41 protein-coding genes (1 of these 41 running past the window's edge) are annotated in these 57671 nt (G+C 44.7%); 25 read left to right on the top strand and 16 right to left on the bottom strand.

What is annotated here, in order from left to right; genetic code table 11:
• The 9 genes from AB4558_RS07725 to dbpA form a co-directional block, all read left to right on the top strand.
• On the top strand, positions 1-8733 hold the 3' portion of the coding sequence (locus AB4558_RS07725) for an RTX toxin (protein ID WP_372158478.1). The gene continues 444 nt to the left of window position 1, outside the view; 8733 of the gene's 9177 nt are visible here — the last part of the coding sequence; the start codon falls outside the window, past its left edge; its stop codon occupies positions 8731-8733.
• 33 nt (positions 8734-8766) lie between these two features.
• Positions 8767-10926: a type I secretion system permease/ATPase gene (locus AB4558_RS07720; protein ID WP_372158476.1), complete on the top strand. Its 2160-nt coding sequence runs from the start codon at positions 8767-8769 to the stop codon at positions 10924-10926.
• Positions 10919-12244, top strand: a complete 1326-nt coding sequence (locus tag AB4558_RS07715) for an HlyD family type I secretion periplasmic adaptor subunit (protein ID WP_017059471.1) — start codon at positions 10919-10921, stop codon at positions 12242-12244. The genes AB4558_RS07720 and AB4558_RS07715 overlap by 8 nt, the downstream gene beginning before the upstream one ends.
• A 34-nt stretch (positions 12245-12278) precedes the next feature.
• Positions 12279-13592 carry a TolC family outer membrane protein gene (locus AB4558_RS07710; protein ID WP_102321358.1) on the top strand — a complete coding sequence of 438 codons (1314 nt, stop codon included), beginning with the start codon at positions 12279-12281 and terminating at the stop codon, positions 13590-13592.
• Positions 13592-14230, top strand: coding sequence for an OmpA family protein (locus tag AB4558_RS07705; RefSeq protein ID WP_017059473.1), 639 nt, complete (start codon positions 13592-13594; stop codon positions 14228-14230). Before AB4558_RS07710 ends, AB4558_RS07705 begins: the two co-directional genes overlap by 1 nt.
• Positions 14230-15174: a PstS family phosphate ABC transporter substrate-binding protein gene (locus AB4558_RS07700; protein ID WP_017059474.1), complete on the top strand. Its 945-nt coding sequence runs from the start codon at positions 14230-14232 to the stop codon at positions 15172-15174. The genes AB4558_RS07705 and AB4558_RS07700 overlap by 1 nt, the downstream gene beginning before the upstream one ends.
• Positions 15175-15384: 210 nt before the next feature.
• Entirely contained in the window at positions 15385-15972 is a 588-nt protein-coding gene (locus AB4558_RS07695) for a hypothetical protein (RefSeq protein ID WP_102321359.1), read from the top strand.
• Positions 15973-16189: 217 nt separating this feature from the next.
• A complete protein-coding gene (locus AB4558_RS07690) occupies positions 16190-17098 on the top strand; it encodes an aldo/keto reductase family oxidoreductase (RefSeq protein WP_017064347.1) in 909 nt (302 codons plus the stop codon).
• A gap of 148 nt (positions 17099-17246) precedes the next feature.
• The gene (dbpA, locus tag AB4558_RS07685) at positions 17247-18626 is read left to right on the top strand and encodes an ATP-dependent RNA helicase DbpA (RefSeq protein WP_017064348.1); all 1380 of its coding nucleotides are present in this window, start codon (positions 17247-17249) and stop codon (positions 18624-18626) included.
• Positions 18627-18766: 140 nt separating this feature from the next.
• Here dbpA and AB4558_RS07680 read toward each other — a convergent pair whose 3' ends face one another.
• Positions 18767-18940, bottom strand: a complete 174-nt coding sequence (locus tag AB4558_RS07680) for a hypothetical protein (RefSeq protein WP_017064349.1) — start codon at positions 18938-18940, stop codon at positions 18767-18769.
• Positions 18941-19243: 303 nt separating this feature from the next.
• Here AB4558_RS07680 and AB4558_RS07675 point away from each other — a divergent pair, with 303 nt between their 5' ends.
• Positions 19244-20080 (top strand): DUF6279 family lipoprotein, encoded by an 837-nt coding sequence (locus AB4558_RS07675; protein ID WP_372158471.1) that lies wholly within the window; start codon positions 19244-19246, stop codon positions 20078-20080.
• 72 nt (positions 20081-20152) lie between these two features.
• On the opposite strand, the gene AB4558_RS07670 is transcribed toward AB4558_RS07675, so the two are convergent.
• The 3 genes from AB4558_RS07670 to AB4558_RS07660 all read right to left on the bottom strand — a co-directional run bounded on the left by AB4558_RS07670 (position 20153) and on the right by AB4558_RS07660 (position 22578).
• Positions 20153-20776: a PolC-type DNA polymerase III gene (locus AB4558_RS07670; RefSeq protein WP_102320725.1), complete on the bottom strand. Its 624-nt coding sequence runs from the start codon at positions 20774-20776 to the stop codon at positions 20153-20155.
• Between the two features lie 70 nt (positions 20777-20846).
• Positions 20847-21248 (bottom strand): PPC domain-containing DNA-binding protein, encoded by a 402-nt coding sequence (locus AB4558_RS07665; RefSeq protein ID WP_017059481.1) that lies wholly within the window; start codon positions 21246-21248, stop codon positions 20847-20849.
• A gap of 133 nt (positions 21249-21381) precedes the next feature.
• Positions 21382-22578 carry a DEAD/DEAH box helicase gene (locus tag AB4558_RS07660; RefSeq protein ID WP_102320726.1) on the bottom strand — a complete coding sequence of 399 codons (1197 nt, stop codon included), beginning with the start codon at positions 22576-22578 and terminating at the stop codon, positions 21382-21384.
• Between the two features lie 718 nt (positions 22579-23296).
• Between AB4558_RS07660 and ltrA the strand changes: the two genes are divergently transcribed.
• The gene (gene ltrA / locus AB4558_RS07655; protein WP_372152459.1) at positions 23297-24589 is read left to right on the top strand and encodes a group II intron reverse transcriptase/maturase; all 1293 of its coding nucleotides are present in this window, start codon (positions 23297-23299) and stop codon (positions 24587-24589) included.
• A gap of 74 nt (positions 24590-24663) precedes the next feature.
• On the opposite strand, the gene AB4558_RS07650 is transcribed toward ltrA, so the two are convergent.
• Positions 24664-26295, bottom strand: a complete 1632-nt coding sequence (locus tag AB4558_RS07650) for an NAD(P)/FAD-dependent oxidoreductase (protein ID WP_048606003.1) — start codon at positions 26293-26295, stop codon at positions 24664-24666.
• A 253-nt stretch (positions 26296-26548) separates the two neighbouring features.
• Between AB4558_RS07650 and fdxA the strand changes: the two genes are divergently transcribed.
• Positions 26549-26872 (top strand): ferredoxin FdxA, encoded by a 324-nt coding sequence (fdxA, locus tag AB4558_RS07645; protein ID WP_010431058.1) that lies wholly within the window; start codon positions 26549-26551, stop codon positions 26870-26872.
• Between the two features lie 97 nt (positions 26873-26969).
• On the opposite strand, the gene AB4558_RS07640 is transcribed toward fdxA, so the two are convergent.
• From AB4558_RS07640 to AB4558_RS07630, 3 genes are all read right to left on the bottom strand, one after another.
• Positions 26970-27704, bottom strand: a complete 735-nt coding sequence (locus AB4558_RS07640) for an RNA methyltransferase (protein ID WP_065584752.1) — start codon at positions 27702-27704, stop codon at positions 26970-26972.
• A gap of 184 nt (positions 27705-27888) precedes the next feature.
• Positions 27889-28941, bottom strand: a complete 1053-nt coding sequence (locus AB4558_RS07635; RefSeq protein ID WP_372158468.1) for an aldo/keto reductase — start codon at positions 28939-28941, stop codon at positions 27889-27891.
• Between the two features lie 372 nt (positions 28942-29313).
• Positions 29314-29460, bottom strand: a complete 147-nt coding sequence (locus AB4558_RS07630; RefSeq protein ID WP_017059486.1) for a hypothetical protein — start codon at positions 29458-29460, stop codon at positions 29314-29316.
• 348 nt (positions 29461-29808) lie between these two features.
• Between AB4558_RS07630 and pepT the strand changes: the two genes are divergently transcribed.
• The 3 genes from pepT (at position 29809) to AB4558_RS07615 (ending at position 32548) form a co-directional block, all read left to right on the top strand.
• Complete coding sequence (pepT, locus tag AB4558_RS07625) at positions 29809-31041, top strand: peptidase T (RefSeq protein WP_017059487.1); 1233 nt, start codon at positions 29809-29811, stop codon at positions 31039-31041.
• A 76-nt stretch (positions 31042-31117) separates the two neighbouring features.
• Positions 31118-31585, top strand: a complete 468-nt coding sequence (locus tag AB4558_RS07620) for a DM13 domain-containing protein (RefSeq protein ID WP_017064357.1) — start codon at positions 31118-31120, stop codon at positions 31583-31585.
• A 120-nt stretch (positions 31586-31705) separates the two neighbouring features.
• The gene (locus tag AB4558_RS07615; RefSeq protein WP_102427999.1) at positions 31706-32548 is read left to right on the top strand and encodes a mechanosensitive ion channel family protein; all 843 of its coding nucleotides are present in this window, start codon (positions 31706-31708) and stop codon (positions 32546-32548) included.
• A gap of 130 nt (positions 32549-32678) precedes the next feature.
• Here AB4558_RS07615 and AB4558_RS07610 read toward each other — a convergent pair whose 3' ends face one another.
• Positions 32679-33122 (bottom strand): dCMP deaminase family protein, encoded by a 444-nt coding sequence (locus tag AB4558_RS07610; RefSeq protein WP_004737813.1) that lies wholly within the window; start codon positions 33120-33122, stop codon positions 32679-32681.
• 259 nt (positions 33123-33381) lie between these two features.
• Here AB4558_RS07610 and AB4558_RS07605 point away from each other — a divergent pair, with 259 nt between their 5' ends.
• The 3 genes from AB4558_RS07605 to AB4558_RS07595 all read left to right on the top strand — a co-directional run bounded on the left by AB4558_RS07605 (position 33382) and on the right by AB4558_RS07595 (position 38703).
• Positions 33382-34518, top strand: a complete 1137-nt coding sequence (locus AB4558_RS07605; RefSeq protein WP_372158465.1) for an efflux RND transporter periplasmic adaptor subunit — start codon at positions 33382-33384, stop codon at positions 34516-34518.
• An 11-nt stretch (positions 34519-34529) separates the two neighbouring features.
• Entirely contained in the window at positions 34530-37682 is a 3153-nt protein-coding gene (locus AB4558_RS07600; protein WP_372138038.1) for an efflux RND transporter permease subunit, read from the top strand.
• A gap of 334 nt (positions 37683-38016) precedes the next feature.
• Positions 38017-38703, top strand: a complete 687-nt coding sequence (locus AB4558_RS07595; RefSeq protein WP_017059493.1) for a MaoC family dehydratase — start codon at positions 38017-38019, stop codon at positions 38701-38703.
• A 91-nt stretch (positions 38704-38794) separates the two neighbouring features.
• Here AB4558_RS07595 and AB4558_RS07590 read toward each other — a convergent pair whose 3' ends face one another.
• A complete protein-coding gene (locus tag AB4558_RS07590; protein ID WP_017068410.1) occupies positions 38795-39610 on the bottom strand; it encodes a phosphate ABC transporter substrate-binding protein in 816 nt (271 codons plus the stop codon).
• A 253-nt stretch (positions 39611-39863) separates the two neighbouring features.
• Here AB4558_RS07590 and AB4558_RS07585 point away from each other — a divergent pair, with 253 nt between their 5' ends.
• Positions 39864-40226 carry a DUF3024 domain-containing protein gene (locus AB4558_RS07585; protein WP_017059495.1) on the top strand — a complete coding sequence of 121 codons (363 nt, stop codon included), beginning with the start codon at positions 39864-39866 and terminating at the stop codon, positions 40224-40226.
• A 184-nt stretch (positions 40227-40410) separates the two neighbouring features.
• Here AB4558_RS07585 and AB4558_RS07580 read toward each other — a convergent pair whose 3' ends face one another.
• Together AB4558_RS07580 and rnb are read right to left on the bottom strand one after the other, a co-directional pair.
• On the bottom strand, positions 40411-41241 hold the full coding sequence (locus tag AB4558_RS07580; protein ID WP_372158462.1) for a helix-turn-helix domain-containing protein: 831 nt from the start codon (positions 41239-41241) through the stop codon (positions 40411-40413).
• 188 nt (positions 41242-41429) lie between these two features.
• Positions 41430-43436 (bottom strand): exoribonuclease II, encoded by a 2007-nt coding sequence (rnb, locus tag AB4558_RS07575; protein WP_017059497.1) that lies wholly within the window; start codon positions 43434-43436, stop codon positions 41430-41432.
• A 309-nt stretch (positions 43437-43745) separates the two neighbouring features.
• Between rnb and AB4558_RS07570 the strand changes: the two genes are divergently transcribed.
• Together AB4558_RS07570 and AB4558_RS07565 are read left to right on the top strand one after the other, a co-directional pair.
• Positions 43746-45815 (top strand): DEAD/DEAH box helicase, encoded by a 2070-nt coding sequence (locus AB4558_RS07570; protein WP_080582207.1) that lies wholly within the window; start codon positions 43746-43748, stop codon positions 45813-45815.
• 743 nt (positions 45816-46558) lie between these two features.
• Positions 46559-47752: an acetate/propionate family kinase gene (locus AB4558_RS07565; protein ID WP_017064366.1), complete on the top strand. Its 1194-nt coding sequence runs from the start codon at positions 46559-46561 to the stop codon at positions 47750-47752.
• Positions 47753-47804: 52 nt separating this feature from the next.
• On the opposite strand, the gene AB4558_RS07560 is transcribed toward AB4558_RS07565, so the two are convergent.
• The 3 genes from AB4558_RS07560 to AB4558_RS07550 all read right to left on the bottom strand — a co-directional run bounded on the left by AB4558_RS07560 (position 47805) and on the right by AB4558_RS07550 (position 51626).
• Complete coding sequence (locus tag AB4558_RS07560) at positions 47805-49112, bottom strand: IS4 family transposase (RefSeq protein WP_029235596.1); 1308 nt, start codon at positions 49110-49112, stop codon at positions 47805-47807.
• A 523-nt stretch (positions 49113-49635) separates the two neighbouring features.
• Positions 49636-50328, bottom strand: a complete 693-nt coding sequence (locus tag AB4558_RS07555) for an SDR family oxidoreductase (RefSeq protein WP_102519779.1) — start codon at positions 50326-50328, stop codon at positions 49636-49638.
• 131 nt (positions 50329-50459) lie between these two features.
• Positions 50460-51626: an MFS transporter gene (locus AB4558_RS07550; protein WP_029235440.1), complete on the bottom strand. Its 1167-nt coding sequence runs from the start codon at positions 51624-51626 to the stop codon at positions 50460-50462.
• A 192-nt stretch (positions 51627-51818) separates the two neighbouring features.
• On the opposite strand from AB4558_RS07550, the gene AB4558_RS07545 reads away from it, so the two are divergent.
• From AB4558_RS07545 to AB4558_RS07530, 4 genes are all read left to right on the top strand, one after another.
• Positions 51819-52700, top strand: coding sequence for a LysR substrate-binding domain-containing protein (locus tag AB4558_RS07545; RefSeq protein WP_017062691.1), 882 nt, complete (start codon positions 51819-51821; stop codon positions 52698-52700).
• Between the two features lie 115 nt (positions 52701-52815).
• Complete coding sequence (locus AB4558_RS07540; RefSeq protein ID WP_102476391.1) at positions 52816-53913, top strand: alkene reductase; 1098 nt, start codon at positions 52816-52818, stop codon at positions 53911-53913.
• 10 nt (positions 53914-53923) lie between these two features.
• Entirely contained in the window at positions 53924-55012 is a 1089-nt protein-coding gene (locus AB4558_RS07535; RefSeq protein ID WP_372130014.1) for an alkene reductase, read from the top strand.
• A gap of 68 nt (positions 55013-55080) precedes the next feature.
• Positions 55081-56022: a zinc-binding dehydrogenase gene (locus AB4558_RS07530; protein WP_102321229.1), complete on the top strand. Its 942-nt coding sequence runs from the start codon at positions 55081-55083 to the stop codon at positions 56020-56022.
• Positions 56023-56518: 496 nt separating this feature from the next.
• Here AB4558_RS07530 and AB4558_RS07525 read toward each other — a convergent pair whose 3' ends face one another.
• A complete protein-coding gene (locus AB4558_RS07525) occupies positions 56519-57484 on the bottom strand; it encodes a GlxA family transcriptional regulator (RefSeq protein WP_076653054.1) in 966 nt (321 codons plus the stop codon).
• Positions 57485-57671 lie beyond the last annotated feature (187 nt).

Here is a 57671-nt window from a genome sequence, read left to right as displayed (position 1 = left end):
GGTTACGAAAATCAGTTTGAAGTACCAAGTGTCACGATTACGGGCACGGCAGTGGATGTTCGAGACGGGCGTACCGTTGTTCTGACCATCACTGATGTTAACGGAAACACAGTAACCACCACAGCCATCACAAGCGATGAAACGTATGTCGTCAATGGCGTCGACCTCTCTTCATTGGAGGAGGGGGATCTTCAAGTCGATGCTGTCATTGCTGATGATTTTGGCAATAGCATTGCAGCTAACGATTCCACAATCAAAGACACATTAGCCAACATTGAGGTTGACTTCGATGGCTTTGGTGATGAGTTTTACAATCAATTTGAAATATCGAATGGGGTGCTAGTTGGTACGATTGCCAATGTAGAAGATGGGCAAACCATCAACATTTCAATTACCGATAGCCAAGGAACGATACAAGAATACACAACGGAAGTATCCGGCGGAACTTGGACTCTGACTCTTCAAGACTACTCAAGCTTTGCAGAAGGTGAGCTAACCGCTGTTGCCAATACTATCGATATTGCTGGAAACCCTACAACAGCGACCGACACGATCGTGAAAGATACGCTAGCGGACATCACCGCTGCGGTTGATGATGGTGGCGACGGTGTCCTCAATAGCTTCGAAATTCAGTCGGCTAAATTCTTTGGTACGGTACAGAACGTAGAAGATGGCCAAACGGTCAATATTCGTATTTCTGACAGCACAACGAATGTCATTGTTCTGACGGCAACTGTGATTGATGGTGCTTGGTCAGTTGAAGGCGTGGATCTAACCAGCTTTTCCGATGGTGGCATTCAAATTGAGGCTGACACTGTTGACGTTGCCGGTAACCCTGCTTCTGCAATAAATAGCGCAGGGCAAATTGTTATTGATACTGTTTCGCCTGTTATAGACATTGATACGCTAGACGGTTTTAGTATTTTGGCATTTCGTGGCGGCCAACTTACAACCATGCAAGGCACAACCAATGTTGCCGAAGGTCTTCCCGTTTATATTGAAGTTAATGATGGCTCTCAGACTCTTGTGTTTGAGGGTGTTGTTGATGCATCAGGTAATTGGGTTGTTGAAAATATCGATGTCTCGTCCCTAAACTTGGCGTCAGAATGGACGGTTGATGCCAAAGTTTTCAATACGGTAGGCAATCAAGCTATCGATGATATGCCAAGCATTATACTGCCCGAGTCGGTTGTGTTCTCAGAAACTGTTGTCGGGATTTTTGGAAATCAAACTCAGACCTCTGATATTCGCATCGATTATGCGGACTTCTCTTTTAGCGATGATCAAAGCATCGCAGAGTCACTAACTTCTCAAACCCTATCGATAACCGTTGCTGTATCGGCTGATAAACAAAGCCTCATTGGCACACGAAGCGATGGGCAAAAAGTATTCGATGCGTCAATTTCCGGCAGCAACGTAAATATCAATTTTTATAAGGCGATTGATCAGGAAGCTGGGTTAGATTCAATTCTGACGGCTTTGCTCATCGAAGGTTTGCAAACCGATGCTGATGGTACAACGGAGTTAGTGATAGGACGTTTACCTATTGTCATCAAAGATTCTGAACCTCTGGTTTTTGATGAGTCTTATCAAATGATCGAGGGTGAGATTGCGTCAGGGAACGTGTTGAATAACGACATCGATTTGGATACTCAACTTACGATAAAAAGTGTTGAAGTTGATGGTACGACCAAGACGATTGTTGGTGGCTCTCCGGTTTCATTTGCTACTAGCGAAGGCACCTTGACCGTATTTGCGAATGGCCACTGGACGTTCGTCGCCAACAGGAATTTGGACCACACAGTTGATCAGAACATCACCTTCAACTATGTTGCTGGCGACATCAGTAATGATTTCGGAAACGGCACTGCGGTCATTGATATTTTTGATGGTGATGCAGGGCTAGTTGTTGATGGGACAACGACCAGCTCTGAAGGTGATGTGTCTGATGGAATTCAAACTGTAGTCGGCCAGTTTACCGTTTCCGCTGGATCAGATAATCCAGATCCCGCTTCTATTGTATTTAATGCTAATACTCCGGTGCAGTTAGACGCCTTGGGCTTGACGACCGGAGATGAGAACTTTCCTCTAACCTACACGTTAGCGAATGATGGTAAAACGATTACCGCACAAGCAAATGGTGAAACGATATTCACGCTAACGTTGAGTGCAGTCGCTAGTGGTATCGATGTTCTAGCAGATGTCACATTAGTGTTAGAACAGCCTATCAACCACCTGTTCAGCAACGACTCCATCACCCTGCCACTTATTATTGATGGAACGGATTTAGATGGCACTTCTTTAAAACAAGGGCAATTCGACTGGATCATCCAGGATGGAGCCGACCCAATATTAACTTCAACTAGCAATGCTGCTGTGGACGAATCAGGTCTTATTCACGGCAGTGTTTCAGATACTGGCACTTTCAATCTCAACGTCGGAAGTGACTTTGTTGAGTCTGTATTTTTTGATGTTGGAGATCAGCCGCAGTTGTTTAGTGGGGGTGTACAGATCATCTATGTGGTCTCTGCAGACGGAAATGAACTTACTGGTTATGTTGGCTCTGAAAGTGCTGAAAATAAAGCGTTCACCTTGAGCTTTACCTCTCTGTCAGGTGAGATCGATACTGATGTCACTTACACCTTTGAACTATTCAAGGGCCTCGACCAAACGAATGGAACCGACCAAATTCCTTTTGTCATCACAGCAAAAGATGATGACAACGATGAAACTCAATTAACCTTGAACGTCTCGATTACGGATGGTGGGGAGCCTACGATTGGCTCTGGCATGGTCGAGTTGAGTGAAAACCCTGTTGCTGATACAACCCCGTCTGGTGTTGGAACAACAGCGAGTGTAAGCTTAGCCGTGAGTGCGGGCAACGATCCACTCGTGTTCTTGGGGTTAGATGTGACAACTGGCCAAGCCGTTCTTGATAGTGACGGTGAGGCGGTGACACGTAATGGTGAAGCATTGTCTTGGCGAGATAATGGGGATGGAACGTTTGATGCGGTATTGTCGAATGGCGATGCTGTTTTCCAAGTGAGACTTCCTGAAGATTTTAGCTTAGAAGCCAATGGTTCCACGAATGTTACGGTTGAGATTGATTTGTACCAGTCAATAGACCACGGAACCGGTGTGAAGGACACAGAGCTGTCGATTCCAGCCTCAATCGTCACCATCGATTCAGACGGTTCACGAGATACACAAGAATCTGATATTAAGATTTACGATGGTGCAAACCCTAAAATTACTGTTATCGGAAGCATTTCTGTTGATGAAGACGGTCTGCTTGGAGACAGCGAACAGGTTGGTGTTGAAGATTCTAGCCCTTCGTTAGGAATAATCGAAGGTTCCGATGATGTTGTCTCTGTGACGGTCGACACCGCTGCGTTTGATGCACTTTCATATTCGAGTGCAGGGAAAGACATTTCACTGCAAGCTGTCGATTCTGATGGTTGGTATTACGGTCAAGATTCTGATGGAAACAATATATTTAGGATTCGTTTTAATACTGACGGGACAACAGAGTTCGACCTTTATGCACCTCTCGATCACGCCAATGCTGATGCAGAGAATAATCTAGCCCTCAATTTTGAACTGGTGGTCAACGATGCGGACGGCGATAGCTCTGATCCGGCAATTTATTCTGTCAACGTAACAGATGCTGTCCCAGTTGCGCGTTCAGGGGCAATTGAAATGGTTGAGGGTGATGACCTTAATGGACAATTTCTAACAGAAAAATTCGCAGGTGCCGATGGCGCAACCATTGTAAGTTTTGACTATCGCGGTACTACCTATACCTTTGATAACGCAGGCACTCCTATCACGATTAATCTAATTAATGATTATGATGGTGGGTCTACTTACGGTCAGTTTACGCTTTCTTCAGATGGTAGCTACCAGCTGACTACAAATCCCAATGTATCAACAAACCCTGCAGATCCTAAGATCGTCGATGACATCGATTATCTGGTGCGAGATGCGGACGGTGATAAAGTTACCAGTACTGCTGAGCTTATTCTGGATGATAACGAAGGTTTTATTCGTTATGAAGATTCTGAAACCACAGAAGACAATGACGCGATTATCGTTGTAAGTGTGGCAACCGGCGATGTCGACCAAAGCGAAACCGTTACTGCTATCGAGTTCTCAGAAGCATCGCTAAACGGTGGTAGCTTGTACCTTGATGGGGTGTTGCTTCAAGTTGTAGACGGCAAGGTCACCTTGTCTGGAAGTCAATTGGCAGCGATTGATAGCCAGTTCACTGGGCCTAATGGACAGTTGACTTATCGTCCCGCGCTTCATGAATCCAATACCACCTCAACGGTTATCCTAGCGATCAACGCAATCATTAACACTGATACGGATCCTAAAGAACTGACAGCTGATGTTGCAGTGTCTGTTTTACCGGTGGCTGATGCACCGGATTGGTCGGCTTCCGTATTCTCCTATCATTCAGTAGAAGATGACTCAGACCCAGTCAGTTTGGACATAACAGCTCAGCTGGTGGATCAAGATACGTCAGAAACATTGAGCTACCAGATTAGTGGGATTCCTGACGGCTTGAATTTGACGTTAAATGGCAACGCAGTCAAAGAAGGGAAATCTTACACACAGGCTCAGATTGATAAAATGGAAATCAGGGCTGACGACAACCTAGCGGGTCGCTTTGAGTTTGAGATTACTGCGGTTGCAACAGAGTCTGGCAATTCATTCGCTGACCCAGATGATAAAACGGCAAGTATTGTACATACCGTTACTGTCGATATTTCACCTGATGCTGATACTCCTCATGTGTCTGTTAAAGACTACAAGGGACTAGAGGATGAAGCTATTTACCTCAAAGACGTTATTGAAGGCGCTTTGGCGGACACCGATGGTTCTGAATCGTTAAGTTATATTATCCAAGTTCAAGATGGCTGGTCTGTTGAAGGTGATGGTACCGCAAAGATAGGCAATAATTCCTATTCAGTCACTGCCGAAGCTATCGCCAATGGTGTTGCTTATATTCAGCCTAAAGAAGACATCAGTTCCTTTACTGAAGATCTGTCAATAGACGTAACAGCAATAGCGACTGAGTCGACGATCGATTCACTTATTCCTATCAATGGGCAAGCGTCAAGTGATACAAAAACCATCAATATCTTTTTGAAAGGTGTTGTGGATGAACCTATCGCGGTAGACGGTGGTAATGGTCATTGGCAATACGACAGTGACAGTAAAGTCATCAGCAACCAATCGGTCTTGAATGAAGATGGGTTAATACAGCTCGACTTCCGCATACAAACGACGGATGACGATGTTTCAGAAGAGATCAACATACTGCTTACTAACATTCCTGAAGGCACTTTGCTGGTGGATGCGTTGGGTGAACCAGTATCGCTGACGATTGCGTATGTTGATGATGTGACAGGACCCGTATTCCAAGTCTCTAACGCTCAACTGGATGATCTGTATCTCAAGCCAGTTCTTGATTTTAGTGGTGAATTAGAACTCACCGTTATTGCTATCTCAACTGAGCCCGATGGTGATTCGGGCGAGTTTCCTATGACACTTAAAGTAGAGCTAGCGCCGGTCGTTGATCAAGAAGACGGTCAAGTGGTCAGTACTCAAGGCATCGAAGACAGTCAAATCGGCCTGAACCTTGAACCTTCAGTGAATCAGGATCTTGATGGCAGCGAATCCTTGACGGGATATGTCATTGATAGCCTACCTGCAGATCTCACTCTTTATTTTGATGGGAGTGTTATTCAGGTCCCAGCTTCAGGCTTAGATTTGGATACTCTACTGGACTCAACAACGCCAACGCTTTCGGATCTTCTAAGCAGCGGCAGGCTTTCTGTTACAGCGACAGAAGATTTAAGCGGAACATTCTCAATTCCTATCACCTATGAAGTCACGGATACCTCTCCAACTGGTGCAACGGATATTAAAGATATTACTGGTTCTATTAGCGTGACTGTAGATGCTCGTGTCGAACTAGATACTCGATTAGAAGGCTCTACAGAGCTGTTACAGAGTACAGACGGCTCGCCTGTTGATATCTCTAACGCCGTGACGTTCGTCGACGCGGATATCGATGGGTCAGAGTACCTCGATTATATTTTGATCGAGATTCCCGACGGCTATTCGTTGATTGTTGAGCACCCTAATGGTGCCGCTCAAGATAGCTCTGGGAATTGGATCATATCTGCGGATGGGTTAACGAGTGACTCTTTCCAAGAACTCGCAGCGTACATTTTAGATAATGCGACGATTTCCAGCCCAAGTGATACTCCGGTACTGGATATTGTGGTTCGTGCTCGTGTGATTGATGGTGATGATGCGAGATATATTGATGCGACTTTCCCGCTGCAAATTACTGGTCATGACGGCGGTGGCGGTTCTTGTGACCCTGTTGGCCCACCAAGCCCGATTCAACCCGATGGCGAAATTAAAACACCTGAAGGGGAAGATATTGATCTCACTGGCTTGCTAAACACCGATGTTGGCAGTGATCCAGACAATGAAATCTCTTTCTATATTCCTGCCGATTCACTTCCTGAAGGCGTTGAGATCTCCGGTGATGGTGTGATTGCTGAATACGATGCTTCTGGTGAGATCGTCGGTTATTCAATCACTGCAGATGGACTTTCGAAACTAACGTTAACGGGCTTGGATGAAGATTTTGCAGGGTGTATTGATTTCACCATAGAGACAATTGAGACCTCACCATGTAGCGGTGATACGGTGACGACGGCCCAAACCATTAGTATCCAAGTTCTGCCTGTGGTCGATGACATTACGGTTGAAGCCGACTCCACAACCATTCAAGAAGACATCGCGACAGACCTTAACCTTGAACTGGTTCTTGGTGATAGCGTTGAAGATGGACAATTAATCACTGGTGAAGGCAATAGCGCTACCGGTAAAGAAACCGTTAACTCTCTAACGGTGAGCATTTCGAATGGAGCGACCTTGTCTGAAACTCCAACTGACACCGGGTTGTTAGTTGATAATGGCGATGGGACTTGGACGGTAACGGATCCTAGCCGCTTGAGTGATGTGTTGGTAACACCACCTGAACATTACAGCGGCGATATCACCTTCACGGTAACTGCAAATATTACCGATGAAGCGGATTGTGTCGTTGAAACGGATACGCAAGATAAAACGACCGTAGTCACGATCACCGTTGAGCCAGTCGCTGATGCGGCGAACTTGGTGACAGAGGATATAGTCGGCGACGAGGATAACTACATTTCATTGTCATCACTTAGCGCAGAGCTCATTGACCAAGATGGTTCTGAAAACATGTCGCTTTCGTTAAAGGGAGTTCCTGAAGGCGCAGTTGTCGCTATTAAAATCGGAGACAACTATGAGTTGGTTCCAAACAATGGTGCTGATGGCGGTATCTTCGATGGAAACCCTACCTATGAGTGGCAGTTAGATCCAAGTCAGTTATCTAATCTAGTCATTCTGCCACCAAGAGACTTTAGTGGTGACATTAATCTGTCTCTAGAGGCGATTACTCAAGAAATTGGTACGACGGATATCCGTTATACACAATCTGAATTTACTGTAGGTGTTAACCCTATAGGTGACAAAGTTGAGTTCTTCGATTTACCTGAACAGCTCACTGGAAGTGAAGATGATGGCATCGTGATTCCTCTTGATGCCAATAGCTTTGAAACTAACAGTGATGAGTTTTTAGCGATTACGGTAACAGTGAATGGAACTTCGGACCCATCAGGGTTAGTTGGGTTAGACCGAATTCGAATTGGATCAGAAACCAGTTCTTTCACCAGTGTTGGTGGCATCATACAGGCGACGATCCTCGTTAAAGCAAGTTCTGTTGATGAGCTCGAATTCTTTGCAGGCGATGCGTTTGGTAACCTCGATATTACGATTACCGGCCGAACGGTTGATCAAAATACGGTACTCGGTGAGTTAGTGGTCGACACGGGTGACCCGAGCTCGCAAGACATGACGCTTATTATCACACCAGAGCCTGATGCACCGTTATTGAGCGTTGAATATTCTTCGATCGTGGCAGAAGCAAGTGGCACGATTCCTCTTGGTTTAGACCTTTCTCTTGTAAACCCTGCTGATTCAGAAGTGGGCTTCATTACAATTCATGATATTCCCGCAGGTTTGACGTTCTCACACGGCTCTATGGTCTATGGTCAATATGTGGTGGACTTGGCAGATGTGCCTAACCTAGCGATTACCGGGGGCTACAACAGTGGTGATCAATTTGACCTAACGATAGAGCCGTCTGCAGAGATAGGCAATAACCAAGCGGTCGGGTTACCCCAAACCGTATCGATTGAGTTTGTCGCTGAAGGGGATTCTACGATTACCGCGACAGATGATAACGATCTGTTGATTGGCGGTACAGGCTCTGACAATTTTGTGTTCGCATCTTCAGGCTTAGGGAGTGCAGAAGCACCAAGCTACGATGTGATTCAAGATTTTGATGCGTCTCCAGACACTGATGCAATTGACCTCTCGGGTATTTTGGGAAGCCTAGGGCTTAATACAGGGCTAGGGGCAACACAATATCTAGATTTAGAAGAATCTGGTGAAGGTGTGACCATTTCTATTAAACCTAATGGTGACGAAGACGTTCAACAAAACATCTTGCTAGCTGATGTCACGTACGACGATCTATATCAAGGTGACAGTAGCAGTGCATTAGAAGCACAAATTTTACAAAAAATGATAGAAGACAATAATTTAACGCTGTAAGTTAGATGTACAGTCTATAAAAGGAAGTTTAGATTGGTAGAACAAAAAGACAGCTGGCTAGCTTGTGTTGAGTGGTTGTGTGAGCATTTTAATGTTCGCAGTCACCCTTCCAAAATAGTGTCTGGCCTACCTTTAAATGAAGGCAGGCTCAATGAATCCCTTTTTCCAAGAGCGATTGAGAAATCGGGGTTAACGCTGAGCCACGTTAAAAAAGAATTATTGAATCAATGTCAGTTCCCTGTTGTTGCTGTTGAGTCCGCGACAGGGTCTCCTCTTGTCGTAACCCAAAGCTCCGTTGGCGACTTTCAAGTATTGAATTGTGAATCCAACTTAAGCCAACAAATTCTCCTTAAAGACTTAGTCATTAAAGTGGATGCATTTGTTTGGCAAGTGGGTGCTCAAGCGCTTGATGACGCCCGTGTTCAGGCACATGAGCGCAATGACAGTAAATCCAACACCCGTTGGTTGTGGCGGGTGGTCAAAGAAGTGAAGCCTTGGTATCGCGATCTGTTTATCGCTTCGTTCTTGATCAACGTGCTTGCGCTAGTGGTTCCGTTATTTACCATGAATGTGTACGACCGTGTTGTGCCAAACCAAGCGTTTAACACGCTTTGGGTATTAGCAGCAGGCGTTGGTATCGTTGTTATTTTTGATTGGGTATTGAGAAGCTCACGAAGCTCTGTGACTGATATGGCTGGGCGCTATATTGATAACAAGTTGTCTTCTCAGCTGTTCTCGAAAGTCCTTGGTATGAAGCTCGAAAATCGACCTCAATCGGTAGGCGCATTTGCCAGACAGCTTCAAGACTTCGATAGCGTGAAAGATTTCTTCACTTCTATCTCGTTAGTCACTTTAGTCGATCTGCCATTCACTTTGTTATTCCTACTGCTTATCGGCTGGCTCGGTGGCGCAATGATGTTCATACCTGTCGCGATCATGCTTGTTTTGATTGTGCTGAGCATCGCGATGAAAGGCAAGGTCGAGAAAACATTCGATGAAACCGCACGTCTCTCGACACAAAGACAAGCCCAGCTGTTTGATTGCTTAACAACCCTTCCGGATATCAAGCAAAACAATGCTGAGGGTATTACCCAGAAGCGTTGGGAACAGACGATTTCGTCGCTCTCTCAATGGCAGACTCAATCTCGTCATTACTCCAATATCGTGACGCACTCTATTCAGTCCAGTCAGCAGATCGTTACCATCACTCTGATCATCTTCGGCGTGTATCAGATCTCTGAAGGCTTGCTGAGTATGGGTGGTTTGATAGCTGTGGTGATGTTGAGTGGACGTGCTGCGAGCTCAGTGAACCAGCTTTCTCTTCTATTGTTGAGGTTTCAACAAACCCGTTCTGCAGTCGAAGGTTTGAATCAGATCATGGAGTTACCGCAAGAAGAGTCTAAGCATCAAGTGATTGATAAGGGTGACTTTGACGGTGGGGTTAGGCTAGATGAAGTCACGTTTACTTATCCAGAGACTCAAAGCCCTGCGTTGAAAGAGATTTCTCTTGATATTAAGCCGGGTGAGCGAGTTGGCCTTGTTGGTGCCGCTGGTGCAGGAAAAACCACGCTTTTATCGATTGTTGCTCGACAGTATTTGCCTACAACAGGGCAAGCCTTCTATCAAGAGATTGATGGGCAGTTATGGCCAACCAGTGTCTTACGTAGCGGAATGGGTTGGGTAGGGCAAACCACTAATTTGATCTTTGGCAGTGTTTACGACAACGTTACTTTGGGTGCGATCAACGTTGATGAAGAAAAGCTAAGACAAGCGCTTCAACAGTCGGGTTTGAATGGTTACATGGGGCGCTTAAGCAATGGCCTTGAAACACCTGTCGGTGAGGGTGGTCGGTTACTTTCTGGTGGTCAGCGCCAAGCCGTTGCCATCGCGAGAGCTCTGTATCGTTGTCCAAAGTTATTGATCATGGATGAGCCAACCAGCGCGCTAGATAATCAGGCCGAGATTCAGTTCTTCAATGCACTTCAAAGTATGCCGAGAGAAACCTCAATGCTGATCAGCTCCCATAAATCTTCATTCTTGATGATGTGTGATCGTGTTGTTGTATTGGATAAAGGTCAAATCGTGGCAGAAGGTGAGCCTAAAGAAATTCTCTCTTTACAGAAGAAAAGTGTACCTAAAGGTACGAGCCGCTTTAAGACGGTATCTGTGGTGAAGGGAGGTCGTCATGAGTAATGATATTCAATGGACCAACAACCACTTAGCATTCCGCTCTCGAAAGCTGATTTGGTTGAGTGCTCTACTCATTGTATCAATTATCGGTTGGGCTACGTGGGCAACATTAGAAGAAGTCGTGATCGGTGAAGGTAAAGTCGTTCCAAGTCTTTCGGTGCAAACCATTCAGAGCTTAGAAGGTGGACTGGTTCAAGAGATCATGGTGCGACAAGGCCAATCTGTAGTGAAGGGGCAACCTCTAGCTAAGTTAGAAGACACACGTTTTAAGGCGGCGTTTTTAGAGTCGGCTCAACAAGCGGATACCTTGCTTGCTCAGCAATTAAGATTAAAGGCTGAGCTGTCGACGGTCGTTTTAAATAACGATGCGAAAGAGTGGTATGAGCGAGTGGTCTTGGTGCCTCAAGATATTGCGGTTGATGTATCAAGCCACCCTGCGTTAATGAATGCCAAGGCGAACTACCGAGAACGTTTAGGACAGTTGAAGTCTGAACTGGAAGAGGCGGCACTTCGTATCGAGCAACAAGACCAAGCTCGTGTCGATACGTTTAATAATATCCAGACTCTTGAAAGCAGCCTCGAGATTGTGATTCGTGAGCGCAACATGCTGAAAGACGTGGTAGCGAGCGGTGCTGTTGCGGAAGTTGAGCTACTTAAACTCAACCGTGATGTAGTCAAACTCAAAGGTGATATTGCTAGCTCAAAAGTAGCAGCGCAGAAGCAGATAGCTGCCTACTCAGAGTCGATAGCGGATCATCGAAGTATCGCTTTAGATTTTCGTACCAAAGTGCAAGGCCAGTTGAATGAAGTGGCGAGCAAGATAGCGCAGCTGAACGAAAGCCAGCAGGCGATTGCCGACCAACTCAAGCGTACCGAAATTGTTGCGCCCGTTGATGGCACAGTCAAAGAGATCTTTGTGCGTACCATTGGTGGTGTAGTTCGTCCCGGCGAGCCAATCATTGAGATCATCCCATCAAACAGTGACCTGATTGTTGAAGCGAGAATCTCTCCGCAAGATATCGCGTTTGTTCATAACGGGCTGGGTGCGACAGTTAAATTCACGGCCTATGATTTCGTCATTTATGGCGGACTTAAAGGCGAGGTGATTTACGTGAGTGCCGACGCCTTACAAACGGAAGACGGAAACGCCTATTATCGTGCCCATATTCAGTTAAACGAAGACCAGCAACAAAACTCTGCCTTTAGCATTATCCCAGGGATGCAAGTCGCGGTCGATATATTAACCGGAGAGAAAACAGTATTGAGTTATTGGTTAAAACCTATTTTACGAGCTAAGGAAAACTCACTTCGTGAACGATGAAGTGGGTTAAAGCATAAATATAAAAGGAAGTGTAATGCATTCAAAATTCTTACTCTCTTCTTGCTTGCTAATGAGTGGGCTGTCTCAAGCAGCTTCATTAGAAGAGTCCGTGGCCTTTGCCATCGACTATAGCCCAGAGATATTGGCGCAATACTCCCGATACCAATCGGTGGTCAGAGACGGAGACGCTGCGAGTGGTTTGTATATGCCACAAGTGAACTTGTACGCGGCAGCAGGCTATGAAGAGACACGCTACAACAGTGGCAGCAAACTCGATAGCGATGATAGAGGCCTCACGAGAACGGAAATTGGCGTTAAAGTATCCCAGTTACTATTTGATGGTTTTAAAACCACATCGAATGTCGATCGACTGACGTTCGAAGCAGAAGCTGAGCGTCTAACTCTGATTTCGCGAGCTGAAAACGTATCGTTAGATGTGGTGAGAAATTACCTCGATATCCTAAAAGCAGAGACGCTACTTGAATTGTCTAAGCGTAATGTAAAAGAGCACCAAGAGATCTATCAAGATATCCAAGATAAAAAGAGCAAAGGCTTGAGTAGCAACTCGGATCTGGCTCAAATCTCCGCCCGTGTCGCGACCGCGCAGTCTTCACTTATCGCCGCTCAGAACAACCTGTTTGATTTGCAAACTCAGTATCTACGCTTGGTTGGCAAACCTGCGGTGAACTTGGTTTACCCCCGGTTTGATTACGCTCTATTACCAAGCTCAGCACAGGTCGCACTTGAACAAGCTGTCGAGAATCACCCTGAAATCAAAGCCTCTTTGCTTGATATCGACGCGGCTCGTAAAGAGATGCGCCGCGAGAAAGGGGATTACTACCCAGAACTAAAACTTGAGCTTCATGCCAATAAGAATGACAACGTATCTAACCCGCCAGGCGGTGTCGATGAAGATGCACGTATCATGTTGACGATGGATTATGACCTGTTTAATGGCTTCTCTACCGACTCCAGGGTTGAATCGTCAGCTTGGCGAGTGGAAGAGGCAAGGGCGATCCGATTACGAACAGAGCGTGAGGTTCGAGAAGGTACACAACTGGCTTGGAACGCTTACAAAATGCTTGAGCAGCAAAAATCCTTACTTCAACAGAATGTTGATGCAGCGAAAATTGCAGAGCTTGGCTATATCCAGCAATTCAATGTTGGCAGACGAAGCCTTCTTGATGTACTGGATGCAAAAGTAGAAGTGTTTTTGGCTCGAAGAAACTTCATCAGCACTGAATATGATCAAACGTTAGCGGCTTATCGAGTGTTAAATGCGATGGGTATGTTGACGTATGCGTTGAGGATTGAACATCCAGAAGAGTGGCAAGGGGAGAATAAGTAATGAGATATTTTAAACTAGCGCTACTTAGCTCTATCTTGCTAATGGGATGTGCAGAAACGCCTGATACGACAATGACACGCCACCAAATTGATGACTTAGCGGATAATGACCGAGATGGTGTGATTAACCAGCGAGATCTATGTGCCGATACGCCAGAAGGTGTAACGGTAGACATTAAAGGGTGTGCCAATTGGAAAATTGTCGAAGACGTTGAAGTATTAAGTGTGGCATTTGATTTTGATAAGTATGACCTTAAACCTGATCATACCGCTGTATTAAATGAGTTGGTGCGTTTACTAGGAGAGCAGCCTGATGCTTCGGTTACCTTGGTCGGAGATACCAGTGCTGAAGGTACAAACGTGTATAACAAAGCATTGGCCAAGAAAAGAACGGGCGTGATTCGAGACGCATTGATTGATAGAGGCATCAATGGTGAGCGAATCTTTGAACAAGAGTTTACTCAGATAACCAGCTTAACTCAGCATCTTCACAAGCGTAAGCGTAGAACGATCGCGGTGATTAAAACAGAAAGCATGGAAGTGAACCCATCTTGGAACATCTTCACTTCAGAAATGCAGCTCGATAGTAATAGCGATGTTGAGTCTAAAACGTCGATTGATCCAGTAGGAGGCCAGTAATGAAATGTCTAGCTAATAAATCGGGCTTGCTGCTTGCTGCTGTACCTGCGTTGTTCTCTGTATCGACATTTGCAAATGATGCCAGTGACATTGGTTTGGTCGCGATTGAGCCGAATATGCAGGGGCTTGTAGAAGATCTGCTTAAGAGCCAAGAGATCGACTTAGAAATCTTGTTGAGTGACAGCGTCCCAGAACAGATGATCATGCAGCGCTCGCGTGTTGGTATCACTTCCAAAAAGTGGACTGACAAAGAGATGGCAAGGTTTGATATGCGTTACGGTTATAGGCCAACAGAGCTGATGTTTACCGCTGACGTGATTGCGATTCTAGCCAATGAAAATAACCCTGCGACATCAATCACCGTCGCTGAATTAATTGATGTGTTTGGTTGTTCTAACGATCCTAAACATCCAAAATGGTCAGCAAGTAGTGATATTCGTAACGGTGAAAGCCTAGATACTCATATGTTGCCCTTTGCCATTGATCACAACCTGAAAGGCCATACTACCTTTTCAAGTTGGGTCGAATGTGGAACAGAAGGAGAATATGCCCATACTCAGTTCTTAGCGGATTTACCTGATCTGATTAATAAGATTGAAGACGAAGATGCCGCCATTGGTTACACCGTTTACTCAGATCAGATCTCTGATGTGAAATGGTTGAGCGTGGTTGATAACCTAGGTGTGAACTACGACCTAAACAAAGAAACGATCCTCTCTGGTCGTTACCCGTTAGCAACGGTTTATTACATGTACTTGAATATTCCAGCGCATCGCAAAGGCTTTACGGAACAAGAGGAGTTCTTTGTTGGGCTTACCTTGTCACAAGATCATCAAGTCGTTTTGAACCAATACGGCTTCATCAGCTTGCCGCCAGAAGCTATTCAACGTAACAAAGTCAGATTGTCGCTTGAAGAGCCTGCTATTGAAGGTGGCTACAAGTAATGGGTATGTCATTTTGTAACTGTTGTGGGAGAGTGATATTCTCTCTTTCGTAATGGTTCTCAACGTGACGGATTACGTTATTCGGTGATGAAATTATCTAGCGGGCATGTATGCCCGTTTTTTTTCGCCTAAAATTTGCGACTCGAGCAGTTGTTTGTCGTTTGGTCACGTATAATGGACACTTCATATAGCGCTAAATAAGCCCAGTCGATGAAAATCTTTCAAGTTCTAATCTTGCCTCTAATGCTGTCCCTCAATGCTATTTCATTTTCAGCGCAAGCAACCGAAAGCTGGTGGCTAAGAACAGTATTTAACAGCAGCCCAAGTCAGCCGAATTCTCAAAACTATATTAACGACATCGAGTTGATGGATTGTGGTGAGATCGAAGATACGCTGTTATGCAGTGACTTAACCCAATATTACGATCTGGATGTGTATGTGGAACTGGAACTGGGCGACTCAAGCGTTGAAACAGTTCGCTTAAACCTGCCATATTCGGACCTAAGTTACACAAAGCTTCAGGCATACCTTCGCCAAGATGGCTTTGCTCTCAGTTCAATTCGTATTGGTGAAGATGAATTCGATGTTACAGCTCAACTCGAACAAGCTCGAAATGAAGGTGTTGGTTTCGATAAGGTGGATAAACAGCTGGTCGAATTCATCAACGCGCCTCACGGTTCAGCAGAGCAACTGAGTGTGTGGAATGTGCCTAGCTTATCTTCTTCTAGCTCTACTTCTCCTTGGATTCAGTTACAGAGTGATGGTGACAACTTAACGGTTGAACTTAATCGTTTTTAATTGCTCAAATTTATAGATAGTTTCGTTATTTATTAGGCTAAACAAGCCTTTCAGGAGAACGGCTCGCGGGCAGACAGCAAGTTATAATTCATTTAAGTGTTCGTTTTTCTGCGGCTCTCACATTTTTAATAAGCGTTTAGCTTTGCCATTTGTTATACGTTGAGCCTTCGGTAAAACGAGATTAGGATACGTTCAGTATTGATAAAGGAGACAACCCATGGTTGCAAGAGTAACGATAGCGCCACAAGGCCCAGAACTTTCTGAGCTGGTGCAAGGATACTGGCGTACAGCAGAGTGGGGCATGACCCCGCAACAACGCCTGACTTTCCTGAAGCAACATATTGATCTTGGCATCACAACTGTTGATCACGCGGATATTTACGGTAACTACCAATGTGAAAAGTTGTTTGGTGAGGCTTTAGCGCTTGAACCAAGCCTTCGTGATGATATTCAAATCGTCACCAAGTGCGATATCAACCTATGTGGTGACCACACTCCAGATCGTAAGATCAATCACTATGACACCAGCGCGCAGCATATTTACCAATCAGTAAATAACTCATTAGAGCACTTAGGTGTTAACGATATCGATGTATTGTTGATTCACCGCCCTGACGTGTTAATGGATGCCGATGAAGTAGCAGAAGCGTTCGCAGAGCTACACAAAGTAGGTAAAGTTAAGCACTTCGGTGTTTCTAACTTTTCACCGCGTCAGTTCGAACTGCTTCAATCTCGACTCGGTAAGCCGTTAGTGACCAACCAAGTTGAAATCAACCCATTGAACTTCGAAGTGGCTCATGATGGCACGCTAGATCAACTGCAGATGAACCGCATTCGCCCGATGGCGTGGTCTTGTCTCGGTGGTGGTAGCATCTTCAGTGGTGATTCAGCGCAAGCGGTTCGCGTTCGTGATGAGCTAGAGGCGATTCGTCAAGAAGTCGGTGCAGACAGCATTGATCAAGTGATTTACGCTTGGGTTCGTCGTTTACCATCTAGTCCAATTGCAATTATTGGTTCTGGTAAGATTGAGCGTGTGAAGACGGCCGTTGATGCACTGAAAATCGAGCTGACGCGCGAACAGTGGTATCGCGTATGGGTGGCATCTAAAGGTCACGGTGTGCCATAGAAAGCAATTCGTATAGAAGTCAAAGCCAGCTAAGTAAGCTGGCTTTTTTGTGTTCGCCTAACATGTTTCTCCAAAACTGTGATTAAGGTGGAATAATTTTCAAAAACACTCATAATGCACTCTGTTTTTCACCAGTTGGATATTTCCATTGAGCACTTCAAAATTCTCTTCAATCGCCCTTAAACCAGAGCTTCTAAATACGTTAGATTCTCTTGGTTATACTGAAATGACGCCGATCCAAGCGTTAAGTCTTCCTACTATCCTAAATGGCAAGGACGTTATCGGTCAGGGTAAAACGGGTTCAGGTAAAACAGCTGCTTTCGGTTTAGGCGTGCTGCAGAACCTACGCGTTAAGCGTTTCCGTGTTCAGTCTTTAGTGTTATGTCCGACTCGTGAGCTTGCAGACCAAGTAGCAAAAGAGATTCGTACTCTTGCTCGTGGTATTCACAACATTAAAGTGCTGACACTATGTGGCGGTATGCCAATGGGCCCACAGATTGGTTCACTAGAGCATGGCGCACACATTCTTGTAGGCACACCTGGTCGTATTCTTGATCACCTAGAGAAAGGCCGCATTGACCTGTCTGAGCTGAACACACTTGTGTTAGATGAAGCGGATCGCATGCTAGAGATGGGTTTCCAAGACGCTTTGGATGCTGTGATTGAAGCGGCGCCAAAAGAACGCCAAACTCTGCTATTCAGTGCGACTTTCCCTAAACAGATCAAATCTGTTGCAGACCGCATTATGCGCAATCCAGAAATGGTGAAGGTTGAATCAACACACGATCACTCAAGCATCCAACAACACTTCTACAAGTTAGAAGGTTCTGAAGCTCGTGATGACGCTCTAGAGCTGCTGTTGTTGCATCACCAACCGGAGTCTGCGGTTGTGTTCTGTAACACTAAGAAAGAAGTGCAGAACGTAAACGATGAGCTAAGCCACCGCGGTTTCAGTGTTATCGAACTTCATGGTGACATGGAACAGCGTGAACGTGACCAAGCTTTGGTTCAGTTCTCAAACAAAACCATCTCGATTCTAGTGGCGACAGACGTTGCGGCTCGCGGTCTTGATGTTGATAACCTAGATGCTGTGTTCAACTTTGAATTGTCTCGCGACCCTGAAGTTCACGTACACCGTATTGGTCGTACTGGCCGTGCAGGAAGCAAAGGCGTAGCGATCAGCTTTTTTAGTGAAAAAGAGATGTACCGTGTTGCTCAAATTGATGAGTACATGGACATGCCAATCGAGCCATCTGAACTGCCAGCAAAACCAATTGCTAAGCCGTACTACTCAAACATGGTTACCATCCAAATTGATGGCGGTAAGAAAGCTAAGCTTCGTGCTGGTGATATTCTTGGCGCACTGACGGGCCAAGGCGGCATTGATGGTAAATCAGTAGGTAAGATCAATCTGTTTGCAATGCGTGCTTACGTAGCGGTAGAAAGATCTGTGGCTAAAAAAGCACTGAACAAAATCGAATCAGGTAAAATGAAGGGTCGTCAATTCCGCGCCCGAATCCTGAAGTAATTCGAGACTGAATCCCTTTGCTGCGATATGTCTAATTAACGACATTGCTAATTAATGGCATTGCAGTAAAGGGTGTTCCACAAAATGCCACTTAAGTTTCTTATTTTAGGTTTATCGACCTAGTCCTCTATACCAAAGCATTATTCATCGGGTCTTATCGAATAAAGATCGTTGATATGTTTTCCTTCGCTAAGATACCAAGTCATCGCTTCCTGTCGATTGTGAACCAATATCGTGATTGTGGTTATTGAACCATCATCAAAATAACAAAGCTCATATTCTAAATCGCTTGGATGATCAGGAATAGCGGCCATAGCTTCCCTCCCAAATATCAATCATTTTAAATACGTCAACCCAACTCATTTATAGGGTTCGTATCACGTCAAATGAGTAATAAAATCAAGTCACATCACTGCCATTAATTATTTTTAGTTTAATCATTTGCCTAAATAGCTAGATTAGCAAGTTTGGGTCTCAATTTATCTCAAAGTTCTTACGACCACTGTTTATTAAGACTACTTTTATAAGAGCTAGAATTAGCGTTATAAAAACTGGGCTAACCTTAAAGGGATGAGTTAATCGGTTTGTGGCTTTGTTGAATGTCGTGAGAGGGTAGAATGAGAAAGTGCCGGTGGTTAGTTTTAGTGATCTGTTTTCTATTTACTGGGTGCGGGACCAAGTTCGCCTATAACAATATAGGTTGGTTTGTCGTTAGCTATATAGAAGATTTTGTTTCCCTCTCAAATAGCCAAGAATCAGAGCTTGAAGAGCGATTAGATATATTACAGAAATGGCATAAAGAAACTCAGCTACCTCTGTACATCTCGCAATTAGAAGCGATTCAAAACGTAGATCGGTCGGATATGAATCCCGCTTTTATTGTGGGCCAAAGTGAACAAACGAAAGAGCATATTCGCACAATCGTCAATAAGTTCGCTCCAGATATTTACGCCTTGAGTATGCAGCTTAGCCCTAAGCAAGACAGGGAGTTTTTAAAGAACTTTCGTGAAAAGCAGCAAGACTATTATGAAGAAAGGTTGTCGTTGAACGATGACGATTCGAGAGAGCGATACCGAAACAGAATAGAAGAGCGTGCAGAACGGTGGTTAGGTTCAGTATCGAAAGAACAAAAACAGATTATTTTGGCTTGGTCTAAAGAGTGGGTAAATACCAATAGCAGTTGGCGACAATATCAAAACAACATCTATGAAGAGCTAACGACGCTGATGGCAAAGAAGAGCGACCTACATATTACTCAGCCAATTATTATGAAGTTGCTTTTAAACAATGAAGCTTATTATCCTGCTGAACTTGAGCCGCAGCTTAACCAAAATATGGAAACATCAGCCAAGTTTTTAGTAGATATGGCCGCGACCAGCAGTAACAAGCAGTGGGCGTATTTTATGAATGAGTTAGAAAGCCTCAAAGGAACGTTGGAGTCATTGCAAGAGTAGGGCGTCCCTTTTAAAGGCTAGCGGTTATTGTCGAGCTAGCTTTTCATCACACTTTAAGGTGAATTTCGGAACCTAACCCCTGTTACTCATCAGTAGTTTTGGAATCGAACTTTTGGCTGTCTTCGATATTTTCTGCATTAATTGGAAGCTCGGTTGTTGAATACCGTGGTCACTCTTCAGCTCATCGATCATTAATAACCACAACCTTGCTGTCATTTCTGAATCGGCTAATGCTCTGTGGAAAGTGCCGTCGTTATCTATGCGCTTGAATCGAACTAGGTCGCCCAACTTATGGGTCGGAGCATCTTGGATTAGCCGACGAGCAATCAACATTGAGCATGCAAACTGTCCATTGTAATCACGTCCAATATTGTCTAATTCTGCGTCGAGAAAGCGTTTATCAAACGAGGCATTATGAGCCACAAGCTGACTGCCTTGGATAAAGTCTGCAAACTCATCCATCACTTCGCTGCAACTGGCCGCAGTGCTTAACATACGGTTACTGATTCCGGTATAGCTTTCAATGAAGCCACTCACACGAAACCCTGGATTCATGAGTTGTTGGAAGGTGTCGACGACTTCGCCGTTAACGAGTTTTACCGCACCGATCTCAATCGCTCGGTCGCCCATATTGGGTGATAAGCCTGTGGTTTCGAAATCGAGAACGATAACGGAATCTGCGGAGTTTGGAGCCATCGTGTTTCCTAATTGCTGTTTGGTAGTATCGCTTTGTATGGGGCGTTTGGTGTTGCTATGGGTAAATCAGTTATTTGCTATTGCTGATAGTAAGTTCAGTGTAACCCGTCGAATCGTCATGCTCTCTGTTGAAGGTCAAGGTATCGTAGCGGTGAACAATCAATTCAGCCGTGGTCGCGATAATCGTCCCTTCAAGCAAATGCCCACCAATTACATTGCCATTCTCATCAGCAACGGAGATATGAATATGCTGGTGGTTTGGGGTTAGCGTTGCCATCACCGAGACTATTTCGAACGGAGCTTGAACTAGCTTGGTGTTGTTGGCATTAGCTAAGCGAATATTGAGTTGAGAAACACATCCGACACAAGACGCAATAGAGCCCGCGGAGATATTGTGCGCTGTCACTAGCCTCTGGATCTCTAGCTTTAGGTCTTGGCCGCGGGTTAATCTCGTTGCGATAGGAGTGATCATCTTATTGCCTCAACGTTATATGTATTTCAAAGAACAAAACGAAGCCACATAGGGCTTCGTTTTATTTTCATTTTGGCTAACGCGACTTTTCTTTTGGTTAATGCAACTTTGCATTTTCTGTCGCTGAAATTACTTAGCCTTGTTGCTGTTCTCTTTTCTTCTTAGGAACGAAGTTCAATACTGAAATGGGTACTTCTTTGCGTGGTTCGAAACCTTCAACAACGCGACGTTCAATCAAGTGACCAAGACGCTTTTCAATAATGCACAGGTTTTTGAAGTTATCTTTCGATAGGAAAGATATCGCTTCGCCAGACGCATCAGCACGGCCTGTACGACCAATACGGTGAACATAATCATCTGCTGGGAATGGCATGTCGTAGTTCACTACGCGGCTTAGGTTGTCGATATCGATACCACGAGCAGCAACACCCGTCGCGACTAAGTATTTTAGGCGACCTTTCTTAAAGTCAGCCAAGATTTTTTCACGAATCGCTTGGCTACGTCCACTGTGGAAAGCTTCCGCTTGAATACCACGTTTCTCAAGTTGAGCAACCAACTTAGCCGCGCCGTGCTTGGTTTCGATAAAGATAAGCGCTTGGTCCCAGTTACCTTCGGTAATCATGTGGCTCAATAGTGCTGACTTACGGTCTTTATCTACCGTTACCAACCATTGCTCAATGTTCGCTTTAGACGCATCAGTCTTGGCAATCGAAATCTCTTCCGCTTCACTGATTGCACTTTTCGCTAGTGCACGCACTGGCGTTGAAAGCGTTGCCGAGAACAGCAGGTTTTGGATGTCTTGTGGTAGACGCGCGATGATCTTGTTGATGTCTTCAATGAAACCCATGTCTAGCATGCGGTCAGCTTCATCTAGAACCAGTACTTCCACTTCATCAAAGTGAACGGCACGTTGTCCGTACATGTCGATCAAACGACCTGGTGTTGCCACAAGAATATCCACGCCTTCAATAAGACGATCTTTCTGGTGTTGGTAAGACACGCCACCGTACATCGCTAGTGATGTTAGGTTTAGGAACTTCGCGTACTTAGTGATGTTCTGTTCAACCTGAACTGCCAGCTCACGCGTTGGTGTCAGGATAACTGCGCGGATACGTTTTTTACGCTGCGTTTCACCTTTGCTTAGCATTTCTAAGATAGGGAGAACAAAGCTCGCAGTTTTACCTGTACCTGTTTGTGCTGCAGCAATAAGGTTCTTACCAGAAAGAACAATCGGAATTGCTTTTTCTTGAATAGAGGTTGGCTTTTCATAGCCTTGTTTTGCAACGGCTTTAACAATAGGTGAGCTTAATCCAAGCTTGGAAAATGGCATAAGTTTCTCGGTATGATTTGGCTAAATAGCGATGGAAAGGTTTAACAATCTTATACAAGGATAAGATTAATGGCGGCATTCTACCATGTTGCTTGCTCACCGCTAGTCACATGCACATAAAAAAATCCAGTGTCGACAAGGCACTGGATTTTTAGTTGTGCGCCGAGCATGGCGTTGATCTAGGAGGTGAAAGTCCTCTACGGGCTCAGTCGAGCGAGAACCGTTAGCCTATGCAAGGGTGTTCACCGTGAGGTGAAATCTGAAGGAAGCAAATGGCAAAACTTGGTTGTGACGAACAGAAATCTGATAGTAGGTCATTACAACTTGGGCAACCTAGCAATAGATAGAATAGCCCGATGCCTCGACGGGAAGTGTGTAGTGATAAATCAGGCACGGCCAAGGGAAAGAGCAACGTCTTACCTCGGGAGATCTTATTACTTGTCTCGATAGAGACTAATACAGCAGCGATGCGGTATGACGAGCAATAAGAAGTCAGCAGAAGGCATAGTACCTTAAGGAAGTACAACTTAAGGGAAGGCCCGAACTGAATATATCAAGAAGCAGTCACTAGACACTCAATCATGTGGGGTCATAGCAAGATGAAAACCATCTCTACGTCCCAATGGGCGATACAGCAAGTAAAGCTCATGGTGATGAAGAATGACAAGCATGATTGGCGTAAACAGGAGGACGAGTCTTGGTGATCTCAACGTCGTTGATGGAGCAAATCTGCTCTTCAACCAACTTGAATCAAGCTCTACGAAGAGTGAAGAAGAACAAAGGATGTGCAGGTGTCGACAAACTCGACATAGATGCGACTATCTCAACACTTCGACAGGCTTCAAATGGGCAAGCGCTTCGCCAGAGTCTTCTGGAAGGAAGCTACAAACCTCAACCGGTACTTGGTGTAGAAATCCCTAAACCTAGTGGTGGCGTAAGGCAACTAGGTATCCCAACCGTGCTTGATAGAGTTGTCCAACAGGCAATGACCTCAGTACTGTCAGATATCTATGACCCCAAGTTCTCCAATAGCAGTTACGGATTTAGACCAAACCGCAGTGCGCACCAGGCATTAACGGCAGCCAGTCATTACATCCGAGAAGGTCGAGGTTATGTTGTAGATATCGACCTAGCGAAATACTTCGACACAGTGAATCACGATAGACTGATGTACAGACTGTCACAGGACATCAGTGATAAACGAGTGTTGAAGCTCATCAGGTCATATCTACAGGCAGGCATAATGCGAAACGGGATGGTTGAACAGAGACAAAGAGGGACACCACAGGGTGGACCATTATCCCCGTTGCTATCCAATATCGTATTAGATGAACTGGATAAAGAGTTAGAGCGCAGAGGGCATAAGTTCTGTCGATATGCAGACGACTGCCAAATCTACGTTCATAGTGAAGAAGCCGCTTATCGAGTTAAAGAGTCGATAACGGAGTTCTTGGAGCAAAAGCTGAAGCTCACGGTAAATCGAGAGAAAAGTGGTGCGACAAGAGTGACAGAGCGGACTTACTTAAGCCACCGCTTCGGGATAGATGGAACAATCCATCTATCGAAGGCAGCACAAACTCAAATGAAGAAGCGAGTGCGGCAGATAACGAAGCGAAACCGAGGGCGAGAGTTGCAAGCAGTCATAGCGGAATTAACTCAATACCTAAGAGGTTGGCAACACTACTTCAAACTCGCCATACGGAAAAGCAGCTTGCAGCGCTTAGACGAATGGATACGGCGACGGCTACGATGTTACCGCTTAAAACAACGCAAACGCAGATACGGCATAGCGACATGGTTACAACAACAAGGTGTAACGGAGCGCAATGCGTGGAAGGTAGCGATGTCAGATAAAGGGTGGTGGCACTTGGCCTTAACGCCGCAGTTAAATCACGCCATGCCAATAAAATGGTTCGAGGAGTTGGGCCTGTACTCATTGCGAGATGGGTATGAGTCACTGAAAATATATTCGGAACCGCCGTATGCGACCCACGCTTGTACGGTGGTGTGAGAGGACGGAGGCCGTGAGGCCTCCTCCTACTCGATTTGGTTGATCGCGATCTAGCTTTGCTTTATCGAAAGCGCTTAAGCGATCTCAATCTTCTCAGCTTGGTTCTGCTCTACCATTGATAGTGCTAGCGCTTCTGCGGCCTTAATGCCGTCGATACCAGCAGACAGGATACCGCCTGCGTAGCCTGCACCTTCACCAGCCGGGAAGAAGCCCTTAAGGTTGATGCTTTGGAAGTCTTTGCCACGTTTGATGCATACAGGAGAAGACGTACGTGTCTCAACACCGGTAAGTAGGCCGTCTGGCGTAGAGAAACCTTTGATCTTCTTCTCGAATGCTGGGATTGCTTCACGAATCGCTTCGATAGCAAAATCAGGCAGCGCTTTTGAAATATCAGTCAGGTGGATACCCGGCGTGAATGACGGTTGTACTTCACCGATTGCACTTGGATCGCGACCTTTCAAGAAGTCACCGATTTTTTGAGCTGGTGCATCGTAGTTTTCACCACCAAGAACATAAGCGCCGCTTTCTAGTTCACGTTGTAAACGGATACCAGCCAGTGCGTCACCTGGGTAATCACGCTCTGGGTCGATACCTACAACGATCGCGCTGTTTGCGTTACGTTCTGCACGAGAGTATTGGCTCATGCCGTTCGTTACTACGCGGCCTTCTTCAGACGTTGCAGCAACCACAGTACCACCTGGGCACATACAGAAGCTGTATACAGTGCGGCCATTCTTACAGTGGTGAACGAGTTTGTAGTCCGCAGCACCTAGGATTGGGTTGCCTGCGTTCTTACCGAAACGAGCTTCATCGATCATCGATTGCTTGTGTTCGATACGGAAACCAACAGAGAAAGGCTTCGCTTCCATGTAAACGCCACGATCGTACAGCATTTCAAACGTGTCACGAGCACTGTGGCCAACAGCCAATACCACGTGACGAGATTTGATCTCTTCACCGTTAGAAAGCGTTAGGCCAGTGATTTGACCATCTTCCATATGAACGTCGTCAACACGAGTGCTGAAACGGATTTCGCCACCAAGTTCAATGATAGAAGCGCGCATCTTTTCGATCATGGTAACCAGTTTAAAGGTACCGATGTGCGGCTTACTTACGTATAGAATTTCTTCTGGTGCACCCGCAGCAACGAACTCTTCAATTACTTTACGGCCGTAGTGCTTTGGATCTTTAACTTGGCTGTACAGCTTACCGTCAGAGAAAGTACCTGCGCCGCCTTCACCAAACTGTACGTTTGATTCTGTGTTCAGCGTACGCTTACGCCAGAAACCAAAGGTATCTTTCGTACGCTCACGAACTTCTTTACCACGCTCAACGATGATTGGGTTGAAACCCATTTGAGCAAGCACTAGGCCAGCGAATAGACCACATGGGCCAAAACCGATAACCACAGGGCGCTCAGTTTGGTTCTCAACCGCTTTAGCAACAAACTTGTACTCCATATCAGGAGTCACTTTTACGTGCGGGTCGCTAATGAATTGTTCTAACAACTCAGCTTCGTTTTCAACGAGAACGTCAAGCGTGTAGATAAGTAAGATCTTTGATTTCTTACGAGCATCGTAGCCACGTTTAAAGATATTAAAAGAGAGTACCTGATCAGAGTTAATACCAAGTTTCGCTTCAATAGCGTCTTGAATAGCAGACTCTTCATGGTCTAGTGGGAGTTTAATTTCGGTTAAACGTATCATTTCGATGTCTCGTTTTTATAGGTGTCTTAGCTAGATCGTTTCTTAATACAGAGTTTGATGGAAACGCTGATGTTCAAAGAAGCGATAAGCTCACAATGGCGCGCATTTTACGAGAAATTGATTTATCTGTCATACTAATTTGGAAACATGGAGCAAATAGACACGATATTAGAGCCGTATGATGTTGAATTTTGCTTTGGGATGAGTATTATCCCCATTCTTCAATTTTGACTAACTTATAGAGCAGAGCATCATGGCATTTGTCGTAGGCGATAATTGTATTCAATGTAAATACACAGACTGTGTGGCAGTGTGCCCCGCAGATGCGTTCCATGAAGGCCCAAATTTCATGGTAATCAACCCAATCGAATGTATTGATTGTGGTTTATGTGTACCTGAATGTGATGCTCAAGCGATCTTCCAAGAAGATGAGCTACCAGAAGATCAAAAAATCTTTATCGAAGTGAACGCAGAGCTTGCCGAAATCTGGCCGGTACAAACGGAAGTAAAAGCACCAATGGATGACGCTGAGAAGTGGAATGGTGTCGCTGATAAGTTGGCAATGCTAGAAAAGTAATTGTTGAAAAGAACTTAGATAAAAAGGCGTACTGATTTAATCAATACGCCTTTTTTAATATTTGAACATTGTCGACTGGATCGTTAGCTTATGAGACCTAGCTGTGCTGACGACGCATGTTGTCGAGAATGATGCCAGTCGCCATTGCAACGTTCAAAGACTCTGCGCCACCGAATGCTGGAATCGTAATCTTATCTGTCACGTATTTAGCGGCGTGTTCACGAATACCGTGAGACTCGCTGCCCATCAGCAAAATGCCATTTGCAGTGAAGTCAGTCTTATGAACACTTTCGCCTTCCAAAAATGCACCGTAAACCGGTAGATTCGCTTGCTCTAAGTAAGCTGGTAAGTCAGTTTGACTTACGTGTACTCGGCCAAAGCTGCCCATAGTCGCGCTGATCGTTTTAGGGTTGTATGGGTCTGCGCAATCACTGCTCGCAACGATATGCTTGATGCCATACCAGTCTGCTACGCGAATAATCGTACCTAGGTTGCCAGGGTCTGAAACGCCATCAAGTGCAATCATCAGTCCTGTCGCTTCTGGTAGTTCAAACGTTGGGATCTCAACAACCGCAATCGCTGCATTGTTACTTACCAAAGTGCTCGCTTTGGTTAGGTCATCCAGTGAGGCTTCAACACAATCAAACTCAATCAGTGATGCGTGATTTTCAGATAAGAAATCAGCGGTAGCAAAGACGTTCTTCACGACTAAGTCACTATTGAACAGCTCAAGAACGTTCTTTTCACCTTGAACTAGAAACAGGCCGTGGGCTTTACGTTGTTTCTTTTGGCCCAAAGCACGAAGGAGTTTTAATTGGTTTTTTGAAATCATGTTTTTATCCTAGATATAAGCCCGCGCATTATAGAGCAAAGGTTAGCGAACCAAAAGCGTGATGACTCAATGCTATCCATATAAAAAGCAAAAGCGACCCACTTAAAAAAGAAAAGCGCACTAAATAGCGCGCTCTTATAGGATTTACTAAAGCTGAACAGAGCTGGTAAAGCTCAACCAAAGATCAATACGGCACAGGATAGCGCTTAAAGACGGTATTGATATCAGTCAGGATCTCTTCTGACAGCGGTTTGCTGAATGCGGCTACGTTCTCTTTTAGCTGCTCCATAGTAGTTGCACCAATGATGGTGGAAGTCACCCCATCAACTTGATTACACCAAGCCAATGCCAGCTGGCTCGGAGTGAACCCGTGAGCATTCGCCACTTCAACATAGCCTTTAACCGCTTCGTTGGCAGATTCTGTGTCACGGAAAATGCCTTTGCGCTGCATGTAAGTCCAACGACTGCCTTCTGGTCTTGCGCCATCGATGTACTTTCCACTCAACATGCCTGCAGCCAAAGGCGACCATGGCAGGTAAGCGACATCTTCATGAACACAGTTCTCAATCAGATATGGCCAGTCTTTTGCGTGCAGTAAGCTAAATTCATTCTGAATAGAGACCATGCGTGGCAAATCGTGCATCTCACTCAGCTTGAGGTAAGTGTTAATGCCCCAAGTAGAATCATCTGAAAGCCCGACATGGCGAATTTTCCCCGCCTTAATGCAGCTTGCCAGTGCTTGTAGGATTTCCAACATCTCAGCTTCATGCTGCTTTCGGTCAATATCACTGAATCGAATGTGATTCGGGAAATGCTTACCAAAGTGAGGCGTTGTACGATTTGGCCAATGAAGTTGGTAAAGGTCGATATAGTCTGTTTGTAGGCGTTTTAATGATGCGTCAACGGCTGCGATCACCGCTTCACCCGTTATCGGGCCGCCATCTCGAACCCAAGGAAGCCCTGGCCCGGCAATTTTGCTCGCAATGATCAACTCTTGTCGACGCTGTGGGTTACGCGATAACCAGTTACCAATGATCGCTTCTGTTTTTCCGTAGGTATCTGGAGAAGGTGGAACCGCGTACATCTCTGCAGTATCGATAAAGTTAATACCTTGGCTTAATGCGTATTCGATCTGTTGGTCGGCTTGCTGCTGCGTATTTTGTAGCCCCCAAGTCATGCTGCCAAGACAGATACGGGAAACGGGAATTTGACTACTTCCTAGCTTTGAATATTCCATTGAATTCGGGGTTCCTGTGGTTAGGTTCTCTGGTACTCGCATTATAGTTTTGAAAAGAGGGCGAGTGAGGAATGAAAACGAATATGAATTATTAGCACAAAATGACACGACAAGGTATGGCATCGGGGAGTTTAGTGAGTCATTTCTCAGCGCTGCAAGCTAGTGTGTGCAATGCGTGAAAATACATTCGCGAGAAACTATGAGCCAATTGGTGATCGAGAAGTGAAGAACAACAAGCAATGAGCGAAGGTTTAATGTTCAGCTTGTTTGGGAGTGGGGGAGAGGAGAACAGATCAAAAATAAAAAAAGCTCTACCGGATAGAGCGTAGAGCTTTTTTATAGGGGTCTTAATAGTGCTAGGTATTCATTGAGTTACGAGGTCGCGTTTGTGTCTAATCCACCCTGGATCTGCGCCTGTCTTAGAGCTTCCTGCCTTTGAACTTCTTTCTCAGTTAATACTGGTCGAAGCGTTTCCTCAGAGGCTTGAGGAGAGAAAATGAAATATTTATTAATCGTCATAACTGTGTCTCCGTGTAACGTATGACAGATTCTGCATCAAGGATAAATTGTGATCATCATCCACTTTGTACTTTTGTTAGGCTGAGAGCGGAGGGCGTAGAATGCGTACAAAGCGATCTCTTATCATCCGTATGCAATGTTGAACTGACGAAACCCTCTGTTTTCAAGTATAGGAAGCGCATCTAATTTCGCACAATAATGATTTAGAGCAATTACATACATGGTCAGGGGCGTAAGATGAAAACCCTCGCTACTGACTCTGTGCTCGTATTTATTTAACGATGTATCACTTATCGACATAATAATTAAGTCAGTAAATCAATTACTTAATCCATGGTGAGATGAATTATGGAAAAGCTTGTAGAACGTTTTCTGAATTACGTTACTTTTGATACCAAATCCGATCCTTCTAATCAGCAATGCCCAAGTTCACCGGGTCAAATTACCTTTGCTGAAGCCTTAAAGTTAGAATTGGTGGCATTAGACTTAGTTGATGTGTCTTTAGATGACAATGGATACTTGATGGCGAAACTGCCGTCGAATGTCGATTACGATGTGCCTGCGATTGGCTTTGTGGCGCACATGGATACCGCTCCTGACGCATCAGGCGCCAACGTGAAACCACAAGTGATTAAAGATTACCGAGGTGGAACGATTGAATTAGGGGAAAGTGGCGAGAGTTTGAACCCAAGCCAGTATCCAGATCTTGATTCTTTACATGGTCACGACCTGATTACGACTGACGGCACAACTCTGCTTGGTGCCGACAACAAAGCGGGCATCGCTGAAATCATCAGTGCAATTGCTTACCTGAAAGCGAATCCAGACATCAAACACGGCGACATCTGCATTGGCTTCACGCCGGATGAAGAGATTGGTCGCGGTGCGAACCTGTTTGACGTTGAAAAATTTGGCGCCGAGTGGGCGTACACCATCGATGGTGGCCCAGTAGGGGAGTTGGAATTTGAGAACTTCAATGCCACGAGCGCCGATGTTATCTGTCATGGCGTGAACGTTCACCCGGGCACCGCAAAAGATAAAATGGTGAACTCGATGAACATTGCAGCGCAATTCCAATTGATGATGCCTGCGCAAGAAACACCAGAGTGCACAGAAGGTTATGAAGGCTTCTACCACCTGAAATCGGCGGAAATGGGTGTGGCTCGCTCTGAACTGGGATACATCATCCGTGATTTTGAACGTGAGGGTGTAGAAGCGCGTAAAGCATTCATGCAGCAGAAAGTCGATGAGCTGAATGAGCGCCTTGAGAAAGGCCGTGTTGAGCTGGTGCTAACCGATAGCTACTTCAACATGAAAGAGATGGTTGAACCGCATCAACATATTATTGAATTGGCCAAGCAGGCGATGATTGAGTGCAATGTCGAGCCAATGGTTAAACCAATCCGAGGTGGTACAGACGGTGCTCGCTTATCTTTCATGGGGCTACCATGTCCGAATATCTTTACTGGCGGTTACAACTTCCACGGTATTCATGAGTTCATTACCATTCAAGGCATGGAGCAAGCGGTAAAAGTGATTGTTGAACTGTCACAACGTACAGCAACGCATTACCAAAAATAGAACATCAGAGCGTTATATCTCTTTGTATTTTTGAGAGTATTCAATAATACTCTCTTTAAGCATAAGGGAGTACGCGATGAAAAAGTTAGTTTTACTTTGCACCCACTTAGCCGTGGGTGCTGTTGGTTTTGGGCTAGGTGTTTACGCATTGCCTATCTTGATTGAGCCTGATTCTCCTTCCTCAAGTTCTGTTGAAGCGATCAGTGAGCAGGCTATCTACACGGGCGAGTTCACTAAAGATCGACAAGACAGTGACTTCTTGCACTGGGGAGAAGGCATCGTCTCAGTATCCGAAAGTGCGATCGCTTTTGAAGGTGAATTGGCGCCGGGACCTGATTACAAGGTTTATCTCTCGCCTAAGTTCATTGAAACCGAGCACGCTTTCAATGACAGCAAGAACGAGTTATTGAGAGTCGGAGATGTGAAAACATTCGACCGCTTTATGGTTGAGCTTCCCGAAGGTACTGATCTTAATCGATTTAATACGGTTGTGATTTGGTGTGAAACTTTTGGCCAATTTATTACTTCTGCCAAGATAAAATGATAGCCTTACCAATAGCTGATTTAGGCACGTAAAAAAGCGCTCTATTTTTGAGCGCTTTTTCATAGCGAAGTCTCCGCTAATCGTTGTAAAGCTCGTCGTTGTAATGCTAAGGAATAAGTAATGGAAAAAGTGTGGCAAGTAATTGATTTTCTACTCGCTCATAAGTTTATTTTTAGTGCGTTGATTATCACTATTATTTTAATCATTCGCCGAATCACCTTATCTCAAATAAGAGGTGATGTTGCTTTCCTTAGTGAAGACCAACGTAACTGGATGTCACGAACCAAAAACGGCACATTCGCGATTATTGTTGTGACGTTATTTGTGCTGTGGAAATCCGAAATCAGCGAGTTTGCGCTATCTGTCACGGCCATTGCTGTTGCGATAGTAGTGGCTTCAAAAGAGATCATTTTGTGTTTCACCGGTTCTATTCAGCGTGCGAGTTCTCGTTCATTTAGAATCGGCGACTGGATCGAAGTGGGTAAAATCAGCGGTGAAGTGATTGAGCACAATCTGATGGCGACCGTGATTCAAGAAATCGATTTGTATCATGGGCAATATCACTTCACTGGCAAGACAGCCACGCTGCCTAATAGCATGTTCTTCACTTATCCGGTTAAGAACCTCAACTTCATGAAGCGTTATGTTTATCATAACTTTTTTGTGACGGTGAAAGACTTTGTAAACCTATACCCTATGCTGTCGGGTCTTATTGTGAAAATTGAAGAGCATTGCGAAGAGTTTATCGATGTTGCTCGCCGTTACAACGGTGTGATCGAAAAGCACGCTGGTGTTGACCTTCCGGGTTCTGAGCCTCACATCCATATCACAAGCAGTTCGACAGGTGAGCAAGAAGTGCACTTTATGATCTTCTGTCCGACCGAAAAAGCGATTCATTTAGAGCAAGATATTCGTAAAGACTTTATGGAAGCGTACGCGGAAGCATTCCCAACGAGCGCTTAGTTTGCTCATCAGTTTACAGTGACCAAGCTATAGTCTCTAAACTATAGCGACCAAACTATAAGCCCAAACATAAGAAAGCCGAGAGCGATACTATCGACTCTCGGCTTTTTTGTTCTTGCTATTTGTTAGCTTAATCTAGGTCAGCGAGTGGTAACCAATCCACTTGTACACCAGCTTGCTCAAACATATCTTGGCTAACTTTAATCTTGTCGCCCCAGCGAGAAAGGAAATCCTCACTTTGCTCTGGGCAATGTACTGCTGAAATACCTGTTTGGATGATTTTTGCTGCACAGTTTGGACAAGGGAAATGCGTCACCCAGATCTCACAACTGTCCAAATCACGCTTGGCGAATAAGATCGCATTTTCTTCAGCGTGAAGTGTCTTGAGGTACTTCATCTCTCTGTCATCAGTATCCGCACTATCAGACACGCCATGTGGGTAGCCATTAAAACCAACAGAAACAATGCGGTTGTGCTTAGTGATTACGGCGCCGACTTGAGTTGAAGGATCTTTACTCCAAGAACCGACCAATTCCGCCATTTGATAGAAACGTTTAGCCCATTTTGAAATCATGAGAATTCCTTAACAATTAAATGTGAATGCTTATCTGTCTGACAATACATTATGTTAGACAATATCCATAGAGAACAAAAGCTGAGAGATTGATTTACTTAGGAATTGTAGCGTGTTTGTAATCACTTTATAAGCACTTGGTTTCAATTAACATATTGATACACTTTGGCCAGTTATAATTGATATTCCTCGGACATTTGAAGCAATTGTGTTACGTAACTTTTATGCTGTTCAATTTCTCATAAGTGACGGTATAACCATGCGTAAAAAGTTAATCCTTACGGCTCTTGCAAGCTCTCTTATTCTTGCTGGATGTGGGCAAGATGCTCAGAATGCCAAGCAAGCGCCTTTACCTCTCGTAGCTGTACAGGATGTTAGCGTCGTTTCTCACCAACAAAGTAAGTCGTACATCGGTCGTATTGAAGCCGTTGAAGACACGGCAATTACTGCACAAGTTTCTGGCTACCTGCAAAGCCGCCATTTCAAAGAAGGCCAAATGGTCGAAAAGGGCCAGCTGCTATATTCCATTGAGCCATCTTCGTTTGAAGCTGAAGTTGCAAGCGCAAAAGCGTCTGTTGCTCAAGCAAACGCGAACCTTAAGAAAGCCGAGCTTGATTTTAACCGTGGTAAAAACCTACTTCCGAAAGGCAGTATTTCTCAATCAGAATTCGATGCATTAACGGCAAACTTATTAGGCTCTCAAGCACAGCTTGAAGCAAGCCAAGCACAGCTTAATGCTGCGAATGTTCAGCTTTCTCATACCAAAATCATCGCGCCTTTCTCTGGCCGTATTAGCGATACCAAAGTGAGCACGGGTGATCTGGTTTCGCCGTCTTCAGGTGTACTGACGACTTTGGTTAGCCTAGACCCAATCCACGCATCGTTCAGCATCAGTGAGCGAGAGCGTATTGAGCTGGGTATGGACCGCATCGAAGGCGATGGCAGCAGCGACTCTGCAGGTGTTGAAGTTCAGATCATGCTTGAGAACGGTGAAGCGTTTGAACACCTAGGTCAGCTCGATTTTTTGGGTAACCGTATCAATCTCAATACCGGTACGATCGCGATGCGCGCAATCGCTGATAATCCGAATCAACGATTACTTCCTGGTCAACACGTTCGTGTGGATCTACGTGAAAAGCAATCTATTGATGTTGTGACTATCCCACGCCGAGCAGTACAAACCGACCTAGAAGGCGACTTTGTGATGGTACTGGTTGAAGGTAAAGCGGCACCAGTTGCTGAGCGCAGAAACATCGAGATGGGTCGTCAGGTTGAAGGTGGTGTAATTGTTCATTCTGGATTAGAGAAGAACGACTCAGTCATCACTCAAGGCTTACAGCGTGTCCGTAATGGTATGTCCGTTCGCATTCAACCTTCTGCTGAACAAGCTGAGTAAGGGGGCTATTTATGTTGAGTCGTTTCTTTATTCAAAGGCCTAAGTTTGCCCTTGTTATATCCATCATATTAACGCTGGCGGGTGCGATTTCTCTCGCTATCTTGCCGGTGGCTGAATATCCAAAAATTAGCCCACCGTCGGTCAGTGTGTCTGCATTCTATACGGGCGCAAGTGCTGAAGTGGTGGAGCAGGCGATAGCCGACCCCATAGAAACGTCGGTTAACGGCGTAGAAGATATGATCTACATGTCCTCTAAAAGTGCTAACGATGGTTCATACAACCTTAACGTGACCTTTGATGTCGGTACTGATGCTGATATGGCTCAGGTCAACGTGCAGAACCGTGTTGCTCAGATCGAATCGAAACTTCCACAAGAAGTAAGAATGGTGGGTGTAACGGTCAAGAAGCGTTCTCCTGACTTGCTGATGGTATTGAACTTCTACTCGCCGAACGGAGAGTATGACGATCAATTCTTGATCAACTACGTGAACTTGAACATTAAAGACCAATTGGCCCGTGTAAAGGGTATCAGTGAAGTTAACGTATTGGGTGGTGGCGAATACGCGATGCGTGTTTGGTTAGACCCTGAGAAAATGGCTAACCTCAATATAACCACCTCTGATGTGAATCGCGCCTTGGCTGAACAGAACGTTCAGGTAGCGGCTGGTCGTATTGGTGCTGCACCTTACAACAACGCACAAGAAGTGCAGTTCAACTTGGTAACCAAAGGCCGACTAGAAACGGCTGATGAGTTTGAAAATGTTGTACTTCGTGCAAACCAAGATGGTTCAACGGTTTATTTAAAAGACGTTTCACGCGTTGAGCTTGGTAAAAAGTTCTACGATGGCAATGGTAAATACCGTGGTCAAGACGCTTCAATCGTAACGTTGTCACTTCAATCAGACGCTAACGCGCTGGAAAGTGGTAAAGCGGTGATGGCGATGCTGGATAATTTAGGCAAAAATTTCCCTGAAGGCGTTGCTTATGAGGCGAGTTATGACACGACACTCTTCGTTGCAGAGTCGATCAAAGGCGTAGTAAAAACGCTAATTGAAGCGATCTTACTGGTTATCGCGGTAACGTATCTGTTCTTAGGTAGTGCGCGTGCGACTTTGATTCCGGTGGTTGCGATTCCTGTATCTTTGATTGGTACTTTTGCGGTCATGCAGATGACAGGCTTTACCATCAACACGGTGACTCTATTTGGTTTGATATTGGCGATTGGTATCGTAGTAGATGATGCGATCTTGGTTATTGAAAACGTTGATACCACGATGGCCAAAGACCCAACGATCTCACCGCGTAAAGCAACGCTTATCGCAATGAAGGAAGTAACGGGTCCGATTGTTACTTCTACGTTGGTACTGTTAGCGGTATTCATTCCAGTAGCTATGCTGCCAGGTATTACCGGTATCATGTATCGTCAGTTTGCTCTAACTATCTGTATCGCTGTTGTTATCTCTTCTATTAATGCTCTAACACTGTCACCTGCATTGTGTTCATTAGTTCTTAAGCAGGGCGGTGGTAATACGGCTCGTTGGTACCAAGCGTTTAACCGTGGTCTTGAATCAGTAACCAACAAATACGGTCAAATTGCAGGCTTCCTTGTGAAAAAGGGTGTTCTGCTGTTTACCTTCTTCGTTGTGGCGCTAGCAGCGGTAACTTACTTCGCGAAAACCACGTCTACGGCGTTCGTACCTCAAGAAGATAAGGGTATTTTACTGGTTAACGTTCAACTTCCGGATGCGGCTTCACTGTCTCGTACCGAGGATGTGACGAAGCAGTTGCTAGAGATGGTTGAACAAGAGCCTGGCGTTGACGGTGTAACACTGGTTAACGGCTATGCATTCATGACAGGCGCTTCTGCTTCGAATGGTGCGTCGATGTTCATCAAGCTCCACGATTGGGACATGCGTAATGCACTGGATGGTCAACACTCTGCTCAGGCTATCTCACAGCGTATTAATGGTCGTGCTGCGACTGAACTTCCTCAAGCTGTCGTGTTTGCGATGGGGCCTCCTGCAGTTCCGGGCATGGGGGCCGCGTCTGGTTTCGAGTTTGTACTTGAAGATACGCTAGGCCGAAGCCGTACTGATCTTGCTATGGTGATGAATGACGTGATAGCTGAGGCGAGCAAACAGCCTGAGATTTCACACACATTCAGTACTTTCCGTGCGAACGTACCTCACTACTATGTCGATATTGACCGTGAGAAAGCGCAGCAATTAGGTATTCCGTTGTCGGAAATTTTCCAAACACTACAAGGTAACCTTGGTTCGTTGTACGTGAACGACTTCACCATGTTTGGTAAGAACTTCCGCGTAACCATGCAAGCTGACAGTGAACACCGTAGCAGCATGGACGACCTACAACGATTCCACGTTCGTTCGTCTAATGGCGAGATGATCCCGTTAAGCACATTGGTGACTTACGATCAGATCTTCGAACCAGATGTAGCATGGCGTTACAACATGTACCGCAGTGCCGTGATTCAAGGTCAACCTGCAGAAGGTTACTCAAGTGGTGATGCGATTGCGGCAATGGAACGCGTAGCTGCAGAAGTATTGCCTCAGGGGTATCAGTACGAATGGACAGGCATGGCTTACCAAGAAGTACTAGCAGGTAACCAAGCGATCTTTGCTTTCGCACTGGCTCTGATCTTCATCTACCTGTTTATGGTGGCTCAATACGAGAGTTGGACAATTCCGATTGCGATTATCCTCGTGGTACCTGTCGCAACCTTAGGCTCCTTCTTGGCATTGAATCTAACGGGCACTCCGCTGAACCTTTATGCACAAATAGGTTTGGTTCTCTTGATAGCCTTGGCCGCGAAGAACGCAATCTTGATTGTGGAATTCGCAAAGGTAGAGCGTGAAGAGAAAGACGCACCGATTGAAGATGCAGCGGTGAAGGGCGGTACACTGCGTTTCCGTGCTGTGAACATGACGTCTTGGTCGTTCATCTTAGGTATCTTCCCGCTTATCTTCGCTGCGGGCGCAGGTCACGTGAGTCAGAACTCTCTGGGTATTTCACTGATCGGCGGCCTGTTATGTGTATTACTGGCGGGTACGTTCCTAATCCCTGGCTTCTACGCATTCGTGCAACGTAAGCGTGAGAAAGCACACGGTGGTAATACCAAGCTGGTTCCGCTTGATGACGAATAGAGGATTGAGTGTCTTGTAAGATTCGTCTCTTACAAGACCAACCCTCGGAAAACTAATTCCTTGTAAAAACTAAGGTTTAGCATTGCGCTAAGCCTTTTTTTATTCCACTTATGAATAAAAACGCCTTTTATATAAACAAATGTTTGTCATGTGATAGAGCTAACACTCTAATTTGGGTTTTGTAATAAAATGATGTTTTATTGGTAAGTATATGTTTAATATGATTTTAACAAGGTTCAGCTAACGGTTGTATGCTCGAAAACATTTGCACAATAGTGTGAAGTGTTTCAAAATTACGAAGTTATATTGAAATTTTTTGTGCATTGAGGTTCTTATGAAAGTCATTGATTTATTTAAACACCGAGGCGATAGCATGTCTTCGCAACACTCAGAGTTTATGCAATGGATGTCTCCAGCTCTTAGAGATTACTGGGGCGACTTTCTTAATCGTACGCAAAATAGCCATTTCTTTGCGTGGGTTCGTGATCACCACAAACCTGCTGTCAATGAAGATGCACCAGAGATGCCGGTGGAACAGCCGATCGTACTTAAGCCAGAAGCACAACTTGTGTTTGATGAGCTTAATCAACAGATCGGTGAAGTCATCCATACTGGCGACTGGATCAATGTAAGTCAAGACCGTATTAACCAGTTCGGCCTTGTTACTGAAGATATGCAGTGGATTCACACTGAGCCTGAAAAAGCGGAAACAGACTCTCCGTTCAAAACAACCATCGCACATGGTTTTTTAACTTTATCTCTGCTTCCTCGATTGACTGACAGTGTTGACCCTGACAAGTCTCAATTCCCAACAGCGAAGATGGTCGTAAACATTGGTCTTAACCAAGTACGTTTCCCATACCCTGTTAAATCGGGCAGTAATGTTCGTGCTAAAAGTACGCTAACAAAAGTAACGCCAATTAAGAAAGGCCTAGAGATTGAACGCGAAATTCGCGTCGAAATCGAAGGTATTCGTCGTCCTGGCGCTGTGATCGTTTCAGTGATTCAACTTCACTTCTAAGTGGTTTGTAAAGAAGCGATTTATAAAGATTCAAAAAAAGAGAGAGCATAGTGCTCTCTCTTTTTGTTTACATTAGATAAAACTATCCCACTTATTTAATGCGAGTGTAGCCGTACTCTTCGATAAGTTCTTGCCCTTGCTTTGACTTCACGAACTTGATGAAGTCTTTGCTCTCGTCAGAAACTGAGTCTGTCTTGTGCAGCAACAAGAATGGGCGAGCCAATTCATAGCTGTGGTTAGCAATGTTCTTAGATGTTGGCTCTACGCCTTCAAATGTAATTGCTTTAATCGAACGGTCGATTGAACCAACAGAGATAAAACCAATCGCGTGTGGGTTATGGTTAACAATCGTTTTAACCATGCTGTTGCTGTTTACAACCAAGTTATTTGGGTTGATGTCAGACACTAGACGGTCATTAATGATCTTCGTTAAACCAAGCAAGCTTTCGAAGCTATAGCGTGAGCCAGAAGATGCTTCGCGAGTGACAACTGCGATAGGCTGATCTGCGCCACCCACAGCTTTCCAGTTCGTGATTTTGCCTTTGTAGATATCGAACAGCTGCTCACGTGTAACGTTGCTTACAGCGTTTGAGCGGTTAGTTACTACAGCTAGGCCGTCAAAGGCAATTGGAAATACCTTCAACTTCTCGTCTTGTTCGCGGTCGGTTAAATAACGCGAGCTCATACCGATGTCAGAGACACCTTTATTAACCATGGTAATACCTGCTGTAGAACCAATGCCCTGAACCGCAATATAGTTATCAGGGTGAGTCTTGTTGTACTCCTCAGCTAATACATCCATCACTCGTGATACTGAAGTGGAGCCCGAAATAGTGGTTTCTTGTGCTAAAGCAGCATGAGAAGACAGGGCTAAGGATAAAAGAGAGGCAAGCGCGACTCGTAACATAAACAACTCCTAGTTAATAACATTTGTCGCATATGATAGGTCGGTTATATGACACTTTTGTGAAATTCCATACTCTCGATGTATAGCTGTTCGCTTGATGAGTCGTAGCTTTCTGGGTTTCCGAAAGCAAGATTCGTTTCTGGGAGCAGGGCAGGTATTTTGATTACGCTTGTTCGCTAAAATGTTTGTTGAGTCCTAAGCTAAGTAGAGGAATTCACTACTTAGAAGTTTCTATGAAGTTACAAGGGGTGTTATGTCCGTCATTCATATCGAGCTGAATCGTCTTTTAATTGGGGCCGAGAGGCTCTGTACATCTCGAAATCGAAGTTTACCTGTCGAGCTAGGCAAATCCCTATATGAAGAGTGTGAGGGTGGTGTGCTGTTTTCTCAGGCGCATTATCTACTCGACTCATCTCACAGTGATTATACAAACGAGATCGTCTGCGTGACTTTTGATGAGTCGCTGTCTTGTTGGTTAGTGATGGTGCCGCTTGAAGGGGATGTCGAAACCGACTCTGTGAATTGGGGGCCGTATCCGTACCTTCCTAAATCGAAGGATCTTGATGCTATTTTGGCGGAAATAGAAAAAGACCCTAAATCGTACTTCTGGTCATAGTCACTCTGTTTTCACGTTTGCTGGTGGCCTGCTCGCAAAGCTGAATCAATGAGTATCAAAACTCAACCACTGAATCCCAAAGCCAAATCATCTCATCCCACACCCAAGTGGCTTAATATTGAAGCCACTTGGTTTACACCAGTTCCCAACTAAGACGTCCACATCAATCTATCGCTTTGTTTCTTTAAACTTGCGGCTTTACGCTCTGCAGTTGTGCTTGTGCCACTAGCGATCGGAAGTCTTTTGGTGTTTTTCCGTGATACGTTTTAAAGGCCGTGCTGAAGTGAGCGGCACTTTTAAAGCCTGACTCATACGCGATTTGAGTGATCGACTTATCCGATGTTCTTAGCTGAGTGGCTGCATGAGCAATACGTTTTATCTTTAATAAGTTTGAGAACGACAGATCTTCAGCCGATAAGCGACGTTTAAGCGTAGCCGGTGACATTCCCATGTAACTGGCGAGCGTATCCAAAGAGATATTGTTTTCAATGTTTTGCTCGATGTAATGAATGACTCTTTGGGTCACGGTTAACCTTGAAGCTCGAGCAATAATAGCCAATAGAGCTGGGTACTGTTCCACCATCAAAGACAGCAAACTTAAGCCTAATTGAGTGAGTGCGTAGTCATTCTGAGAAGAAGAGTTGGCCAGTGACATGATGAGATCTTTCAACTGACAGAGCTCAATATCCGTTTGATTGAACTTAATGTACTTGTCTGGGATTCGAGCGGACTCTAAATCGCTGAACTGATTAATGAACTTTTGAAAGATAGCCAAATCAAAATCTAAGCAGGTTGCGCTGAATTCGCCATTTTCAGTGTTAACCGTGATGTCTTTAATCTGACCAGAATTGTAAAGGGTGAAATCTCCCGCTTGCAACGAGGCTTGAGTACCATTGGGCAACACAAAAGAAATGCTGCCTTTCGACACTATAAAGATACCGTTTTTAGAGGCAGGATAACGTTCTCGTCTCCTGGGAATGAAGTTTCTGAACTGAGTAACTGTGATTGATGACATAGTGAGCTTCTTTGACGTTGTAAATTGATTGCTTATTGATTGTTTTTTTTAAGTATTGTTTAAGCATGAGACATTTACAAAAAAGGCGCTAATAATTAGCGCCTTTAGAAGTGAACCTTTGAAGCTTTTGACCTTGATAGCTTTGACCTTGAAAGCCGAAACCTTGAAAGCTGTAGCTGTTAACGCCTTTAAGCTTCGGTTTCGTTTGTCGTTTCAGGCTCGCTAGGCAAGTCCGCAAATACTTGAGTAGGTTTTGCTACTAAGTTACGGTTTTCCTGATTAACTTCAGAGAGAACTACTTCTAAAACGTCTCCCAGTTTGTATACCATTTCTTTATCGATAGATACAGTACCCATATCACCGTTGCACTCTATTCTTTCTTTATTATTAAGAATGAGAGATCCAGGGATAAATGCAGCAGCACCATTTTCAAGTAAACGTACACGCATACCTGCACGGTTAATATCGAAAATCTCAGCTTGGAAACGAGTTTCTTCTGCTGGAGCATTGGCTAGAGTGCGAGCATACAACCAATCGCCAACATTACGCTCAGCCATGCCGTGGTGACGGCGGTGCAGGGCAAGTTCATCACCGATAGTTTCATCTGGTGTTTGAATTGGCGCTTTACCTAAGATGTGTGCTTTAAGCATACGGTGGTTAATCATGTCGCCATATTTACGAATTGGAGAAGTCCAAGTTGCGTAAATATCTAATCCCATCGCGTAGTGCGGTGCAGGCTCATTGCTGATCTCGCTATACGCTTGGAATTTACGAATACGGTTGTCGTAGTAGCTGTTATCTAAAGAACCTAACCAACGACGTAGAGTAGCAAAACCTTCTAGAGAAATGATTTGCTCTTCAGTGAACGGCGTTTCCGCTTGCGGGTTTACCAGTTCAAGAACGTCGGAGATTTTCTCAGCCTTGAAACCAGAATGGCAGTTAAACACACCTTGGTTGAAGCTCTCTTTTAGTACTCGGCCCGCACAGATGTTCGCGCTGATCATTGATTCTTCAACCAGCTTGTTTGCGCTACGACGCATGTCAGCGTGGATAGCGACAACATCGTTATCTTCGCTCAGTTCAAAGCGGTAGTCAGGGCGATCTGGGAACACAACAGCGTTTGCTGAGCGCCATGCTGAACGTGCTTGAGCAAATTGGTGAAGATCAGAAACAATTGCAGCAATCTCTTCTGATGGTTGCCATTTCTCTGATGCACCTGTTTCTAGCCAGTCTGATACGTTGTCGTAAGCAAGACGAGCATGAGATTTGATGTTTGCAGCGAAGAAGTTAATGTCATCACCGATAACGCCATCTTTAGATACCGTTACTGTGCAGCAAAGTGCAGGACGAACTTCGTTCTCGATCAGTGAACATAGGTTGTCAGCAAGATCACGAGGCAACATTGGGATGTTGCGACCAGGAAGGTAGATAGTGAAACCGCGCTCGCGTGCCACTTTATCCATCGCATCATCTGGAGAGATGTAAGCAGTTGGATCAGCAATTGCGATAGTCAGTTCAAAATCACCGTTCTCTTTCTTCTTCGCGTAAAGCGCGTCATCCATATCTTTTGTGCTTTCGCCATCGATAGTCACAAAAGGGACGTGCGTCATGTCTACACGTTCAAGATCGGCGTCATCGTTGATTAGCCAGTTGTCGATGCCTTCAGGCTCACTGTTTGGTAGATCGTTTTGTGCCAGCGTTACCCACCAAGGTGCAATCTTGTCGTCAGCGTCTGTGATTTTCTCAGAGATCTGAGCCAAGAATCCGTTGTCACCTTTTAATGGGTGTTGAACGATATGAGCAACAACCCAGTCACCTTCTTTAAGCGTTTCAGGGTTTAGACCCTTCATTGCTTTCGCTTTAAGTTGCAGTTTTTTGAGCTGCGGGTGATCAGGAACAACGTTCAATCGGCCTTTGAAAAGCTTAACTCGTGCAATAAAGCGAGTAAGACCTTGTTCAACCAATTCCTCAGGCTCTGCTACTTCGCGCTCTTTCTCTGTGCGAATGATGGCAATCACCTTGTCACCGTGCACACATTTCTTCATGTACGGAGGCGGGATAAAGAAGCTTGTTTTGCTATCAACTTCGAGAAAACCAAAACCTTTTTCAGTGGCTTTGATGGTACCTTCCTTTTTAGGGAGGGTTTCTTGGATTTGCTGCTTGAGCTGAGCGAGTAGAGGATTATCTTGAAACATTTTGACTTTTATCTATCGAGGACAATTGAGCACACTATAATCATTGCGAGGCTTGATTACTACTTAAAGGCGAAGTGAGCGTTAATTAATTGCCCTCTTATTTAACTAGGTCAATTTGCTAGGAGATGGGTGCTGTGACGAGATATTCATCAAGTTTTGACGATATGATAACCAGTATTGATGTAAAAGCGAAAAATATGTGATGTATTTCAATTTTTTCTGGATTTTTTTATGCATTTAGGGAATAATCCGCCTCCCTTAGACGTCCCTAATGGCTTGAAGTGTTTTATTACTGCTTCGTAACTCTGAATGGAATCAGTATCTGATTGGATCAGTATTGGAATTGATAGAGCTCCCGGGACCTTTTGTTTACTTATATATAGTGGGATCCCAATGTCCGAATCTGTAATTCAATTTAATGAATTAGCCCTAAACGATAACATTCTTTCAGCTCTTGATAGCATGGGTTTCGTTTCTCCGACTCCAATCCAAGCAGCAGCTATTCCTCTTCTTCTTGAAGGCCGTGACGCACTAGGTAAAGCACAGACTGGTACTGGTAAAACAGCAGCATTCTCTCTGCCTTTACTTAACAAAATCAACCTGAACCAACACAAACCACAAGCAATCATCATGGCTCCTACTCGTGAGCTAGCGATTCAAGTTGCTGCGGAAATCAAAAACCTTGGCCGTGATATCAAAGGTCTTAAAGTTATTGAAATCTACGGTGGTGCTTCAATTGTTGACCAAATGCGTGCTCTAAGCCGCGGTGCTCACATTGTTGTTGGTACTCCAGGTCGTGTTAAAGACTTACTAACTCGTGACCGTCTACACCTAGATGAAGCACACACATTTGTTCTTGATGAAGCAGATGAAATGCTGAAAATGGGCTTCGTAGATGACGTTACTTGGATCCTAGAGCAAGCTCCAGAATCTGCACAACGTGTACTTTTCTCTGCAACTATGCCTCCAATGGTTAAGACTATTGTTGACCGTTACCTACGTAACCCGGCTAAAGTTGACGTTGCTGGTACTAACCACACAGTTGATAAAGTAGCGCAGAACTTCTGGGTTGTTAAAGGCGTAGAAAAAGACGAAGCAATGTCTCGTCTTCTAGAAACTGAAGAAACTGACGCGTCAATCGTATTCGTACGTACTCGTCAAGACACTGAGCGTCTAGCTGATTGGCTATCTGCACGTGGCTTCAAAGCTGCTGCACTGCACGGTGATATTCCTCAGTCTCTACGTGAGCGTACTGTTGATCACATCAAACAAGGTGTTATCGACATCCTAGTTGCAACTGACGTTGTAGCTCGTGGTCTTGATGTTCCACGTATCACTCACGTATTCAACTACGACATCCCATTCGATGTTGAATCTTACATCCACCGTATTGGTCGTACTGGCCGTGCTGGACGTAAAGGTAAAGCGATCCTACTAGTTCGCACTAACCAAATTCGCATGCTTCGCACAATCGAGCGCGTAACTAAGTCTCAAATGGAAGAAATTCAACTTCCTCTACGTGACCAAGTTGCTGCTGCACGTGTTGCTAAGCTTGGCGCTGAACTTGAAACTGAGAAAGAAAGCAAAGCACTAGAAAACTTTGCAGGTCTTATCTCTACTCTTCAAGAGTCTCTAGAAGTTGATGCTGCTACTCTAGCTGCAATGCTTCTTAAGCGTCAGCAAGGTAAGAGCCCACTATTCTACGTTGGCGAAGACCCAATGATCGCTGCTATTGAGCGTGATAAGAACCGTCGCAAAGAGCGTCGTGAAGATCGTGACAACGGCCGTGACGGTGGTGGTCGCAACTTCAATACTCAAGATTGGGATACTTACCAACTACAAGTTGGCCGTGAGCAAGGCGTTCAGGTTAAAGACATCGTTGGCGCACTAGCAAACGAACTTGGCCTAACTAAAGGTTCTATCGGTGCTATCAAGCTAGACCAAGGTTCTACTTACGTTCAACTGCCAAAAGCAATGAACTCTGAAACTGCTGGTAAGCTAAGCAAACTTCGCATTCGTCAAAAAGAAGCTGGCGCTGTAGTTGTTGATTTCAATGACTTCCGTGAGCCTCGTCGTGGCGGCGGCGGTCGTGATGGCAACCGTGGTGGCAACCGTGGCGGTCGTGATGGTGGCGGCTACCGTGGTAACCGTGAAGGCGGCAACCGCGAAGGTGGTAACCGTGAAGGCGGTCGTGGTGGATACCGTGGCAACCGTGATGGTGCTCGCGATGGTAACTCTGCTGGCGGACGTGATGGCGAACGTCGTTTCGACCGTAACCGTGGTGGCGATCACCGTGGTAACTTCCGTGGCGAACGTGGCCATGGTAACGGCAATGGCGGTGGTAACCGTGGTCGTCGTCCAGAGCGCAACGAAGGTTAATCAACCTGTCGCTTAGACGCTTTAGGTCTAGACACTGAATTTAAAAGCCGAGCGTAATGCTCGGCTTTTTTGTGCCTGCTATTTGAACTTAAGCTTTGGTTGGCTCGATATTCGTAGCTAACTTACTTTAATCAAGCTTCGTTCCTGTAACTATGCTTCGTCCATGAAACTAAGCATCGCGCCTAGAACGAATGTTAGTGCCAAAACTTAGCTGTATCGCGTTCTAAGCCTATACCAAAAGAACGTGCTACAAGATGCTGAAACAAAGAGTGAAGGCTATCTAAGCGTCGTTACAGTGCATCTATTCGTAGAGTTGTGCTCGAAGGCAATCAAAATAAGATCAGATCACTATTCTCAACTTCAGTGAGCTTTTTGATGCAAACACTGAGCAATTGAGAAATCGAGCCAAAAGTTATCGGTAATGATAAGCAGACGAAAGGGAAGGGTGGTTGTTTTTCAAGCGGATCACCTGCATTTGTTCGAGTCGCTTTAATTAACTGAATCAAGTTAAAAATAACGTGAGCACTCGTTTGCGTCACCTGTTCATTAATTTTCTTATTCAACTATTTTTTAATTCCGCTCTCGAAATAAATAATTTAATGACCAAGATCAACTTAATTGTGTTCATTTAGTGATTTTTTCAAAACAAAAGTTGAAAGATTCAAAAATTATTGAATAATGGACTTAACTAAAATTGAAGTAAACACTTCATCCAATTCGTACTGAAACAGGATCCATATCCAATGTCTAATTCGTTTGTTCTGGTTATTAACTCGGGTAGTTCATCCCTAAAATTTGCTGTAATCGATTCTGTTTCTGGTGAAGCAGTATTAAGTGGCCTAGGGGAGTGTTTTGGTCTTGAAGATGCTCGTATGAGCTGGAAATTCCAAGGCGAGAAAACTGAAATTGCCATTCAAGGTGAAGATAACCACCACAAAATTGCCATTGGCAAATTGGTTGGCCTGATGGAAGACCTAGGCTTCACGGCTGATATCGTGGCTATCGGTCACCGTATCGTTCACGGCGGTGAGAAGTTCACTCAAACGGTTCGCATTACTGAAGAAGTAACGAACGAAATTGAAAGCCTATCTGACCTAGCTCCACTTCATAACCCAGCAGGTGCTATCGGTATCCGTGCTGCAATTGAAGCTTTCCCTTCTCTACCTCAGTTCGCTGTATTTGATACTGCTTTCCACCAAACAATGCCTCAACGTGCATTCACTGGTGCAATCGCAAAAGAGCTATACACAGACTTCGGCGTACGTCGCTACGGTTTCCACGGCACTAGCCACTACTTCGTTAGCCGTGAAGCTGCGAAGATGGTTAACAAGCCAATCGAAAAATCGAGCTTCATCTCTGTTCACCTAGGTAACGGCGCATCTGTATGTGCTATTAAAGATGGTAACAGTGTTGATACTTCTATGGGCTTCACACCACTTTCAGGCCTAATGATGGGCACACGTTGTGGTGACCTAGACCCAGGCATCATCGAATACCTACTTAAGAAAGGCTGGTCACAAGAGCAAGTATTTAACTCTCTAAACAAGGAGTCTGGCTTCCTTGGCGTGTCTGGTCTTACGAGCGATGCTCGTGGCATCTTAGAAGCAATGGAAGAGGGCCACGAAGGCGCTAAGCTTGCGTTTGAGGTGTTTACTTACCGCGTAGCGAAATACGTTGCTTCTTACCTAGCAACGCTAGATTCTTTAGACGGTATCATCTTCACTGGCGGTATCGGTGAGAACTCTTTACCAATTCGTCGTGAGATCTTAAACAACCTTAAGATTCTAGGTTTCGTTGAAGATGTAGCAGGTAACGAATCTGCTCGCTTTGGTGCTGAAGGGATCATCGCTAAGTCTGAAATGTTAGACGCAGTAGCAATGGTTATCCCAACCAACGAAGAATTCGTGATCGCCCAGCAGTCGGTTGAACTGCTGTAATTTTTTCAAAAACAGATAGTTAAAAGCGAGCTTAGTGCTTAATGCCGTTCACTTAAGAGTGAACGGCATTTTTGTTCTTAGCATACCGTTGTGGTCTGGGTTTAACTCTTCTAGGGAATGTCCTTTCCCTTCGCCCTTCAAGTATTAAGCTTTCAGCCATGTTGTGGAACCCCTTTAGCTGACGAGGTATTGCGCCTGGTGTTGAATAAGGTAAGCCTACAAGTAACGCTGATACATGAGCTAACGTGCCGTTAAAACTCAGTTGATAAGGAAGGTAATTTCCCTTTAAATTGAAGCAGAGCTCGACCATCTGATATCGGATTAAATTGTAAGTAAGCAAGATGCCCCATAACTCCTGCTTGACCAGCTCTGGTAAACGACTTCGCAGCGTAAGACGGTTTCCAAGCATGTATTGTTTTTGCTCTCGGTAGCCCAGCTCTATTTCCCAACGATGCTCATAAAGGCCTGCAATATCTTTTGATGGGTAACGCAGGGAGTCCGTCATGGAGGTTAATACTTGGTAGTCTTTTCCTTTAATTTTACGAGTGACAAGTCGAGCGGTTATCGACTTTGGTAAATCAGGCCATAGCTTTCTAGCTCTTGGATTACTGTGTAATTGAACAAGTTTGTCATTTCGCCCTAAAGATTGAACAATGTCATATTGTGTATTTTTCTTGAGGGGGATAAGCCAATGGCGCTCTGAGCCAGAGTCTTGCCATTTATGTAATAAACCTAAAGAATAGAACCCCTTATCGAACATTGTTACGCTATGGTTTGGTGTTGTTTCTATCAGTTTTTCAGCTAATATCATTTCGTTTGTATTGTAATTATCAAATGCACTGGCCGTAATAATGTGACTGCTTAGTTCCATTTGGCAGACCATTCTCACTTGCGGATATTGCGTCCCTTTTTGTCGAGAAAATGCCTTTTCATTTTGCGGGTTATCGGGCGTTCGCCAAACAACGCCATCGACGCCAAGCAGCGTTAATCCATTCCATTGGGGTAACTTTGCACTGTTTAACCATGACGTAGTCATTCGCTCAAAGACCGCTTTAATTGCGTCTTCACCCAACGTCTTTCGACGTTGAGTTAACGCACTCGGTGCGACAAAAGCTTTACCTGTACGGTCGACAATATCAAGTTGGTTCACTAAATCTTTCATGGATTTACTGTTATAGATAGCCATTCCAACAAGCAGCCACACCATGGATTCTAAAGTTAATTTCCTCTTTCTCATCGTGACAGTATCAGTAAGAGAATAGGCTTCGTCGATGAGTTCAATTGGAAGCAAGTCAGACAAAGTCTCAACGCTGCTAGGTTTCCAATCATTAATTATGTTTAGAGCTTGAGAAACATCCATAAAAAAATCCAAGTGCATTAAATACACTTGGATTTTGACAGCTCTGAAGGATCCTTCAACCGATCGCTTTGGCTTTAACTGATCGGCATTAGAGCTTAGTGCTCGCTTTTTTGATCTTATATGTTGGATAGACCATCGCAAAGCACGCGAATGCCGAGCACTCATCGCTCCCTACATTGACTGCTGCAATTCACTTTTTAGCTCCAAACTAGTGAGGTTAGTGTTGGCTTGTTTATGCCCAGACTTTTCTAAGCGCGATCATTGCTTGCCCATTTCACGTTAAAGTATTTACTCATTCCAGAGTAAGATCGCAGTCGTTCCTTAGGATATGTAATGTGACCAGCCATAGATGCAGGCAACATCAATTTATAGGATCTCATCGCCATTCCAATCCCAGTCAATTTGGGAAATATCACGGGAGACTTTGTATAAATACCATCCGAGCAAAGCGATAATACAAAGGATTATAAAGGTAAAAAGCATATCATCCCCTTAGAGCTTTCATGTGACGTAACTACAGGGCTTACCATGGCAATTGAGTGCCATCGTAGACAAAAAATGAACCTGAATGTTTAAGTTTTAAATTGTCGATGACATTAAGCATGCCTTTAACACTCTCTTCTACTGTTACCTTGCCTTCCTTGCCACCCATATCGGTTTTTACCCAACCTGGATGAATTGCCATGGTCTTCACTCCCGCTTCGGATAATTCACAGGCTAGAGATTTAATTATTTGGTTGAGGGCCGCTTTTGATGCTCGATAGCTGTATCGTCCCCCTGAGCGGTTATCATCAATACTGGCCAGTATTGAGGTCATCCCGATTATGGTTTTATCTTGGCCGGCTAGAATATTATTGAGCAAGGCCTGCGTGATTAACATGGGTGCGATGGTATTGACCTTTAACACCTCTAGCCATCTTTGCTGATCCATATTGCCTAAGTTGTCACATCCTTCACCACTCACCCCAGCATTATGAATAAGTACATCAATAGGTTGCTCTTTAAACACCTCAGTTAAAGCGAGAATATCTGTTTCATGACTAACATCTAGAGCATAAGGGCGAATGGTTGAATACTGTTGTGCTAACAGGGTTAACTCATGCGCTGAATCAATATCGCGACAGCAAGCGATGACCTTGTAATGTCGCTGTGCATATTGCTTTGCAAGCTCTAATCCTAAGCCACGATTAGCTCCAGTAATAAAAACGGTTTTCATTGAGTGCCTCTTATCAGTTTCAATCTTGTCTAATACCAATCAATATAAGTTGCGAAAAGCTGGCCAATGCTGCTGCATTGACCAGCTCTAAGGGTAAGAGTCGTGTTTATTTCATTAATACATTTTTACCATTAACTTTCTGCACGCTTATCAAGACGGCCACTAAAGCGGGTCAAAGCAAGCGCTATCAGTACAACTACTGCACCTACCCAAGGTGTATGCATTAAGCCTGCTTCAGCGACAACCATCCCGCCGCCCCATGAACCAAGTGCAATACCAACGTTAAAGGCGGCAATGTTTAAACCGGAAGCAACATCCACTGCATCTGGTGTATATTTTTCAGCAAGTTTCACTACATATACTTGTAAACCTGGAACATTACCGAATGCAAATGCCCCCCAAACTAAAATCGTGGCTACCGCGGCAATAGGGTTAACGGCGGTAAAATTGAACACGATAAGCACAGCTGCAAGACCAGTAAAAATAATGCTAAGGGCTTTTATTGGGCCCATTTTATCGGCCATTTTTCCGCCCCAAATATTACCAATCGCAACTGAGACTCCATAAACCAACATAATTAAACTAATTGCATTAGCACTAAAGCCAGTTTCTTGCTGCAAAATAGGAGCAAGGAAAGTGAATGCTGTAAAAGTGCCGCCATAACCCAGTGCAGTAATCGCATAAACCAGTAATAATCTAGGTTGAGTTAATACCTTAAGCTGCGATGAAAGCTTAGCTGCAGCAGGTTGTTTTAAGTTATTTGGTACTAAGAAAGCACTACCAATTAATGCGATTAAACCTAATAGCGCAACAACTAAGAAGGTTGATTGCCAGCCAAAGGTTTGACCTATGTATGTCCCAAGCGGCACGCCTGTGACTAACGCCACGGTTAAACCAGTGAACATAATCGCAATGGCGCTGGCGGCTTTTTCTTTTGGTACCAGACCGGTAGCAATGGTTGAACCAATGGAGAAAAATACACCATGGGCTAAACCTGTCAAAATACGAGCGATAATCAGGGTGTTATATCCAGGTGCTTGCCATGCAACTAAGTTACCGACAACAAACAGTGACATGACGGTAATCAATACGTGTTTACGATTCCACTTTCCTGTTAAAGCCGTTAAAACCGGGGCGCCAATGGCAACACCAAGTGCATAAAGGCTAACCAGCAAGCCTGCTGAAGGCAGTGATATATTTAGGTCGGAAGCCATGGTCGGGAGTAGCCCCACGATCACAAACTCCGTTGTTCCAATAGCAAAGGCGCTGAGCGTCAATGCAAGAAGTGCTAAAGGCATAATATTTACTCTCTGTTGTTTGAAAATGACCAGCAATAGCCGATGTATTGGTCGCTATGCCGTCGCGTTGTTAATTGATGGGGGGCATTTTGCATTAAAGATGTTTTGTGAAAAACAGAGGTTTTTACAAATGATATTTGTTATAAATGCAATAAAGCTGATGAGCGATTGGATAAAGTTGAGGGAAATAGCATGCGAACAAAATCTGATGATTTAGCCATTTTACTAGCTGTAGTCGATACCGGAGGTTTTTCAGCGGCAGCAGAGAGCCTAGATATCCAAGTCGCGCGAGTATCCAGAGCGGTCAGTAAAGTGGAGAGTCAACTTGGGGTCACTATTTTAAACCGAACCACTAGACGTATTGAATTAACCGATGAAGGACGCCAGTTCATTGACTCTGTGCGGGTGGGGTTAATGCAATTACAGCAGGCGGAAGAAGATATTATTTCCCGTGGGGAATTGCCCAAAGGCCGTTTACGTGTCGACGCGGCTAGTCCGTTTGTGTTTCATCAACTGGTGCCATTGGTGCAGTCATTTAATCAAGCCTATCCCGATATTGAGCTAGAAATAACCTCCAATGAAGGCATTGTGGATTTACTAGAAAAGAAAACCGATTTAGCAATCCGTATTGGTACGTTGAGCGATTCAACGCTACATGCTCGGTCGCTGGGTCGAAGCCCCTTGTATATTGTGGCTTCACCAGAATATATCTCAAAACGCGGGCTCCCCACTAAAAGCAGCGATCTTGCTCAGCATAATCTCATTGGATTTGTCGCCCCCAAAATTTTGAATGACTGGCCTTTAAAAGGGTTTACCCAACTAGACGCTTTGATGTCATCAAGTAATGGCGAAACCATTCGACAAATTGTTTTGGCAGGAAATGGCATTGCATGTCTATCAGGGTTTATGGTGAATAAAGATATTGCCGAAGGACGTTTAATCTCGCTGTTGGAGAGCGAAAAAATCAGTCATCCACGAAGAGAACAAGTCAACGCTGTGTATTATAAGACTTCTTCTGTGGCCAAGCGGATCTCCGCTTTTATTGATTTTATTAAGCCAAAGCTAACCCTGTAACCCGCTTAAACAAGCTGATTATTGCAATTTCTACAAATATCATTTGCCTTTATTGCTATAAATGATTGGTGACTCATTTGCTAGTATGCCCCTATCAAATGAAGAGGGCTCAACTATGTCACTATCACTATTTAAACCATTCACATTGGGTGGACTCACACTCAAAAACCGCATTGTCATGCCACCGATGACGCGTTCAAGAGCCAGTCAGCCTGGTGATGTCGCAAATGACATGATGGCAACCTATTACGCTCAGCGTGCCAGTGCAGGATTGATTGTGTCTGAAGGTACGCAAATTTCAGCGACGGCAAAAGGCTATGCATGGACCCCAGGTATTTACACACCTGAGCAGATTGCTGGTTGGCGTAAAGTGACAGACGCTGTGCATGCCAAACAAGGCGCTATTTTCGCGCAGCTTTGGCATGTGGGAAGAGTCACTCACCCAGATAACATCGGTGGTGAGCAACCGATTTCTTCCTCCGCATTAAAAGCGGAGAACGTCAAAGTATTCGTTGATAATGGCAGTGATGAACCTGGTTTTGTTGACGTCGTTCAACCTAGAGCAATGACAAAAGCCGATATTCAGCAAGTGATTGAAGATTACCGTCAAGCCGCATTGAATGCCATTGAGGCCGGTTTTGATGGCATTGAATTGCATGCCGCTAATGGTTATTTAATTAACCAATTTATTGATTCAGAGGCGAATGATCGCACTGATGAGTACGGTGGATGTCTTGAAAACCGTCTTCGTTTTCTTGATGAAGTTGTTACTGCAATGGTCGATGCCATTGGCGCTGATCGCGTTGGTGTGCGCTTAGCACCTTTAACAACCCTCAATGGTACTGTTGATGCTAACCCTATTGAGACTTATACCGCTGCCGCAGCGTTACTCAATAAACATCATATCGTGTACCTACATATTGCTGAAGTCGATTGGGATGATGCACCTGATACACCCGTCTCATTCAAACGTGCAATGCGCAATGCTTTTCAAGGCGTGCTGATCTACGCAGGTCGTTATAATGCGGAAAAAGCAAAGCAAGCTATTGATGACGGACTGGCTGATATGATCGGCTTTGGTCGACCTTTTGTGGCGAATCCCGATCTTCCTGAACGTCTACTTCACGGCTACCCATTGGCAGAGCATGATCCAAACACCTTGTTTGGTGGTGGTGAGAAAGGTCTGATTGATTATCCAACGTATAAAGCTTAAGGGGGTAAGTATGTTTAAGGTATTTAAAGGTCACGGACTTGAGACTAGAAACCGTATCGCGATGGCGCCGATGACTCGTTCACGCACGTCTCAACCTGGTGATGTACCAAACGAGATGATGGCAACCTACTACCGTCAGCGTGCCAGTGCTGGACTCATTGTATCAGAGGGCACCCCGATCTCAGCGGCTGCACGAGGTTATTCGATGACTCCGGGCATTTATACCCCAGAGCACATCGAAGGCTGGAAAAAAACCACCCAAGCTGTGCATCAAGAAGGCGGGAAAATATTTACTCAACTTTGGCATGTGGGGCGACGCAGTCATTCTGATATTTCAGGTACTAAGCCGTTAGCCCCATCAGCGATTAAAATCCCAGATCAAGTATTTGGCCCACTAGCTGAAGGTGGCTTTGGGATGATTGAAACTGAAACGCCACGGGAGATGACGCTGCAAGACATTAAGAGCACGATTGCGGATTTTGTACAAGCGGGCAAAAACGCCATTGAAGCTGGTTTTGATGGCGTGGAAATTCATGCTGCGCATGGTTACTTGTTTGATACCTTTTTACGCTTAGAAAGCAACCAAAGAAGTGATCAATATGGTGGCAGCCAAGAGAATCGTATGCGCTTTCTGGTTGATACCTTACAAGCACTTACTGACGAAATTGGTGGGGAAAGAGTTGCGGTTCGTCTGTCTCCTCATATCGGAGAGGGTTTTGCTGGGGATGATGTTGAAATTGTTCCGCTAACGTTAGCATTGCTGGAAAAACTACAACCGATGAATCTTGCGTATGTGCATTTTTCAGAAAACATATCACGCTATGTAGAGGTACCTGAAGAGTTTCGCCAACAAGTTCGTCGAATATACTCAAACCCAATCATGGTTGCTGGAAAGCTGACCAAGCAATCAGCGCAACAGTTACTCGACAAGCAGTATGCTGATTTCGTTGCCTTTGGTACCCCTTTTGTAACGAACCCTGATTTAGTCGCCCGTTTGGCCAATGATAACCCACTGGCCGAGTTTGATGCTGACGCAAGACTCACCTTGTATGGTGGCGGAGCCGAAGGCTACATCGATTATCCTACTTATCAGGCATAGCAAAACTAGGCATCAAGGACTAACCACTCCTTGGTGCCTTCTCCTTTCTTTAAGCAAACGAGAATGCGATGGAACCTTATCGAATTTGGCAATATCAAACAGAGACACACAGTATCATTTTAGGTAACGCTAAAATACCAGCTTTAGATGACAATGAAATCTTATTACAAAACAAAGCGATTGGTATAAACCCTGTCGATTGGAAATTTATTAAAGCCAATCCTCTAAATTGGCCGAATGGTCATGTTCCTGGTGTTGATGGTGCAGGCGTCATCGTACACGTAGGCTCTAAAGTTGACACCAGTCTCATTGGCCGTCGAGTGGCGTATCATGGCTCACTAAATCGCCATGGTAGCTATGCTGAATATACCGTTTTGAATGCTGAGCGGGTGATGACGCTGCCAGAGAGCCTATCGTTTGAACTTGCTGCTGCACTGCCTTGTCCGATGCTTACTGCGTGGCAAGCATTTGAAAAAATTCCATTAACCCGACAAAGAGAAGTGCTTGTCGTTGGTTTTGGCACGGTGAATAATTTGTTATCCCAGTTCCTTCTCGATGCGGGTTATATCGTTGATGTTGTCTCCGCGAGTCTGAGCGAAGAGCGAGCCAAAAGCTTAGGTATTCGCCAAGTTTATCGGGAGCAATCTCAAATCGACATGAAATACTTCGCCATTTTTGATGCGGTGAGTGGGGAAAATGCCGCCCATTTAGTGCCGCTGTTAAGAGCGAATGGACATATTGTCTGCATTCAAGATCGTATTGCTAAACCCATTGACCCTCCATTTACGCGCACTATTTCTTACCACGAAATAGCCCTTGGAGCGTTACATAATTTTGGTGATAAAGATGATTGGCATACATTAATGCAAAATGGTGAAGCGCTGCTTGAGCGTATTGAAAATGGGAGTGTTGAAGTTAGTATTCCTGTCACTTTTAAATTCGAGCAGATGCTTGATGCGTTGAAACACAGTGAAACCACAAAACGAAAAACCGTGATTACATTGAGTTAGACTGCGCAATTTATCCTTTTGCTGGGAGTCACATAGCGCTTACTTCCTACACTTTGCTTGGATAGTTGTTCTAATTGCTGATATTGAGTAAGACTCATCTTTGCAACGTCGTTTAAAATTGTGGTCTAAATAATTTTGACCACACTCTTACTAACAGATGCGATACTAATAGCAATCTAACCAACGAAGAATTCGTGATTGCTCAATAGTCGGTAGAACTACTGTAATTTACTTTAAAAACAGATGGTTAAAAGCGAGCTTAGTGCTCGCTTTTTTTGTGCTCATATGTTGGATAGACCATCGCTAAGTGGCCTTATAGCGAGATAGTCAAAACTCATTCTATTGATTTCGGCAAATCATTTTGTAGCTTCAAACTAGTGATGTTAGGGCTGGCTTGTGATGCCCCAAAAACGCCTAGAATTGAACTTGCAAGGTTTCAGATACAAAAAGTAATAGATGCGACGATCTAGCCCCATCGCCCTCAATGAAATTAAGACTATTGCTTGAATGTAGTGCGCCACTGAATCGGCGATACATGAAAAGCCGATTTGAAGTGCTTTCTGAATACGCTGTCAGAACCAAAACCCGCTTTCTCTGCAACTTGAGGAACAGATAACTTAGTGGTTTCTAGTAGGCGTTGGCTGAGCACCAAGCGTTTATTTTGCAACCATTCACCAAATGTACAGCCATAGGTAGCTTTAAACTGGCGTGTGAAGGTTCTTTTGCTCATCGCACAGCGCTCAGCGACTGCATCTAGTGAGTGAGGCAGATGGACGTTTTGTTCGACATGCTCAATCACAAGGCTGATGCTTGTTTCTGCGAGTGGCTTTACGCTAATCGGTGCAGGTATGTACTGTTGCTGTCCACCAGTTCGAAATGGCGCTGTCACCATCTTACGTGCGAGATCATTCGCAAGTACACTGCCACACAGGCGGCGCACTATGTGGAGACAGCAATCTAGCGAAGCTGCTACCCCTGCTGAGGTAATGATAGTCTCATGTTCAATAAATAGAGGGTTTGGATCAAAATTCACCTTAGGAAATTGCTGCTGAAATTGTTCGGAAAACGCCCAATGGCTTGTGGCACGTTTTCCATCGAGAACGCCAGCACATGCAAGTACATAAGACCCGAGGCAGAGTCCTACTAGTAGCTTACCTTTCCCATGATGCTCTATTAGCGCCTCTATAAGTCGCTCACTTGGCTCTGGCAGGTCATTTGGCCAGCTTGGAACAATCACAATATCCGCCTCTTTAATAGCGCTCAAATCTCTATCGATCACCACACCAAATCCAGAGCTTGTTTCAAACTGCAAGCTGTTTTCGCAACAGATCCTCAAGTCAAACCGAACCGGCTGACCGAAAAAGATATCTTGAAACACCAGACAAGGCACAGAGAGATGAAAAGCACTGATGCCTTCAAAGGCTACCATCGTAATTTTAATTAGCTCGGTTGATTTGTTCACAAGTGTCTCGATTTGCGCGAATGTTGACTTTCAAGACAGTATCACAAGAAACTAGAAAGAAGCATACTAAATCTCATAGAGAACATGGCTTGTTAGTGAGTTTAGAGAGGCATTATGAAGATCCACCACCTACGTAGCGCAACATTTATTATTGAATCTGGCGAAAAATTTATCCTTATTGATCCTA

It is taken from the genome of Vibrio sp. 10N.222.51.C5, assembly GCF_041474575.1.
Lineage (GTDB): Bacteria > Pseudomonadota > Gammaproteobacteria > Enterobacterales > Vibrionaceae > Vibrio > Vibrio crassostreae_C.
This window is presented reverse-complemented; position numbering and strand designations above follow the sequence as displayed.

Coding starts and splice junctions, on each gene's coding strand:
- AB4558_RS07715 (WP_017059471.1), top strand. CDS start 10,919: ATGAGTAATGATATTCAATGGACCAACAACCACTTAGCATTCCGCTCT.
- AB4558_RS07710 (WP_102321358.1), top strand. CDS start 12,279: ATGCATTCAAAATTCTTACTCTCTTCTTGCTTGCTAATGAGTGGGCTG.
- AB4558_RS07705 (WP_017059473.1), top strand. CDS start 13,592: ATGAGATATTTTAAACTAGCGCTACTTAGCTCTATCTTGCTAATGGGA.
- AB4558_RS07700 (WP_017059474.1), top strand. CDS start 14,230: ATGAAATGTCTAGCTAATAAATCGGGCTTGCTGCTTGCTGCTGTACCT.
- AB4558_RS07695 (WP_102321359.1), top strand. CDS start 15,385: ATGAAAATCTTTCAAGTTCTAATCTTGCCTCTAATGCTGTCCCTCAAT.
- AB4558_RS07690 (WP_017064347.1), top strand. CDS start 16,190: ATGGTTGCAAGAGTAACGATAGCGCCACAAGGCCCAGAACTTTCTGAG.
- AB4558_RS07680 (WP_017064349.1), bottom strand. CDS start 18,940: ATGGCCGCTATTCCTGATCATCCAAGCGATTTAGAATATGAGCTTTGT.
- AB4558_RS07675 (WP_372158471.1), top strand. CDS start 19,244: ATGAGAAAGTGCCGGTGGTTAGTTTTAGTGATCTGTTTTCTATTTACT.
- AB4558_RS07670 (WP_102320725.1), bottom strand. CDS start 20,776: ATGGCTCCAAACTCCGCAGATTCCGTTATCGTTCTCGATTTCGAAACC.
- AB4558_RS07665 (WP_017059481.1), bottom strand. CDS start 21,248: ATGATCACTCCTATCGCAACGAGATTAACCCGCGGCCAAGACCTAAAG.
- AB4558_RS07660 (WP_102320726.1), bottom strand. CDS start 22,578: ATGCCATTTTCCAAGCTTGGATTAAGCTCACCTATTGTTAAAGCCGTT.
- ltrA (WP_372152459.1), top strand. CDS start 23,297: ATGGAGCAAATCTGCTCTTCAACCAACTTGAATCAAGCTCTACGAAGA.
- AB4558_RS07650 (WP_048606003.1), bottom strand. CDS start 26,295: ATGATACGTTTAACCGAAATTAAACTCCCACTAGACCATGAAGAGTCT.
- fdxA (WP_010431058.1), top strand. CDS start 26,549: ATGGCATTTGTCGTAGGCGATAATTGTATTCAATGTAAATACACAGAC.
- AB4558_RS07640 (WP_065584752.1), bottom strand. CDS start 27,704: ATGATTTCAAAAAACCAATTAAAACTCCTTCGTGCTTTGGGCCAAAAG.
- AB4558_RS07635 (WP_372158468.1), bottom strand. CDS start 28,941: ATGGAATATTCAAAGCTAGGAAGTAGTCAAATTCCCGTTTCCCGTATC.
- AB4558_RS07630 (WP_017059486.1), bottom strand. CDS start 29,460: ATGACGATTAATAAATATTTCATTTTCTCTCCTCAAGCCTCTGAGGAA.
- pepT (WP_017059487.1), top strand. CDS start 29,809: ATGGAAAAGCTTGTAGAACGTTTTCTGAATTACGTTACTTTTGATACC.
- AB4558_RS07620 (WP_017064357.1), top strand. CDS start 31,118: ATGAAAAAGTTAGTTTTACTTTGCACCCACTTAGCCGTGGGTGCTGTT.
- AB4558_RS07615 (WP_102427999.1), top strand. CDS start 31,706: ATGGAAAAAGTGTGGCAAGTAATTGATTTTCTACTCGCTCATAAGTTT.
- AB4558_RS07610 (WP_004737813.1), bottom strand. CDS start 33,122: ATGATTTCAAAATGGGCTAAACGTTTCTATCAAATGGCGGAATTGGTC.
- AB4558_RS07605 (WP_372158465.1), top strand. CDS start 33,382: ATGCGTAAAAAGTTAATCCTTACGGCTCTTGCAAGCTCTCTTATTCTT.
- AB4558_RS07600 (WP_372138038.1), top strand. CDS start 34,530: ATGTTGAGTCGTTTCTTTATTCAAAGGCCTAAGTTTGCCCTTGTTATA.
- AB4558_RS07595 (WP_017059493.1), top strand. CDS start 38,017: ATGAAAGTCATTGATTTATTTAAACACCGAGGCGATAGCATGTCTTCG.
- AB4558_RS07590 (WP_017068410.1), bottom strand. CDS start 39,610: ATGTTACGAGTCGCGCTTGCCTCTCTTTTATCCTTAGCCCTGTCTTCT.
- AB4558_RS07585 (WP_017059495.1), top strand. CDS start 39,864: ATGTCCGTCATTCATATCGAGCTGAATCGTCTTTTAATTGGGGCCGAG.
- AB4558_RS07580 (WP_372158462.1), bottom strand. CDS start 41,241: ATGTCATCAATCACAGTTACTCAGTTCAGAAACTTCATTCCCAGGAGA.
- rnb (WP_017059497.1), bottom strand. CDS start 43,436: ATGTTTCAAGATAATCCTCTACTCGCTCAGCTCAAGCAGCAAATCCAA.
- AB4558_RS07570 (WP_080582207.1), top strand. CDS start 43,746: ATGGAATCAGTATCTGATTGGATCAGTATTGGAATTGATAGAGCTCCC.
- AB4558_RS07565 (WP_017064366.1), top strand. CDS start 46,559: ATGTCTAATTCGTTTGTTCTGGTTATTAACTCGGGTAGTTCATCCCTA.
- AB4558_RS07560 (WP_029235596.1), bottom strand. CDS start 49,112: ATGGATGTTTCTCAAGCTCTAAACATAATTAATGATTGGAAACCTAGC.
- AB4558_RS07555 (WP_102519779.1), bottom strand. CDS start 50,328: ATGAAAACCGTTTTTATTACTGGAGCTAATCGTGGCTTAGGATTAGAG.
- AB4558_RS07550 (WP_029235440.1), bottom strand. CDS start 51,626: ATGCCTTTAGCACTTCTTGCATTGACGCTCAGCGCCTTTGCTATTGGA.
- AB4558_RS07545 (WP_017062691.1), top strand. CDS start 51,819: ATGCGAACAAAATCTGATGATTTAGCCATTTTACTAGCTGTAGTCGAT.
- AB4558_RS07540 (WP_102476391.1), top strand. CDS start 52,816: ATGTCACTATCACTATTTAAACCATTCACATTGGGTGGACTCACACTC.
- AB4558_RS07535 (WP_372130014.1), top strand. CDS start 53,924: ATGTTTAAGGTATTTAAAGGTCACGGACTTGAGACTAGAAACCGTATC.
- AB4558_RS07530 (WP_102321229.1), top strand. CDS start 55,081: ATGGAACCTTATCGAATTTGGCAATATCAAACAGAGACACACAGTATC.